Below are 56,857 nucleotides of genomic sequence, written 5' to 3' on the forward strand. Positions count from 1 at the left end.
CGGCAATACAATCACTTTTGTCATAAACCATTCCATATGGGTATAAGCGCCACATCACACTTCTGATAACCTTGCGCCAACAGGTTCGGTAAAAACCGACCGTATAATAAATCAGGAGAACGGGGATGAATTTTCCACTCATCGCGAACATTGTTGTGTTCGTCGTATTGCTATTGCTTCTCGCCCAGGCTCGCCACAAACAGTGGAGCCTGGCGAAAAAGGTACTGGTTGGTCTGGTCATGGGCGTGGTGTTTGGCCTGGCCTTACACGCTATTTACGGCTCCGACAGCCCGGTACTGAAAGATTCCATTCAGTGGTTCAACATTGTCGGTAACGGCTATGTACAGCTGCTGCAAATGATCGTTATGCCGCTGGTATTCGCCTCAATTCTGAGCGCCGTAGCCCGCCTGCATAATGCTTCTCAACTGGGTAAAATCAGTTTCCTGACCATTGGCACCCTGCTCTTCACCACGCTGATTGCGGCGCTGGTGGGTGTGCTGGTTACCAATCTGTTTGGCCTGACTGCTGAAGGTCTGGTGCAGGGTAGCGCTGAAACCGCGCGTCTGACGGCGATTGAGACCAACTACGTGGGTAAAGTGGCCGATCTGACCGTTCCGCAGATGGTGCTCTCCTTCATTCCGAAAAACCCGTTTGCTGACCTGACCGGTGCAAGCCCAACCTCCATTATCAGCGTAGTGATCTTCGCTGCGTTCCTGGGCGTGGCTGCGCTGAAGCTGCTGAAGGACGATGCGCCGAAAGGCGAGCGGGTTCTGACTGCCATCGATACCCTGCAAAGCTGGGTAATGAAGCTGGTGCGTCTGGTCATGCAGCTGACGCCGTACGGTGTCCTGGCGCTGATGACCAAAGTCGTGGCAGGTTCTAACCTGCAAGACATCATCAAGCTTGGCAGCTTTGTGATTGCCTCGTACCTCGGTCTGGGCATCATGTTTGTTGTGCACGGCATCCTGCTGGCGGTGAACGGCGTTGGCCCGCTGAAATATTTCCGCAAAGTCTGGCCGGTGCTGACCTTCGCCTTCACCAGCCGTTCCAGCGCGGCATCGATTCCGCTGAACGTGGAAGCACAGACACGTCGTCTGGGCGTACCCGAGTCAATCGCCAGCTTCTCGGCCTCCTTTGGCGCCACCATCGGGCAGAACGGCTGTGCGGGTCTCTACCCGGCGATGCTGGCCGTGATGGTTGCCCCAACCGTAGGTATTAACCCGCTGGATCCGGTCTGGATTGCGACGCTGGTCGGTATCGTGACCATTAGCTCCGCCGGTGTTGCGGGCGTGGGCGGCGGCGCGACCTTCGCTGCGCTGATCGTTCTGCCTGCGCTGGGGCTGCCGGTAACGCTGGTTGCCCTGCTGATCTCTGTTGAACCACTGATCGATATGGGTCGTACCGCGTTGAACGTGAGTGGTTCAATGACCGCCGGTACCCTGACCAGCCAGTGGCTGAAGCAGACCGACAAAACGATTCTCGACAGTGAAGATGATGCCGAACTGGCACATCGTTAATCACTGCTGAAATAAAAAAACCGCCATCGTGAAGTGAACCCCATATATTGGACACGTTCTTAACTGGCGGCTGACATGGCCTGGGTTCGGTATTGTACCGGACTCAGGCCGTTTAGTTTTAGCTTGATTCGTTCGTTGTTGTAGTAGTGGATATACTCTTCCACCGTTTTTCGTAGATGGTCTGTATTTTCAAACTCTTCGTGGTACCAACATTCTGTTTTCAGCAGACCAAAAAAATTTTCTATCACTGCATTGTCCAGACAGTTCCCTTTGCGCGACATGCTTTGTTCTATGCCTTTAGCTTTAAGTTTCTCCTGATACCGTGCCATCTGATACTGCCAACCCTGATCAGAGTGCAGTACCGGTCTGTCACCCGGTTTCAGCCTCTTGACGGCTTTGCTGAGCATGTTTTCGACCAGATTCATTCCCGGATGCGTCGTCATATTCCAGGCTATTATCTCGCTGTTATACAGATCAAGCACTGGTGACAGATACAGCTTTGTCCCTTTTACGTTGAACTCTGTCACATCCGTGACCCATTTCTGGTTTGGACTGCTGGCCTTAAAATCACGTGCAAGGGTATTTGGCGCTACTTTACCGTAGGTGCCTTTGTATGACTGATACTTTTTGCTTCTCAGGCATGAGGCCAGCCCCATCTTGCGCATCAGTTTCCGTACTGTTTTATGATTAATGCCATAGCCTTCATTACGCAACGCCAGGGTAATGCGCCGGTAACCATATCGTCCTTTATGATAGTGGAACAGTGCGGCTATTCTTTGCTGTTCGCCCTCATAGCGCTCTCCACGGCTATCTGCTTTGACATGCCAGTAGTACGTGCTGCGAGGTAATCCTGCTATATGAAGCAGCATTCTCAGGTTATGGTTTCGCCTCAATTCGGTAATTATTTTTGCTTTGTCTTCTGCTTTTCCCGAATCAAGGCCTGAAGCTTTTTTAGGTAGGCATTCTCAACACGCAGGTATTCAAGTTCTTCCTCAGCGTTCTGGAACGCTGGACGGGGATTATTAAGTTCTTTATCTGAAGTTTCGTTCTTCCCTGACTTCATCTGGCGTCCTCTGGGTTTATCCTGTAGGGCAATGATACCGCCAGTACGGTAAAGACGCTCCCATTTGCTGACAGTACAAGCGGCTGCAATACGAAACTCCGCCGCAGCTTTCCGGGATGATTTGTTGTGTTGCTGCATCCAGAGCACGACAGACTCTTTAAACTCGGCAGAGTAAGCCCTGGTAGGAATGGTAAAACTGTCCATCCCATTCACTTTCCAGTGCTCAGTCCAGCGTCTGACCGCTCCGTGATCAACGCCGAACAACCGCGCTGTTTTCTTTGCACCATCACTGCTGAACAGATAGTGGAGTACGACTTGCTGCTTGAATTCAGGTGAGTATTTTTTTCTGCCCATTGAAACGCAAAACCCCTAATCGTTGGATGTCCAACTTTCGGGGTTCACTTCAATCGGGCGGTTTTTTTATGGCTGTTATTCTTCAACCTCTTCATCCTGGCGGGTCTGCATTGCCCATCGCTGCGCCGATTCCGGCACCGTAAACGCAGGGGAGCGACGGAAGTGCTCGCCAATCAGCACGAAGGCAACGTATTTACCCCGCAGCATCCAGACATCGCGAAAACCATCCACCTTCAGGGCATGGTCTGGCGGCGCGGGCTCAACGCGGGGTACATAGCTAATAACCTGGCGGTTTTGTTGACGAAGAGGTTTCATAAGCGACGGGTTCACTAAAGCAAATTCTTAAAGCAGGAAATTTCTATCATAGCCGATTCTCCCCCCGCCCGTCGCGCCTGACGTATCGCAGATGGCTCCTTTCGCTAATCAATATCTGAAAACGCTTAGTTCGCCTGCTAATTCTTAACATTGTTCTATCCTTAATAGGGTTTTTAGGAATGAACAAAGGAGAAGCGTGCAATGTCGAACAATGATAAACCACATCAGTCACCCATTCATGGGACTGAAGAATCTCAACCGGGAATGGACTCACTTGCCCCAGCCGACGGCTCACACAAACCATCACCGGGTCCTTCCGCACCGGGTGAACAGCCTACCGCCCCGGGCAGCATGAAAGCCCCGGAAACGGAAAACGAAAAGCTGAAATCGCTCGATCCTCACCGCAAGGGCGGTGAAGGCCATGCGCTGACCACGAACCAGGGCGTTCGCATTGCCAATGATCAGAACTCCCTGCGCGCCGGAACGCGCGGCCCGACGCTGCTGGAAGATTTCATCCTGCGCGAAAAAATCACCCATTTCGACCATGAGCGTATCCCTGAGCGTATCGTCCACGCTCGCGGCTCCGCGGCGCACGGCTATTTCCAGCCGTACAAGAGCCTGAAGGAGATCACCAAAGCAGATTTCCTTTCCGATCCGAACAAAATCACACCGGTGTTTGTGCGTTTCTCTACCGTACAGGGCGGCGCGGGTTCGGCCGACACGGTGCGTGATATCCGCGGCTTCGCCACCAAATTCTATACCGAAGAGGGCATTTTCGACCTCGTCGGGAATAACACCCCGGTTTTCTTCATACAGGACGCGCATAAGTTCCCTGACTTTGTCCATGCGGTAAAACCAGAACCACACTGGGCCATACCGCAGGGACAAAGTGCGCATGACACATTCTGGGACTACGTCTCCCTGCAACCGGAAACCCTTCACAACGTGATGTGGGCGATGTCTGACCGGGGGATCCCGCGCAGCTATCGCACCATGGAAGGCTTTGGTATTCATACCTTCCGTCTGATTAACGCTGAAGGTAAAGCGACGTTTGTGCGTTTCCACTGGAAACCGGTCGCGGGGAAAGCGTCCCTGGTGTGGGATGAAGCGCAGAAGCTGACTGGACGCGATCCGGACTTCCACCGTCGCGAACTGTGGGAATCCATTGAAGCCGGTGATTTCCCGGAATACGAGCTGGGGTTACAGCTGATCCCGGAAGAAGACGAGTTCAAATTCGACTTCGACCTGCTCGACCCGACCAAGCTTATTCCTGAAGAGTTGGTGCCGGTTCAGCTGGTGGGTAAAATGGTGCTTAACCGCAACCCGGATAACTTCTTCGCGGAAAATGAGCAGGCAGCGTTCCACCCGGGCCATATTGTGCCGGGGCTGGACTTCACCAACGATCCGCTGCTGCAGGGTCGTCTGTTCTCTTACACCGATACGCAGATCAGCCGTCTTGGTGGACCTAACTTCCATGAGCTCCCAATCAACCGTCCGACCTGTCCGTACCATAACTTCCAGCGTGACGGGATGCATCGCCAGGATATCGATACCAACCCGGCGAACTACGAGCCGAACTCCATTAACGATAACTGGCCGCGTGAAACCCCGCCGGGGCCTAAACGTGGCGGATTCGAGTCGTATCAGGAGCGCGTGGACGGAACAAAAATTCGCGAGCGCAGCCCGTCATTCGGCGAATATTACGCTCAGCCTCGCCTGTTCTGGAACAGCCAGACCCCGATCGAACAGCAGCACATTATCGGCGGCTTCAGCTTCGAGCTGAGCAAAGTGGTGCGTACCTACATTCGCGGGCGCGTGGTCGACCATCTGGCGCATATTGATATCCAGCTTGCTCAGGGCGTGGCGAATAATCTCGGCATTACGCTGACTGACGAGCAATGCCATGCTGCACCGCCTAAAGACGTGAACGGGCTGAAGAAGGATCCGTCCCTGAGCCTGTACGCGGTACCTGGCGGGACGATCAAAGGCCGCGTAGTGGCTATCCTGCTGAACGATAAACCGCGCGCCAGCGACGTGCTGGGGATCATGAGGGCGCTCAAGACTCAGGGCGTACACGCCAAACTGCTTTACTCACGCATGGGTGAAGTGACGGCCGATGATGGCTCCGTCCTGCCGATTGCCGCGACCTTTGCCGGGGCACCGTCCCTGACGGTTGATGCGGTGATTATGCCGTGCGGCGACGTTGAGAGTTTGCTCGGTAACGGTGATGCCGCCTATTATCTGCTGGAAGCCTATAAGCACCTGAAGCCAATCGCCCTCGCAGGCGATGCGCGGAAGTTTAAATCGCTGCTGAAGGTACCGGATCAAGGGGAAGAAGGCATTGTCGAAGGTGATAACATTGACGATGCGTTTATGACCCGGCTGTTTGACCTGCTCGCCGCGCACCGCGTGTGGTCGCGCAGCAGCAAGATTGACCAGATACCGGCGTAAAAAAAACCGGGTGGCGCTACGCTTACCCGGCCTATATTTCGACTGATGTTGTAGGCCCGGTAAGGCGAAGCCGTCCCCGGGCTTTATTTTGCTCACAAATCCCTGAACGTCCCCAGACGATACCCACGCTCGGCAATCGCATACTTCAACGACGCCGACGTTAGCACGTCCAGTTCCGCCAGACGCGGCCAGCAGTAGGCGCTCTTACGTACGATGTTATCGACAAACGCCGGATGCGCCATTACCTCAAGCGAGCGCTCCCCTTTTGCGGCGGAGGCATCCAGCACCTTCAGGAACAGCGCTTCGTCGATATCGTCGCCATAAAATGCGCTGCTGAACCCCTCCGTTGACGTCACCGCAACGTCCGGCAGTCCGCGCACCTCCCGATCCACGCGCATCGCCACGCCTTTACGTTGGGCAAATTCTGCCACAAGCGGGAAAATCGCCGGGATCATATGCACATGATGATGACTGTCGATATGGGTGGGCTCGCGGCCAAACACATCCACAAAGCGGTTAAACTGGCAGTCCAGCTCGCGGGCAATCTCATCAAGCGACAAAGCGTCCTGCTCCGCCATTTCCCAAATCCATTTACCCAGTTGCCCGTCGCGCGTCAGCCCCGGCATCGGTGAAAGGGGCAACCCAAGCGTCAGCACAAAGTGCATGCCCACGCCCAGTTCGGGCAGCTCACGGCATAACTGCGCCGCATGTTCCACCGCCTCACCGTTGATGAGCGCTGTTGTAGAGGTCACGACGCCCCGGCGACAGGCTTCGATAATGCCGTAGTTCTGCCCTTTTGACAGGCCGAAATCATCGGCATTGACGATCAGCAGGTTTTCCATCGCGCCTCCTCTTAACGGTGTGTGAGTTTCAGTTTCTCAACCGTTGCAGCAAAGTTTGGCAGCCATTTCTCATGCGCCAGGATCATCTCACTCGCGAGTTTTTCAGCGTCACGGTCAGAATGCACCAGCGGGCTCAGGTTCAGCGCCAGCAGCACGTCATTCAGCTCGCCGCTCAGGGCCGCATTGCTCGCCGCCACTTCAAAGCCTTTGATGGTATGAATCAGGCCCATCACCTTATCGTCGAAGTGGGTAATGCGGGGATGCGGTTTTGCACCCTCGCGCCCAAGGATGCAGGTCATCTCCACGGCCCAGTCTGCCGGGATATTGTCGATGTGCCCATGATGCGGAACGTTCACATAGTGCTCGGCCTGCTTGTCATTGTAAATGGCGTTGATTACTTCACACGCAGCATCTGAATAGTATGCCCCACCGCGCTGCTCAAGCTCTTTCGGTTTGACGTTCAGGTTCGGATCTTTATACAAATCAAAAAGCTGCTTCTCTACTTTCTGTACAACCTGAGCGCGTGCGCCACCTTTGTAGTATTCGCCCATTTCAATCGCCAGCATCTCTTTCTGCTTGAAGTAGTAAAGCAGATACGAGCACGGCAGCAGATTCAGGGAGCGGATCAGCCCTTCGCTGAACGGCAGATCGAAGATGTTTTTCACCGAGGCCGCGGTCAGGCGACCAGAGGCAACGCCATCAAGCAGTTCCGCAAAGCGCGATTGCCCGTTCACAATCACATCTTTGATAAAGACCATGTGGTTCAGGCCGAACAGGTCAATGGACAATTCATCGTTATCGGTTAGCGCCAGCACATCGCGGATGAACATCTTCATGCCGATCGGAATATTGCAGACGCCGATAAAGCGTTTGAAACCGGTGTGACGATAGACTGCCTCGGTGACCATCCCGGCCGGGTTGGTAAAATTAATCACCCACGCGTTCGGGCAGATCTCTTCCACGTCTTTAATGATGTCAAAAATGACCGGAATCGTACGCAGACCTTTAAACAGGCCACCTGCCCCGTTGGTTTCCTGGCCCAGATAACCGTGGCTCAGCGGAATACGCTCGTCCAGCTCACGCGCCTTCAGCTGGCCGACGCGCAGCTGGGTGGTCACGAAGTCAGCATCTTTCAGCGCCAGGCGGCGATCCAGCGTTTTATGCACGGTTAAAGGCACGCCTGCTTTTTCAACCATGCGTTTGCACAGTTCAAAAATAATATTTAGCTTCTCCTGACCTTCTTCAACATCCACCAGCCATAATTCGCTGACCGGTAATTCATGATAACGTTTCAGGAAACCTTCAAGTAATTCCGGGGTATAGCTGCTGCCGCCACCAATGGTTACGACTTTTAATTTCTTTTGCATAAACTCTCCCTTAGCTTATCAGGGTAATCGCCTGCAAGGTATAGCGTACTCTTCCCGCTATTTGGGCAAGCCATTACGTCAATATTCCTGGCGGATAACCGCCGAAAGTTAATTAATTACCGTTAAATTTTTGCGGTAACTGTTCGGTGTGAATGAAGTCATTTTCTTAAAGGTTTTAATAAACAGGCTGGGGCTGCTGTAACCCGATTCGTAAGCGATATCGGTGACAGAGTAGTTAGTAATTTCCAGCTGTTTTTTGGCAAAATTGATGCGGATTTCATTAATAATTTGAACAGGCGTTTTACGGTAATAGCGCTGCGTGGCGCGCGTTAAATATTCCTGCGATTTACCCGACAGCGCCACCATGTTTTCCAGGGCGTTATCGCTGAACTGTCCTTTATCGTGCATCAGCTCCACGGTACTGCGCAGCCACTGAGGAATATCATCCACCACCTGCTGTTCTTCACGGTGATGGCGAAGACGGTTCATGACGTAGAACGTCACGGTTTCAATAAATTCATCAAATTCATTGTCGCGGAAATTCAGCGAGGCGATAACCGTTTCAATCCAGGTCATAAACTCATTTTTAACGCGATAGACCTGTGACGCCACAAAGCAGAACGGAACCAGCGGCAGATAGTGCTTCTCGAAGAAACGCCTGCTCACCCCTACGTTAAGAATGCGCGTCGCACCAAACTCATAAAAGCTCTGGTGATAGGACCCCATCGGCAGGAAGACGAAATCGCCACGCTCAAGCAGGACGCGCTTACCGTTGATCTCCTGATAGTAGCGGCCGGTCAGAACAATCGTGAACTCGTAGTAGTCATGCTGGTGCAGACCGCTGGCGCTCTCCGTTTTGTTGTAAATCACCACGTGAAAATTCTTGCCATTAAACAGCTGCTGCTCATGTGCGGTTTTGATTTCCATCGTGCTGACCTCCTGGTACCTGTTCAGACTTACTGCATCTTCTCGTGAAGCTCGATGAGCTCCGCTACCATCTCGCGCGCCAGCATGGAGGTCATCAGGTGATCCTGCGCATGTACCAGCACCAGACTCACTTTCATCTTTCCTTCGCCCTGGTCGCTTTCGATGAGTTTCGTCTGCACCAGATGCGCTTCGTTTAACGCCGTACGGGACTGCTCCATCATGGTTTTCGCGGCAACAAAATCGCCCTGCTTAGCCTGCTTAAGCGCCGCATACGCCAGGCTTCGCGCCTGCCCGGAATTGATGATGAGCCCCATCACCACCTCTTCCAAATCGTTCACTGCGGTTTCTTCGGCAACGATACTCTCTAAATCTAACATCTTTAAGCTCCTTTACGCTGGCGCGGGTTGCCCCGCGCCGTGCAATTTTAGAATTTCAGTGCGAGGGCGATATCCTCCTCGCTCTCTTCTTCATCGATAACCGTTGCAGCCTTGTTCGCAATCGCCACGAACGGCATGTAGAGCAGGGTTGCAATCCCGAGGTTGAATATCGCCAGCAGGAAGGCGGCCACGCTACCGTTGGTGTTGAAGAACGCGCCCAGACCAGCTGGCATCGTCCACGGCGCAATGTTGGTCACCGGCGGGATAATGCCCAGGTAGTATGCCGTCAGCGTAATCGCGGCCAGCAGCGGCTGAACCAGGATGAATGGAATGAACATCACCGGGTTCATGATAATTGGCAGACCAAACAGGATCGGCTCGTTAATCTGGAAGATGCCTGACGGCAGGGCCAGCTTCGCAACCTGACGATGGTCGGCGCGGCGAGAGACAATAAAGACCGCGATGATCAGACCCAGCGTCGCCCCGGTACCGCCCAAGAAGATATAGGAGTCAAGCATCGGCTTCGCCCACACATGGAAGGTTTTACCGGCCGCCAGCGCCGCATCGACGGAGCCGTACTGCTGGTAAAGTGCGACGTTTTCCAGTGCCCACGGGGTCATAATACCGCTGTCCAGCGCCGCCAGTGCCAGTGAACCATGCACGCCGAAGAACCACAGCAGGGAGGTAAAGATGACATACGCCCAACCGACCACGCTACCCATCGACGCCAGCGGCGTTGAGATAGAGTCCATAATGATCTGGTGGAAGTTAGTCCCCCAGTGAGAGAGCGCCCAGGCAATAATCCCCATGATGGAGAGAATAATGAAGCCCGGTATCAACGCGGAAAATGAACGAGAAACGGAGGCCGGAACGCTATCCGGCAAGCGGATAACCCAGTTGCGGCGAATAATAAAGGTGAACATTTCGGCCACCACCAGTCCGATAATAATACCGGAAATGATGTTTGCTCCACCCAGCCAGTTGGCGCCCACGGCGTAAGCGTCGCCCACGCTGTACGGCGTGACGGTCATAAACGCGGCAATGGACAGTAAGCCCGCCGCCAGCGGATCCACCTTACGCTCTTCCGCCAGGGCCATTCCAATAAAGAAAGGCGCCATTAGCGACATAATACCCAACGTACCGTTGTATACGTTGCCGCCAATGGCTTTTAAACCATTAAGGGTTTCAATAGTGGAAGCATCTAACCTAATTCCTAATGAATAAAAAAAGGAACCTTCTCCAAAGCTGAGAAAAACGTTGTTAATTAAAACGAACATTGCCCCGGCTAATGTCAACGGCATTAATTTAATAAAGCCGTTCTTAATGGCATTAACGTGAGGCTGCTTTCCTATTTTAACAGCAAAAGGAAGGAGTACCTTTTCAAGTGAAGCGATGACTTTACTCATAGGAAAATACCCTTAAATGCCGCAACGACCGTTACGGCGTATTGTGTGTGAAATAACTCTTTGACGGGAAAAATAAAAAATTAATTAGCAGCTTTTTTAATCGCCGCAACAGCAGCTTTTAATACACCTAAACCATCAATCTTGCCGTATAAAACGGAATCGATCACTTCGACCGGCTTATTAGGGAGCAAACGTTGAATTTCTGGCAGCATATAAGCGATTTGCGGCCCGAGTAAAATTACATCTGCTGTCTGGCCCTTTTCGCCCGCCAGCGTTTCCGGAAACGCCTCAATCACCACAGGGACTTCATATTTTTCGGCCTGCGCGCGCATTTTTGAAACCAGCAGCGAAGTGGACATGCCCGCAGAGCAGAACAAGTAGATATGTTTCTTTTCCATGATAATTTCCCTCTTATTGGTCTGACCGCCGTCGCGCTATCACTCGACTCGCTATCCTGGCTGACGGGCAGTGTGCTGAACATTGTTTGTCGTTGAAGTGAGTATACGCAATGGTACAGGGAGGGGATAATTCTGGATAGACTCAAATTGTCTCTCATTGACCTGGCTTGTTGACTACCTTCACATTTCAGGCAAATATTTCGCGCTAAGAAATAAGATTTACGTATGCATAAAAAAACCGGCCATCAGGCCGGTTTGTTAACACTTTCAGGCAAGCGCGGTTACTGCGCCTTAGGTGCCTGTGGATCGGTGTCATATTCAGCGCAGGTTTGGTAACCCGAATTGATCACGTGACCGGTATCATCCAGGGCGACAAAGTAGGTTTCTGCCTTACCATTACGTTGACCCAGAATATAGGTCTGGCAGGTGCCACGCGCGTGGATCATAGTGACTTCTGAAGAAGGTTTACCGGCAATGGCTGCAACCTGGGAGCGCGTCATGCCTTTTTTGACGTCTTTTACCACTGGCTGTGTGAACTGATCTGTGGTGCGATCGTAAGCTGTACACCCAGCCAGCATAGTCAGTACCGCCGCTGCGCTTAAAATTCCTGCTACGTTCTTGTTCATATTCCGTCCTCTTGTTTATCAGCGTGTTAACTAAGCATGGGATAAAAATTACTATTGTTCAACTTTACGAGTTACGCCAGACGAATTTCGGAAAATTCTAATAAAACAACGATAAGCTGCTAAATCGCTGTAAAACAGTACACTCAAAACTGTGATCCTTGTCGTTTCCCCGACAAAGGGTTAGTTTTAACAGATCACACTTTCTGTTTGGTTCTGCATAGGGAGGGCGTAATGGCTCTGCAACAAGAAATTATTCAGGCGCTGGGCGCGAAACCTGCGATTAATGCCAATGAAGAGATCCGTCGTAGCGTTGATTTTTTGAAAGCTTACCTGTCCGCACACCCTTTCCTGAAGACGCTGGTACTGGGTATCAGCGGCGGTCAGGACTCCACTCTGGCCGGTAAACTTAGCCAGATGGCCATCACCGAGCTGCGTGACGAGACCGGTGACACCGCACTGCAATTTATTGCCGTACGTCTGCCGTATGGCGTGCAGGCCGACGAGCAGGACTGTCAGGATGCGATCGCCTTTATTCAGCCGGACCGTGTTCTTACCGTAAACATCAAAGGTTCGGTACTGGCAAGCGAGCAGGCCTTGCGTGAAGCCGGTATTGAACTGAGCGATTTTGTTCGTGGCAACGAGAAAGCCCGTGAGCGCATGAAAGCGCAGTACAGTATCGCAGGGATGACCAAAGGGGTCGTCGTCGGCACCGACCACGCCGCGGAAGCCATCACCGGTTTCTTTACCAAATACGGCGATGGCGGCACGGACATCAACCCCCTCTTCCGCCTGAACAAGCGTCAGGGTAAGCAACTGCTGGCGGCGTTGGGCTGCCCGGAGCACCTGTATAAGAAGGCGCCAACGGCAGACCTGGAAGACGATCGCCCTTCCCTGCCGGATGAAGCCGCGCTGGGTGTGACCTATGACAACATCGATGATTATCTGGAAGGCAAAACGCTCGACGAAGGTACCGCAAAAATTATTGAAGGCTGGTATCTGAAAACCGAGCACAAACGCCGTCCACCCATTACGGTGTTTGATGATTTCTGGAAAAAGTAAAAGCAAAACGGTAACTCAGTTTTGCAGGCCGGGTAAGGCGTAACCGCCACCCGGCTCTTTTTTAACCACCAAACACCTGCTACACTGTATGCCTGAACAGTATATGGAGCAGTATGTGAGCAGGCGTCAATCCGCCCCGCGTCTTGAGTTTGAAGCGGCGGCTATCTACGAATATCCCGAGCATCTTCGCCCCTGGCTTGAGGCGCTGCCTAAACAGCCTGGCGTCTATTTCTTCCACGGCGACAGCGACACCATGCCGCTCTATATCGGCAAAAGCGTAAATATCCGCAGTCGGGTGATGTCGCACCTGCGTACGCCGGACGAAGCGTCGATGCTCAGACAGTCCCGGCGGATCACCTGGATCGAGACGGCAGGTGAACTGGGCGCGCTTCTGCTCGAAGCCCGGCTCATCAAGGAACAGCAGCCGCTGTTTAACAAACGCCTGCGCCGCAACCGCCAGCTGTGTTCCTTGCAGGTTAACGCGGGAAAACCGCAGGTCGTTTATGCCCGGGAAGTGGATTTTTCGCATGAACCGAATCTTTACGGTCTGTTTGCCAACAAACGTGCCGCACTGCAAACTCTGCAATCCCTTGCTGATGAATTACAGCTTTGTTACGGCCTGTTAGGACTGGAAGCGACTACCCGCGGTCGCGCCTGTTTCCGCTCCGCGTTGAAACGCTGCGCCGGGGCGTGCTGTGGAAAAGAGAGCGTTGAAGAACATCATGCCCGGTTTATGGCTGGCCTGGCCTCAATCAGCGTCAACTGCTGGCCGTGGGAAGGCGCGGTGGCGTTGAAAGAGACCCGCGATGCGATGACGCACTATCACGTCATCCGCAACTGGCTCTGGCTTGGCGCGGTTGAAAGTCTGGATGACGCTGCCGCCCTGCTGCGCACACCTGCCGGGTTCGATCAGGATGGCTACAAAATTCTCTGTAAGCCGCTGTTAACCGGTAAATATGAGATAGTCATGCTCAATGACCCGGCAGCCAGGTAATTTCACTGAACAGCAGCGACCCCTTCGTTTCCAGTAGACGGAGGGTATGGCTGCCCTCTTGCCAGCTGGCGCCCTGATCGGCGGTTAGTAATTTATCGCCCAGTTGCCAGGCGCCGCTTAATACGAACGCCACGCCACCGCGTGATGCGAAGGTAGTGAACGTTCGGGTAGCAACTCGCACCTTTGCCTGGCAGTGCTCCCGTCGGGTCATGACATTGAAATCCATCGACATCTGCCCCTCCGTGAGCACGGCTTTCACCGTCAAATCGCCCGCAAAGCCGTAAGGCTGATGGTGTTTCAGGGTATGGCAAAACGCCCTCCCCGCATCCAGCGTCACCTCGCCGCCTTCCAGCAGCGTAATCACCCGGTCAACGCCCGGAAACGCGGAGAATTCGCCGTTATTGGCGATGGAGGCGATGCTGGCCCGCCAGGAAAAATCCCGCGTCGCGGGAGGGAAACAGCAAATCTCACGCGTCTCGCCCGCGCCGTTACGCCAGAGACTGACGGGTATTTTACGGATATCAAAGAATTCCATGACCACTCCTGAAGGACGCACCGTGCGCCAGGGCATTTTCACAGACGTATTATCGGCAACGGTAAGGCCAGACCTTAGGCATGGGGCAAAAGAAAAACCGCCGGTCCTGTCCACAGCGTTTTCGCTTGTGTAGACAGGAGCCCGGCGGTCTTAAGAGAGTGAACCGATTATTCGGCTGGTGCAGGCATTTTACCTTCCGGCGCTGCACGTTCTGTCAGACGCTTCTCAAAATTGGCATTAAATTGCTTTTTCTGTTCCGGCGTCAGAATGTTGTAAATCTTGTTCTGGGTTTCCATGTGGGCCAGCATGCGCGCTTTATGCTGCTCGGCCATTTTGTCGATCTGCGCTTCTGCTTTTGCTTTGTCGAAGCTGTCGCTAGCAATGATGTCATGCATCGCGCGGCGCTCTTCCAGCGGAGGACGTTTCATCTGGTCACGCTGACTTTTCCTGATGTCGCGGATCTGCTGCTTCTGCGCATCGGTCAGGTTCAGATCTTTAAACATCATCATCTCATGATGCATACCCGGCTTGCCTTTATGATGCATCATCATTTTGCCTTCTGCCGGCGCGGCGGTAGTGGTCGCGGTATCGGCGGCGAACGCCATGCTGGTAGCGCCCAGAGCCAGGGTAGAGGCAACAAACAGTGCAGTTAATTTACGCATAATGTCTTTCCTTACTTTCAGTTATTCTTCGGCGCTATGCCGTGTTGACGAGATTAACTTTACGGGGTTTATCGTCAATTAGTCAGAGCAACGGTAAAACAATGAAAGTATAAAAAACACGTTTTCGCCAATTATGGAGAAATTAAGGAAAAAGCGTGGAGAGATGAAACAAAAATATTCAACAGCATGATTTTAAAGAGATTATGGAGGAGTATAGCGAAGTACCGTTTAATAATAAAGCAATTCTCCAGGAATATTCCGCAAACACTACCAGAGCGCTTTTAACGTTAAGAAATTAATTCTTCGTTTCCCCTCCGGTCTGCGCGAGGGGAGACGATCAGGGCATTTTTTCCAGCATCAACCCGGCTCGTAAACCAAACGCGACTGACGGGTTAGGAAATAAAACATATTCCGTGGGGTTCTGTACCGCATAGCGCGTCTCACCATCTTCCGCCAGCAGGACGCCCTGGCGAAACGGCGTGAAGTTCAGCGTATGGGGCGCCATATGAAGCTGGAAAGCTTCACTTTGACGCGTGATCTGCTGTACGACCCGATAGCGCACGACTGGTTCCCGGGTGGGTTCCGGCGCGACCCCTGCGAGCAACGCCCGAAGCGCCTGATGCGTAGGGGCAAAACGCGTCAGGTCGTTTTGCCCGAACGGCAGCGCTTTTCCCAGCTCCAGCGTGCAGGACAGCGCGCCGAAATTCTCGCAGGTGAAGTGGGTAAACGTGCCGCCCGGCGTCTGGTGGAAAACCAGCGCTTCCAGTCCCGCGTCGCCAAGCCAGGTCAGAAACGCCTCATCCCACGGCTGATGGCGCTGCGGTAACACGCCAAAACGTACGTGGTACGAGGCGCGGATGGCGGTATGCAGATCGAGGTGCCAGCGCGTCTCCCCCGCCCCGGCAAAAAACGCCGTGACCACCTTCTCCAGCCATTGCGCACGTGTCGTTTCATCACTCTGTGGAAATTGCGCCCAGCGGCCACCAAACATTCGGTTGATGTCGCTCACGAGATACCGTTTGTTTTGCGCCAGCGCAGGCGGATTTCCCAGTACCACCAGCAGACGGCAGTGCAGCGTGATCTCTGCGCGATACAGCGCGCGCAGCAACAGATCGACAATCTCCACGGGCGCGGTTTCATTCCCGTGAATGCCGGTAGAAAGCAGCAGCGACAGGTTATATTGCCCCGTCGGCATCAGTTCAAGCACGCCCGGCCCCAGCCATCGCCAGTGGAACGAGGGGCCTTCCCCCTCGTGCCGCTCCGGTGTCTCTTCAGCCAGCGTCAGCGCCAGAAAGTTTTCCATATCGTCTCCTTAGCGCTGGAACGGATAAACCGATCCCAGTTGCAGGATGGTTGATAATGCATCCAGCGCCTCGCGGCCTTCGCGCAGCAGCTGCGGATCAACCAGATCGGCCTGAACCAGACGGTCACGATAGTAGCGGTCCACCCAGTCATTGAGGGTATTGAACAGCGTGTCGTTCATCATCACCGCCGGATTCACGGCCTGCATTTCCTCCGGCGTTAACACCACGCGCAGTCGCAGGCACGCCGGTCCCCCGCCGTTGGCCATACTTTCCCGCAGATCAAACACGCGCAGTTCATCAATCGGGTTATCCGCCTGCACCAGTTCGCTGAGATAGCGCCAGACGCCCTGATGGTTGCGGGACTCCTGCGGCAGCACCAGCATCATGCTGCCGTCATCCCGGCTCAGCAGCTGGCTGTTGAACAGATACGTTTCGACCGCATCCTGCACGCTTACCGCCTGCGTGGGCACCTGAATCGGCATAAATCCCGGCACGCGTTCGCGCAGCGTGGCCAGCAACTTTTCCTGATGGGCAAACGCCTGCTCGTGGCAGAACAGCACCTGACGGTTGGAAACGGCAATCACGTCGTTATGAAACACGCCCTGGTCGATCACCTGCGGATTTTGCTGGGCAAAAATCACCTGAGTAGGATTAACCTGGTTCAGCCGTGCAACCGCCTGGCTTGCGGCTAAGGTTTGTCTCGCCGGATAACGAACCGGCGCGGCGTGGCCGCCCTCTTCCCGTCCATAGATAAACAGCTGCAAGCCTGGATCGCCGTAATCGCCACCCAGACGGTTGTGGTTTGCCGCCCCTTCGTCGCCAAACATCGCGACCTGCGGCAGCGCCGAATGCACCTCAAAATGCGCATCATGATTAAAAATGGCGCGCAGCACGCGCCCGGTGGTCTCCGCTTCGCTGGCGCGGTGGAATTTGTTGTTCAGGTTAGCGACGGTCAGATGCACTTTGCCGTCCAGCGTATCCGCCGACGGCGCGACGGTGGCGGCATTCGCTACCCACATTGAAGAGGCTGAACTGGCCGCGGAAAGCAGCTGTGGGGACTGCGTACCGGCTTTTTCAACCACCTGTTCATCCGTACCGCTGAAGCCCAGCTGGCGCAGCACGGCCACGTTCGGCCGCTCCTGCGGCGGGATCACCGCCTGCGGGAAACCGGCATCGGACAGCGCCTTCATTTTCAATAGCCCCTGCTTGGCCGCCAGCTTCGGGTTCGAGACCTGGAAACGGTGCTTCGTCGAAGCTTCATTGCCGAACGACAGCCCGGCATAGTGGTGCGTCAGCCCCACCAGTCCGTCAAAGTTAACCTCACGCGCTTTCATGGGCGTCACCCTCTGTAAAATCCAGCCCCGGATTCAGCGTCTCCGGCAGCGTCAGCGCCGGGGTTTCCAGGCTTGCCATTGGCCACGCGCAGTAATCGGCGGCATACCAGGCGCTGGCGCGATGGTTGCCCGATGCCCCTACGCCACCAAACGGCGCGGTGCTCGCCGCGCCGGTCAGCGGTTTGTTCCAGTTCACGATCCCGGCGCGCGCTTCCAGCAGCAGCTGGTCGAATTTCTCGCGATGCGGGGATATCAGGCCGCTCGACAGGCCGTAGCGGGTGTTGTTGGCCATCTCGATCGCCGATGCAAAATCGTCATAGCGCCAGACGCACAGCAGCGGGCCAAAGACCTCTTCATCCGGCACGTTGCTCGTCGCACTCATCTCAATAATCCCCGGCGTCAGCAGCGATGTGCCCGGCTGAACCAGCTTCGGCTCCAGCAGGGTTTTCGCCTCGCGCGCCACGTGCTCCTGCCACGCTTTCAGCACGTTCAGCGCCGCCTGCCCGGAGATCAGCCCGCCGATAAACGGCTGCGGCTCGGTATCCCATTTCGCGGGAACCAGACGCCCGCTCACCTCCACCAGACGCTTAAGAAACGCATCCCCCTGCGCGCCGCGTTTAACCAGCAGGCGGCGGGCGCAGGTGCAGCGCTGTCCGGCGGTAATGAATGCCGACTGAATGGTCAGGTGGACCGCAGCATCGATATCATCCGGATCTTCCACAATCAGCGGGTTGTTGCCACCCATCTCCAGCGCCAGAATTTTTTCCGGCTGCCCCGCCAGCTGACGATGCAGCTGATAACCCGTTCCGGCACTGCCGGTAAACAGCAGACCGTCAATGTCGCTCAGCGCACTCAGCGCCTGACCGGTTTCACGCCCGCCCTGCACCAGATTCAGCACGCCCGGCGGCAGCCCCGCCTGCTCCCAGAGTTTTACCACCGCTTCTCCGGTTAAGGGGGTTAACTCACTCGGCTTGAAGATGACGGTATTTCCCGCCAGCAGCGCAGGCACAATATGCCCGTTCGGCAGATGCCCGGGGAAGTTGTACGGGCCAAACACCGCCAACACCCCGTGCGGACGGTGGCGCAACGTGGCGGCGCCGTCCGGCATCCCGGTATGCTGCTCACCGGTGCGGGCGTGGTACGCCTTCACCGATATACCGATTTTATTGATCATCGCCGTCACTTCGGTTGTTGCCTCCCAGCGCGGCTTGCTGGTTTCGCAGGCAATGATGCGGGTCAGCTCTGCTTTATTGGCCTCCAGCAGCGCAGCAAATTTCTCAACCAGCGCCTGGCGCTCGGAGAATGGCCGTTTCGCCCATGCCGGAAACGCGCGGCGTGCAGCCTGGCAGGCCTGCTCAACCTGCCCGGCGCTGGCGTCGCTCCCCGACCAGAGCACCTCCTGGCCGACCGGGTTAGTTTTTGTCCGCGCATCACCTTCGCCCGTTACCCAGTCACCGTTAATCCATAGAGTCATGCTGTTTTCTCCTCAGGGCAGAGCCGCACCAGGCGAACCGTGTCGCCAGCGTTACATTTCAGGGCATCCAGTTGCGCAGCCGTCAGTACCAGACGCTCGCATGTTGGGTTGGTTTGCACCAGCATGGCGCGGAAGTTGGCGTAATTCTCGTTCGAGACCAGGCAGGCTGGCCACTCGCCCGGCGCGGGCTGGCCTTCTGAAACCTCAACCAGGCGGCTTTTTCGGATGGCGCGTACGCGGTCAATATCGCATTCCAGCGTTGGGCCGCCGTCAAAGATGTCGACGTAATTACGGTAGCGAAATCCCTCTTTCTCCAGCACTGCACGGGCCGGAGCGGTTTGCGGGTGAACTTCGCCGATCACCGCCTGCGCTTCCGGCGTTAAGAAATGGGTATAAATAGGATGCTTCGGCATTAACTCGGCGATAAACGCCTTCTGACCGGTACCGCACAGGTAATCCGCCCGGCTGAATTCCATGGAGAAGAAGCGTTCGCCCAGGCTCTCCCAGAACGGCGAGTAGCCCGTCTCATCAATTACGCCGCGCATCTCCGCGACCACTTTTTCGTTGAAGCGGTCGCGAAAGGCGGCCATAAACATGAAGCGCGATTTGGAGAGCAGATAACCGTTACCCTCTTTGCGCCAGTCCGGATCGAGAAACAGGGTGCAGAGTTCGCTGGCGCCGGTATGGTCATTACAGAGAAAAAGCGTCGGCAGCGCGTTGTAGACGTTCAGCTCTTTCGAGGCGTGGACCATCGTGCCGACGCGGTAGTTGTACCACGGATCGTTGAGCCCGACGGCCACCTCGATGGCGCAAATCCCCGCCACGGTTCCCGTGTCGGTCTCTTCCAGCACGAACACATAGCCCTGTTCGCTTTTTGGCAACGTCCCCTGCCAGGTTTGCAGGGCGCGCTCAATGCGCGCCGACAGCGTTTTTTCATCGGCAGGCAGCGAGGTCAGCCCGCCCCCTGTCTTACCGGCAAGCTGCATAAGCCCGGCGAGATCGCCGTGCGCAACGGGACGGATGACCATCATGATGACACCCCGGACTTCACCTGTTCGCAGGCCAGCGCAAAACGATCTAACCCGGTTCTGACCTCTTCCTCACTGACGATCAGCGCAGGGGCAAACCGCACCACGTTAGCGCCGGCAATCAACACCATCACGCCCTGCTTTGCCGCTTCCTGTGAAATCAGCTTCGCTTTGCCAGCAAACTCAGGGGCAAGCTCACAACCTATCAACAGCCCCAGACCGCGGATCTCTTTGAACATGCCGGTCTGGTTATTGATGGCGGTAAGACGCTCAACAAACCACTGGTGACGCTGCTTCACGCCGCTAAGCACCTCAGGAGTGTTGATGATATCCAGCACCTGTCCGGCGACAGCGGTTGCCAGCGGGTTGCCGCCGTATGTGGTGCCATGAGTGCCCACGGTCATCACGCTGGCGAATTTTTCGGTGGTCAGCATCGCCCCCACCGGGAAACCGCCGCCGAGCGCTTTGGCTGTTGAGAGCACATCCGGGGTCACGCCATAGTGCATGTAGGCGTACAACTCACCCGTGCGGCCCACGCCGGTCTGGACTTCGTCAAAAATCAGGACCGCGTTATGCCGATCGCACAGCTCGCGCAGCCCTTGCAGGAACGCTTTCTGGGCGGGCATGACGCCGCCTTCCCCCTGCATGGGCTCGACAATCACCGCACAGGTGGTGTCGTCAATCAGCTCGCTGGCAGAGTGTAAATCGTTATACGCCGCATGACGGATATCCGGCGGCAGCGGCGCAAAATCCTGAGAATATGAGGGCTGACCGCCCGCACTGACGGTAAATAGCGTGCGGCCATGGAAAGCATTTTTAAAGGCTACGATGCCGCTCTTATGCGCGCCGAATTTATCGTGCGCATATTTGCGCGCCAGCTTCAGCGCCGCTTCGTTCGCTTCCGCGCCGGAGTTACAGAAAAAGACTTTTTCTGCGAAAGTGGCGTCGATCAGCTTCTTCGCCAGACGCAACGCCGGTTCGTTGGTATAACCGTTGCCGGTATGCCAGAATTTCGCCGCCTGATCATTCAGCGCCTGCCGCAGCGCCGGGTTTGCATGCCCCAGCGCATTCACCGCAATCCCACCCGCAAAGTCGATATACTCTTTGCCCTGCTGATCCCACAGGCGAGAGCCTTCCCCACGTACCGGAATAAAAGCCGCCGGAGCGTATACCGGCATCATCCATTCATCAAAATTTTCACGCGTAACTGACAGAGACATAGCGACCTCATCCGGTAAATAAAAGGTTGTTTAAATGTTAAATAATTGAGTGTTTGCACTGTGAATGTAGATTGCAGCGTTCGTGCCAGCCAGCGATAAAAATGCATAAACGGATTTGGGTAACAGAATATCAATGAGTTACAATATGGAGTTATTCACTATTAATGCATAAATAGTGAATATTTTTACAGCAAGCGGCGCTTTGCCGCACGAAAACAAGAAAGAGTATGCACATGCCAAATATAATTCTGGAATTGTGATCGCTCGCGAAATTTATCGGTCCTTTACGCCCTGTTCGAGGGCAAAACGCGTCGAAATGGTGCAAATATTGCACCGTCGGCATTATCTGTCGCAGTAATTGGGCGAAGCGGATAACAGACGACGTAAATTCTGCTACCATCCTTGCACTATTCACCTTGCATTGGCAGCGACTATGAAATTTGTCTCTTTTAATATCAACGGCCTGCGTGCCCGCCCTCACCAGCTCGAAGCGATTGTTGAGCAACATCAGCCAGATGTGATCGGCTTGCAGGAGACAAAAGTTCACGACGATATGTTCCCGCTCGAAGAGGTAGCGAAGCTGGGCTATAACGTTTTTTACCACGGTCAGAAAGGCCACTACGGCGTTGCGCTGCTGACCAAAGATACGCCGGTGTCGGTGCGTCGTGGCTTCCCGGGTGACGGTGAAGAAGCACAGCGTCGTCTCATCATGGCTGAGCTGCCTTCCCCGCTGGGTAATATCACTGTGATTAATGGTTACTTCCCGCAGGGTGAAAGCCGCGACCACCCGACCAAATTCCCGGCCAAAGCCAAATTTTATCAGGATCTGCAAAACTACCTTACGACCGAACTCAACAAAGATAATCCGGTGCTGATCATGGGGGATGTGAATATCAGCCCGACTGATCTGGACATTGGCATTGGCGAAGACAGCCGCAAGCGCTGGCTGCGCACCGGGAAATGTTCCTTCCTGCCGGAAGAGCGCGAGTGGATGCAGCGCTTGCTTGACTGGGGGCTGGTGGATACCTTCCGCACCGCTAACCCGGAGACGCAGGATCGCTTCTCGTGGTTTGACTACCGCTCTAAAGGCTTCGATGACAACCGGGGCCTGCGTATTGATCTGCTGCTGGCGAGCGCCCCCCTGGCCGAACGCTGCATCGAAACCGGTATCGACTATGATATTCGCAGCATGGAAAAACCGTCCGACCATGCGCCGGTATGGGCAACGTTCAAGCTGTAATCCTTAGTGAATATAAAAAAAATCAGTCTCCTGTGCGCCCTTCTGGGCGCATTTGTTTTGATCGTTGTTTTGCTTCCTCCGGGCATGCTCTCCCTCGACACGCTAAAAATACACCAGCAAACGTTGCTCGATCGTGTGGAGCAGGCGCCCCTTCAGAGCGCGCTGATCTATTTTGCGGTTTACGTTCTGGTCTCTGCGCTGTCGATACCCGGGGCTGTGCTTCTGACGCTGCTCGGCGGGGCGATTTTCAACCTGTGGGAGGCGACGCTGTTGGTGTCATTGGCCTCGACGCTCGGCGCCACGCTTGCCATGCTCGTCAGCCGTTATCTGCTGCGTGACTGGGTGCAACGGCGCTTTGCCGCACAGATGAACACGATCGATGCGGGGATGGTTCGCGATGGCGCGCGCTACCTTTTTGCCCTGCGCCTGATGCCGTTGTTTCCGTTCTTTCTGGTCAATTTGCTGATGGGGCTAACCCGTATCCAGGTGCGTCACTACTGGTGGGTCAGCCAGCTTGCGATGCTACCTGCCACCGTCATTTATCTGAACGCCGGACGCGAGCTGGGAAAACTCACCACGCTGCGCGATATTCTGTCGCCGGGACTGCTGTTCGCCTTTACACTATTAGGGTTATTACCGCTGGTCACTCGCTGGCTGTTTTCCCGTTACATCCCTTCGATTAAAAAGTGAGGCATTATGCGCCGGGTGCGTTTTTGCGCGTTTCTGACGAGTCTGCTGCTGGCAACCTCTGCCTTCGCCGCAGAAAGCTGGCAATCCATTCAGCAACAGGCCACCGGGCAGACCGTCTGGTTTAACGCCTGGGGCGGTGACGAGGCCGTTAACCGCTACCTCGACTGGGTGAGCGGCGAGATGAAAACGCACTACGCCATTAGCCTGAAGATCGTTCATCTGGCCGATGCCGCCGATGCGGTGAAGCGGATCCAGACGGAACAGGCCGCAGGACGCAGCAGTAACGGGTCGGTGGATCTACTCTGGGTAAACGGGGAAAACTTCCGCACGCTGAAGGAGGCAAACCTGCTGCTCACCGGCTGGGCGCAAACCCTGCCCAACTGGCGTTACGTCGATACCCGTAAACCGGTCACGGAAGATTTTGCCATCCCGACCGATGGGGCGGAATCCCCATGGGGCGGCGCGCAGTTAACCTTCATCGCCCGTAAAGCGAGTATGCCGACGCCTCCGGCAGATCCCCACGCGCTGCTGGCTTACGCTCAGCAGCACCCTGGCAAGGTGAGCTATCCGCGACCGCCGGATTTTACCGGCACGGCGTTTCTTGAACAGCTTCTGCTGGCATTGACCGCCCATCCGGAGGCGTTAAAAAACGCGCCGGACGGCACCTTTGCAGAGATCACCGCGCCGCTGTGGGACTATCTTGATACGCTGCATCCCCTGCTGTGGCGCGAAGGGAACGATTTTCCGCCATCGCCTGCGCGCATGGATACGCTGCTGGCCAGCGGCAGCCTGAACCTGTCGCTCACCTTTAACCCCGCTCATGCGATGCAAAAGGTGGCGAGCGGTGAACTGCCTGCCGACAGCTACAGTTTCGGCTTTCTCAAAGGCATGATCGGCAACGTCCATTTTGTCGCTATCCCGGCAAATGCCAGTGCGAGCGCAGGGGCGAAAGTGGTGGCAAATTTCCTGCTGTCACCGCAGGCGCAGATCCGCAAAGCCGATCCTGCCGTCTGGGGTGACCCGAGCGTGCTGGATGGTGCCAAACTACCTGCGAAAGCGGCAAAACAGCTTCATGCCTTTACCCCTTCAGGCACGCCTGATGTGCTTCCCGAACCGCACGCCGCCTGGGTTAACGCCCTGGAGCAGGAATGGCTTCGCCGCTACGGAACCCGCTAAGCGGGCTGGTATGGGCGGCAATGGCGGTCATCTATCTGCCACTGCTTCCCGCCAGCGGCATGCTGCTGGCCCCGGCGTTTTCTCTCAATAACTGGGCGGCGCTGTTTGCCGACCCGCAGCTGCCGCAGGCGCTGGCCGCTACGCTGGTGTCAACCCTCATCGCGACGCTGGGTTCACTGTTTATCGCCCTGAGCCTGCTTGCGCTTCTTTGGCCGGGTGATGGCTGGCAGCGCCTGAGCACCCGTCTGCCGTGGCTGTTGGCCGTGCCGCACGTCGCCTTCGCCACCAGCGCGCTGCTGTTGTTTGCGGAAGGCGGTCAGTTTTACCGGATCTGTACAGTCTGTTCGCCGCAGCTTGACCGCTACGGTATCGGGCTTGGCCTGACGCTTGCGGTCAAAGAGAGCGCGTTCGTTCTGTGGGCAATCTACGCCGCGCTGCCTGAAAAGCGCCTCGCACAGCAGAAAATTGTCCTCCATACCTTCGGCTACGGACGAATGCAGGCGCTTAACTGGCTCGTCCTCCCGGCTATCGCCCCCGCGCTGGGCGCCGTGATGCTGGCGGTGCTCGCCTGGTCGCTTTCCGTGGTGGATGTGGCGATCGTGCTCGGGCCGGGCAACCCACCTACGCTGGCGGTGCTGGCCTGGCAGTGGCTCACCCAGGGCGATGCGCAGCAGCAGACAAAAGGAACGTTGCTGTGTCTGGTGTTGCTCCTGCTGCTGGCCGCACTTGCCGCGGTGGGATACGGCCTCTGGACGGCTTGGCGGCGCGCCCAGCCTGACGTCTCGGGGGTACGTCGCGCTTCGCATACCGCGTTGCCCGCACGGACGCTGGGCGGGTTACTGCCGTTGTGCGGCGTGCTCTGTGCGCTGGTTCTGCTGATGCTGGCACGCCGGGACGACATCGGCCCCGTCAGCGACAGCCTTTCACTGGGACTGCTGTCCAGCCTGACAGCGCTGGCCATCCTCATGCTCTGGCTTGAGTGGGGACCCCAGCGTGGCGCGGTGTGGATCTGGCTGCCGCTTGCCCTCCCGGCGCTGCCCCTCGTGTCCGGGCAGTATGCCGTGGCGCTGTGGCTGGGCATCGACGGCCAGTACGCTGCGGTGCTCTGGAGCCATATGCTCTGGGTTCTCCCGTGGATGCTCCTGGTGCTGCAACCGGCCTGGCGCAGGCTCGATCCCCGGCTTATCCTCACCGCCAGAACGCTGGGCTGGCGACAGGCGAAAATTTTCTGGTTAGTGAAATGTCCCCTGATGGTTCGTCCGGCCCTGCTGGCCTTTGCGACCGGCTTTTCCGTGAGCATGGCCCAGTACATGCCCACCCTCTGGCTGGGAGCGGGTCGTTTTACTACTCTGACGACGGAGGCGGTCGCCCTCAGCAGCGGCGGCAGCGTTCCGATCCTCGCCAGCCGGGCGCTGGGTCTGTTGCTGTTGACCAGCAGCGTATTTGCCCTTGCCGCGCTGCTCGCCCGGTTCGTGGGCCGTCACAGACAAGGATTACGTTAATGCTGAACGTGAAAAATCTCACCATTGCGCCTCTGTTACGTGAGGTTAACTTCCGCGTCCCGGCAGGGGAGATTCTCACGCTGATGGGACCCTCCGGGAGCGGGAAATCGACTCTGTTTGCCTGGATGGTGGGGGCGCTATCCACTGATTTTAAGGCGCACGGCGAGCTGTGGCTGAACGATCGACGCTGCGATCTGCTCCCCGTGGAAACGCGCGGGATCGGCATTCTGTTTCAGGACGCCCTGCTGTTTGACGCCTTCAGCGTGGGGCAAAACCTGATGCTGGCGTTGCCGGCGCACATTGCCGGACGCGCGCGGCGCGACGCGGTAGAGCAGGCTCTTGAATCTGCCGGGCTGGCAAACCACTATGTCAGCGATCCGGCGACCCTTTCCGGCGGCGAGCGCGCCCGGGTCAGCCTGCTGCGCGCCCTTCTCGCCCAGCCGCAGGCATTGCTGCTCGACGAACCGTTCAGCCGACTGGATAAAACGCTCCGCGCCTCATTCCGGGCGTGGGTATTCGAAACCACTCGCCAGCGCAAGATCCCGATGGTGCTGGTCACGCATGATGAGGAAGATATCCCGCCAGGCGGAGAGGTGATTGAGATTTCTCGCTGGCAATAATGTGCTAACGCAATGTTTTTGGCTTCAGGAGAGACGACAATGCCACCCTCTTTTAATGACGTCAGGTTTTTCGATGAAACGTGTTTCTCAACTGACCGCGCTGGCTCTGATCTGCGGCCTCGCCTCACTCTCCTCCATGGCGGCTGATATGCCCCACTCCCTCACGCTGGACCAGCTCCAGGCGCAAAACGGCGCGGTAATTGATACGCGCATCAGTGCGTTCTATAACGGCTGGCCGCAGGCGCTGCGCGGAACGTCCGGGCATGAACCCGCCGCGCTTAATCTCTCTGCAGGCTGGCTTGGGGCAATGAGCGATGAACAGCTCAGCGGCTGGGCAAAACAGCATCGGATTACGCCCGACATGCCGGTTGCGCTCTATGGCAACGATGATGACAACCAGACCGTCAAAACGCGGCTGGAAAAAGCGGGTTTTACCCACGTTTCCATCCTGAGCGATGCCCTGCAACAATCCGACCGTTTGCAACGTCTGGCACATTTTGAACAGCTGGTTTATCCGCAGTGGATCCACCTGTTGCAGCAGGGCAAACCCGTTACCGCCGCACCAGCCGGAGAGTGGAAGGTGATCGAGGCTGGCTGGGGTGCGCCGAAGCTTTATCTCCTGAGCCACATTCCCGGCGCGGGCTACATCGACACCAATGAAGTGGAAAGCGAACCGCTGTGGAATAAGGTCGCTGACGAAAAGTTGAAAGCGATGTTGGCGAAGCACGGGATCCGTCACGATACCACCGTCATTCTGTACGGTCGCGACGTATATGCCGCCGCGCGCGTGGCGCAGATCATGCTCTACGCGGGCGTGAAGGATGTGCGAATTCTGGACGGCGGCTGGAAGGCATGGTCAGACGCCAGCCTGCCCGTTGAGCGCGGAACGCCTGAGAACGTGAAGCCAGCCCCTGATTTTGGCGCGCCGATCCCAGGCCAGCCCCGGCTGATGGTGGATATGGAACAGGCCCGGGGAATGCTGCACCGTCAGGACGCCTCACTGGTGAGCATTCGTTCCTGGCCAGAGTTTATCGGTGAAACCAGCGGCTACAGTTATATCAAGCCAAAAGGTGACATTGCCGGTGCGCGCTGGGGCCATGCGGGTAGCGACGCGACCCACATGGAAGATTTCCACAATCCGGATGGCACCATGCGCAGCGCCGATGATATTGCCGCCATGTGGAAGACGTGGAATATCCTGCCGGAGCAGCACGTTGCGTTCTACTGTGGTACCGGCTGGCGCGCGTCTGAAGCCTTCATGTACGCCCGCGCCATGGGCTGGCAAAACGTTGCCGTCTACGACGGCGGCTGGTACGAATGGAGCAGCCATCCGCAGAACCCGGTCTCCACCGGCGCGCGCGGCCCGGAGAGTACACGCTAGCGGGGGAGTGACTTCAGCGTCACGTAACCGCTCCAGATGCGCGTTGTGGTGGTCAGCCAGCACAACGCGCCAAACGCCCAGGCGAACAGCGTGAAGTGTGCCGGAAACAGGCAGCACAGCACAAACAGCGCGATGGTCTCCGTTCCTTCCGTTAATCCTCCAATGTAATAAAGCGACTTGTGCGCGTAGCCGGGGTTGACGATATTATGCTTCCCCGCCAGCGCGGCAAAGGCCAGGAAACTGCTGCCCGTCCCCATAAACGCGAACAGCAGCCAGGCGGCGGCGATCGCATTGTCAGCCGGAGCGGCCAGCGCGAAGCCAAACGGTACCAGCGCGTAAAACAGGAAGTCGAGGGCGATATCAAGAAATCCTCCCGCGTCCGTCAGGCCACGGCGACGCGCCAGCGCACCGTCCAGACCATCCAGCAGCCGGTTCAGCACAATGGCGACCAGCGCTGGCAGATACCAGCCCAGCGCCAGAAACGGTAACGCCAGTACGCCAATCGCAAACCCGGCGAGCGTTAACCCATCAGGCGTAATAAACGGTTTATCCAGCGCGGCGGCCAGCTGATTTAACCCGGGCTTCAGCCGTGGATGCAGATGTTTATCCAGCATGCGGTTTACCTTTAAACGTGGCACACAGGCCCTGAGCCGGGATATCCAGCGCGGCGTTAAAGCGGGCGGAAAGGTTCTGAAAGGCAATCAGAGCCGTCATTTCGGTGATAGTCTCTTCGCTAAAGTGGCGCTTCAGCTGGTTTTTGATATTTTCATCCACCTGAGGCGGCGTGGCGGTGACCGCTTCCGCATAGGCCAGCGCCGCGCGCTCCTCTTCGCTGAACAGGGTGGAATTTTGCCAGTCGTTGACGGCCTGCACTTTATCCAGCGCCCCGCTCCGCTCGGCCAGACGCAGGCTGTTGGCATCAATACAAAATGCGCAGTGGCAGATCTGCGAGACCCGCGTCATTAGTAACGAACGCAGAACCGGCGTCAAACGCGCCTTGCGCCGCTCCAGATAGCCGACAAATAGCGCTACCAGCCAGAAAAGACGCGGCATACGCCCCCACCAGCGCGTGGGGTTCAGCACCGCGCCGAAGTGTTTTTTCTGCATGGCAGCAATGGGCTTGAGGCTGACGGGAAGGGTTTCCATGGGCGCAACCCAGGCGGCTGTCTCTTTCACCTGATTCTCCTGATGACTGGACTCTTTGGCAGGGCACGATAATATGTCGTTTTTCGCTATTAATTATTGACGAACATGCTGAAAACACTCGATGTTGTTGCGGCCATCCTCGAAAAAGAGGGCAAGATCTTGCTGGCGCAGCGTCCCGAACATGCCGATCAGCCAGGAATGTGGGAATTTGCGGGCGGAAAGGTTGAAGCCGCTGAGACCCAGCAGGAAGCGCTGATCCGCGAACTACGCGAAGAGCTCGGCATTGAAGCCGTGCCCGCGCGGTATGTGGCAAGCCACCAGCGGGAAGTGTCGCAGCGGCTGATCCACCTCCACGCCTGGCACGTACCGGAATTTAGCGGCGAGCTGAAGGCGCACTACCACTCGGCGCTGGTGTGGTGCACGCCAGAAGACGCGTTCACGTATGATTTAGCCCCGGCGGATATACCGCTTCTGGAAGCGTTTATTCTTTTACGCGACGCCAGACCAGCGGGTTTGTACTGAGGGTGCGCTCATCACGCTGGCACTGCAACAGCACGCCATCCGCCCTGACCACTGCGCCTTCGGAATAGTTTTGATCCTGATAGATACAGCACTGATTACACGGCTGCGCACGCTGTCCGCCAGCGCTAAAAACCTCTGGCGGCACGTTAACTTCGACATCCGGGCGAATGCGATCAGCCTGTGCCCCGGCGGACACCATCAAACATAACGCGGCCATTGCGAAACGGTTCATAGACTTAATTTCCTTTGCATCGTTTATATCTATAACGGTAGATCCTGACGGGATCTTTAATTTATCTCGTCATCGCTTTTGGTTATGACGCGCGGCTTGTCATTAATTTCCCTTTCGGCCTAAATTTCTGCTTGCCTCTCAAAGCGGTGCGGGTGGTATAGTCAAAAAAACGACACAAAACATCTCCGCCACACGCACAAATTATTATAAGAGGTTCTTATATCTATGGATCAGACACGCTCTCTGGAAAGCTTTCTTGCCCATGTTCAGCAGCGCGACCCGCACCAAAGCGAGTTTGCCCAGGCCGTTCGTGAAGTCATGACCACCCTGTGGCCCTTCCTTGAGGAAAATCCGCGCTACCGCCAGATGGCGCTGCTTGAACGTCTGGTGGAGCCAGAGCGCGTCATCCAGTTCCGCGTGGCGTGGGTGGACGATCGCAATCAGGTACAGGTCAACCGCGCGTGGCGCGTGCAGTTTAACTCCGCCATTGGGCCGTTTAAGGGCGGGATGCGCTTCCATCCCTCGGTGAACCTGTCGATTCTGAAATTCCTCGGCTTCGAGCAGACCTTTAAAAATGCGCTCACTACCCTGCCGATGGGCGGCGGTAAAGGCGGGAGTGATTTCGATCCGAAAGGCAAGAGCGAAGGCGAAGTGATGCGCTTCTGCCAGGCGCTGGTCACTGAGCTCTATCGCCACCTTGGGCCGGACACCGACGTTCCTGCCGGGGATATCGGCGTGGGTGGTCGTGAAGTGGGCTTTATGGCCGGGATGATGAAAAAGCTCTCCAACAACAGCGCCTGCGTCTTTACCGGCAAAGGTCTGTCGTTTGGCGGCAGCCTGATTCGTCCGGAAGCGACGGGTTACGGTCTGGTCTATTTCACTGAAGCGATGCTTAAGCGTCACGGGCTGAGCTTCGAGGGGATGCGCGTGGCGGTCTCCGGCTCCGGCAACGTGGCGCAGTACGCTATCGAGAAAGCGATGGCGTTTGGCGCGCGCGTAGTGACCGCCTCCGACTCCAGCGGCACCGTGGTGGATGAAGCTGGCTTCACGGCAGAAAAACTGGCGCGTCTGTGCGAAATCAAAGCCAGCCGTGACGGCCGCGTGGCGGATTATGCCCGAGAGTTTAGCCTGACCTATCTGGAAGGTAAACAGCCGTGGGGTGTGCCGGTGGATATCGCCCTGCCGTGCGCGACGCAAAACGAGCTGGACGTGGATGCCGCCCGGACGCTGATTAGCAATGGCGTGAAGGCGGTAGCGGAAGGGGCAAATATGCCCACCACCATTGAAGCGACCGATCTGTTCCTGGACGCGGGCGTACTCTTTGCGCCAGGCAAGGCGGCGAACGCGGGCGGGGTGGCAACATCCGGTCTGGAAATGGCACAAAACGCCGCGAGAATGGGCTGGAAGGCGGAGAAAGTGGATGCCCGTCTGCACCACATTATGCTTGATATTCACCATGCCTGCGTGGAGTACGGCGGTGAGGCTTCACAGACCAACTACGTGCGCGGCGCCAACATCGCCGGGTTCGTGAAGGTGGCCGATGCGATGATCGGGCAGGGTGTGATTTAGTTTCGCTGCATTCTCGCCCTTGCAGGCCCGGTAAGCGTTATCGCCACCGGGCTTTTTTCAGGCCGCAGAGCTGCTTTTTGCTGGGTGGCGGCTTCGCCTTACCCGGCCTACGGTTTAAGCGGTGGTATTTTTGGCTGCGCTTTTTTTCTTTTTGAACGGTTTCTTCGCCCCGCCACCCGGGGCAACCATCCCCCGGAATCGCTTCACTGGCGTACTGCGCGCCTGATCAATCAGCTGATAAAGCGTCCCCACCAACGGCTGCATAAAGTCCTGGTAACGGCACTGCTTTTCGCTGATCTGCGTCAGCACCGACTCCCAGTGCGCGGTCATGTCCGGTCTGGCGGCCAGCTCTGGCAAGGAGTGAATCAGTGCCCGGCCCGGCTCTGTCGAATGAATATAGCGCCCTTTTTTCTCGAGAAAACCACGCTTAAACAGCAACTCGATAATCCCCGCGCGGGTTGCTTCCGTACCCAGACCGTCGGTGGCGCGGAGGATCTTCTTCAGATCTTTATCCTGCACAAAACGGGCGATCCCGGTCATGGCCGAAAGCAGCGTCGCATCGGTGAAGTGGCGCGGCGGCTGGGTCTGACGTTCAACCACTTCGCCTTTTTCGCACAGCAGTTCATCGCCTTTGGCTACGACCGGCAGCGGCGTGCCGTCGTTCTCTTCGTCACGCTCTTTGTTGCCGAGCAGCGTGCGCCAGCCCGCTTCCGCGAGGAAACGCGCTTTGGCGATAAATTTGCCTTTGGCAATTTCCAGCTCAATAACGCACTTGCGGAAAACCGCGTCCGGGCAGAACTGCATCAGATACTGACGCGCGATCAGGTTATAGACCTTTGCTTCGTTGTCGTTCAGGTTGACGTTGCTGGTGCGCGCCGTCGGGATTATCGCGTGGTGGGCATCGACTTTTTTATCGTCCCAGCAGCGGTTATGGGTATCCGGGTTTACCGCCGGCTGCGGCAACAGATCCGGCGCATGGACACCAATGGCATTCATCACCGAGTGGCGTCCGGCGAAGTGTTCCTCCGGCAGATAGCGGCTGTCCGAACGCGGATAGGTGATCAGCTTGTGGGTTTCATAGAGCTTCTGGCAGATATCGAGCACGTTCTGCGCGCTCAGGCCAAACTTTTTCGCGGCCTCGATCTGCAACGCCGAAAGGGAGAACGGCAGCGGTGCGGGCTCTGATTCCCGTTTGTCGTTATAGCTGGTAACGATCGCGGGCTGGCCGGTAATGCGGTTAACCACGTGCTCCGCCAGCGGACGATGCAGCAGCCGTCCCTCTTCGTCCTGATATGACTCACAGGCATCGCTCGGCTGCCAGACGGCGGTAAAGCGTTCGTCTTTCGGCGTGACGATATGCGCTTTGACTTCGAAGAAGTCTTTGGCGACGAAATTTTCGATCTCTTCGTCGCGACGCACCACCAGTCCCAGCACCGGGGTTTGAACACGCCCAACAGAGAGTACGCCCTGATAGCCCGCATTGCGTCCCAGGATGGTGTAGGCGCGGGTCATGTTGATCCCGTACAGCCAGTCGGCACGCGCACGCGCCAGCGCGGAGACACACAGGGGAATAAATTCGCTGTTGGCGCGCAGGCGCGAAATCGCGCGCTCCACCGCCTGCGGGTTGAGGTCGTTAATTAAACAGCGCTGCACCTGCTGGCGCTTTTCCGGTGCCAACTCCAGGTAGTCGAGCACTTCGTCGACAAGCAGTTGCCCTTCCCTGTCCGGGTCACCCGCGTGGACCACTTCCGTCGCCTCATGCAGGAAACGCTTAATGACGTTGAGCTGTTTGGTGACGGAAGGACGCGGTTGCAGACGCCACTTTTCCGGCACGATCGGCAGATCGTTGAGGTTCCAGCGGGCGTAGCGGTTGTCGTAGACATCCGGCTGCGCCTGTTCAAGCAGGTGACCGATACACCAGGTGACCACCTGCCCGTTACCGCATTCGATAAAGCCATCACCTTTGCGATGCGGCTTGGGCAGCACGTCGGCGATGGCTCGCGCCAGACTCGGCTTTTCGGCAATAAACAACCGCATCGAATTAACGGATCTCAATCATCGGGCGGCCACCGCGGGCGGTCACCAGCTCGCCAATGGCCGTCAGGGTGATGCCAAACTCGGCCGCCGTTGCCTGAACGTCAGCTTCTGCTTCCGGCGTCACCGCCAGCAGCAGGCCGCCGGAGGTTTGCGGATCGCACAGCAGATTGCGCCACGCTTCCGGCATTTCGCCCATTAAATGGCCGTAGCTGGCGAAGTTGCGCTGCGTCCCGCCCGGAACGGCGCCCTGAGCAATGTACTCTTCCACGCCCGGCAGCTTCGGCACATCCTGATACCAGACCTGCGCCTGCACGCCCGCGCCCTGACAGACTTCAGAGAGGTGTCCCAGCAGACCAAAGCCGGTCACGTCGGTCATGGCCTTCACGCCGTCGATACTGGCGAATGCCGCACCGGCAAGGTTCATCTGGCACATCACTTCCGTTGCCAGACCAATATGCTCGGGCTTCAGCAGGGATTTTTTCTCGGCGGTTGTCAGTACGCCAATGCCCAGCGGCTTGGTGAGGAACAGCTTGCAGCCCGCCTGCGCGGTGCTGTTGCGCTTCACGCGTTCGGTCGGCACCACGCCGGTGACGGCCAGGCCGAAGATCGGCTCCGGCGCATCGATAGAGTGACCACCGGCCAGGGCAATACCCGCCTGCTGGCAGGCAAAGCGTCCGCCTTCGATGACATCGCGGGCAATCTCCGGCGGGAGGGTGTTAATCGGCCAGCCCAGAATGGCGATCGCCATAATCGGCTTACCGCCCATCGCGAAGATATCGCTGATGGCGTTGGTGGCCGCAATGCGTCCGAAGTCGAACGGGTTGTCGACAATCGGCATAAAGAAGTCAGTGGTGCTGATAATGCTGGTGCCGTTACCTAAGTCATAAACCGCTGCATCGTCACGCGTTTCGTTACCGACAAGCAGGTTCGGGTCGACAAACTTCGCCTGTTCACTGTGCAGGATGGTCTCCAGCACTTTCGGGGAAATTTTACAACCGCAACCGGCTCCGTGGCTGTATTGCGTTAAACGAATAGTTTGCTCGCTCATGGACGTCTCCTGTCATCTCAATCGCGCTATGGTAGCGCTCATTCCATAAAGAGGTAAGTATGACTGTCTGAATTCTGCGGCGGATGCTCAGAATCCAGACAGTTTAGCGCGTGTAATTAAAAACGGCTGACGAAAGGCGTGGTGTCCGGCACGCTAATGGTGCTGGAGGCTTTAAGCTGCGGGGTGCCGAGATAGAGGAAGCCGACAATTTTATCGTGTTCACCGCAGGAGAAGCCTTCCCGCACGGCGGCGCTCCCGGTCAGCGGCCCGGTACGCCAGATGCCGTTAAAGCCCTGCGCGACGGCGGCCATCTGCATTGCCATTACCGCGCAACCGGCAGACATCTCCTGCTCCCAGACCGGCACTTTATGGTCGGCCTGGCATTTAGCGACTACCGCGATGATCATCGGCGCACGGAACGGCGCGTTGCGGGCTTTATCAATCCCCTTCTCATCCTGGCCTGCGGCAACCGCCCCCTGCTCCAGCAGCTGGCTGAAGCGGTCGCGCCCTTCGCCTTCAATAATAAAGAAGTGCCACGGCTGCAATGTGCCATGGTCCGGCGCACGCATTCCGGCACGCAGAATGTTTTCCAGCTGTTCGCCGACGGGGGCCGGGTCGGCCAGGCGGGAAGCGCTACGACGGTTAACAAGCAGTTCAAGTGCGTCCATTGGTTAACTCCTTTCGTGAAATTTACTCACAAAATTAACACGACAGCAGAATTTGTTACAGCGTGGCAGGCGATTCCTGCTGACAAGTGGCGGTTGGGTCATTACGATAACCGCACATTACCGTCCTGTGGCGACGGAAACAGTCCTTTTCTGGTTAGGGAGAATACATGCGAACCCTTTGGCGAATCTTTGCCGGTTTCTTTAAATGGACGTGGCGACTGCTCAACTTCGTCCGCAACCTGGTGATGAATATCTTCTTCATCTTCCTGGTCCTGGTATGCGCAGGTATCTGGATGCATCTCAGCAGCGCCAGCCAGGCGCAGAATTCGACGCGCGGCGCACTGCTCCTCGATATCACCGGTGTGATTGTTGATAAGCCATCGACCAGCAACCGTCTGGGCGTGATTGGCCGCCAGCTGTTCGGCGCGACTTCAGACCGCCTGCAGGAAAACTCCCTGTTTGATATCGTCGACACGATCCGTCAGGCCAAAGACGATCGCAACATTACCGGTATCGTGCTGGATCTGAAAGATTTTGCCGGAGCCGATCAGCCTTCGATGCAGTACATCGGGAAAGCGCTGCGGGAATTCCGCGACAGCGGTAAACCGGTCATTGCCGTCGGCGACAGCTACACCCAGGGGCAATATTATCTGGCGAGCTTTGCTAACAAAATCTGGCTCTCTCCGCAGGGCACGGTCGATCTGCATGGCTTCGCCACAAATGGTCTGTACTACAAATCGCTGCTCGACAAGCTGAAGGTCACTACCCACGTCTTCCGCGTCGGGACCTATAAATCTGCCGTGGAGCCGTTTATCCGTGATGATATGTCCCCTGCCGCCCGTGAAGCGGACAGCCGCTGGATTGGCGAGCTGTGGCAGAACTATCTCGGCACCATTGCCGCTAACCGTCAAATGACCGCTGAGCAGGTCTTCCCGGGCGCGCGCGGTGTGCTGGAGGGCCTGCGCAAAGTGGACGGCGATACAGCGAAATACGCGCTTGATAACAAACTGGTCGATCGGCTGGGTTCCAGCGCTGAAATCGAAAAAGCGCTGACCAAACAGTTCGGCTGGAGTAAAGAGGACAAGAACTACAGCGCCATCAGCATGTATGACTACGCCGCGAAAAAGCCGGATGACAGCGGTGACAGCATCGCCGTGGTGTTTGCTAACGGGGCCATTATGGACGGTGAAGAAACGCCGGGGAACGTCGGCGGGGACACCACCGCGTCGCAGATCCGCGATGCGCGTCTGGATCCGAAAGTGAAGGCGATTGTCCTGCGGGTGAACAGCCCTGGCGGCAGCGTCAGCGCCTCCGAGGTGATCCGTGCTGAGCTGGCCGCCGCGCGTGCCGCGGGCAAGCCGGTCGTGGTCTCGATGGGGGGCATGGCGGCTTCAGGGGGGTACTGGATCTCGACGCCAGCCAACTACATTGTGGCTAACCCAAGCACGCTGACCGGCTCGATTGGCATCTTCGGCGTGATCAACACCGTAGAGAACAGCCTGGATTATCTCGGCGTTCATACCGACGGCGTTTCCACCTCGCCGCTGGCGGATGTGTCCGTGACTAAATCTCTGCCGCCTGAGGTGTCCGAGATGATGCAGCTCAGCATTGAGAGTGGCTATAAGCGCTTCATCACGCTGGTGGCGGATTCCCGTAAAAAGACGCCAGACCAGATTGACCAGATCGCGCAGGGCCACGTCTGGACCGGCCAGGATGCGAAGAGCAACGGTCTGGTAGACAGCCTGGGTGACTTCGACGATGCCGTGAAGAAAGCGGCGGAACTGGCGAAGCTCAAGCAGTGGCACGTTGACTATTATCAGGACGAACCGACGTTCTTCGATATGGTCATGGACAGCATGTCCGGCTCCGTCCGCGCCATGCTGCCGGAAGCGCTTCAGGCGTATCTGCCGGCGCCGGTGGCGACGGCGGCTAAAGCCATGAAAGCGGAGAGCGATAAGCTCGCGACTTTCAACGATCCGCAAAGCCGTTACGCGTTTTGCCTGACCTGTGCGAACGTGCGTTAAAAACCGTCCCCTCTTCCCGTGAAGAGGGGATTTTTTCTTTTGAAGAACAAGAACTCATTACCATGCAGAAGAAATCAATATATGTCGCCTATACCGGCGGTACCATCGGTATGCAGCGCTCAGAAAATGGCTATATCCCGGTTTCTGGCCACTTGCAGCGCCAGCTGGCGCTGATGCCTGAATTCCACCGTCCGGAAATGCCGGACTTTACCATCCACGAATATGAGCCGCTGATGGACTCCTCCGACATGACGCCGGAAGACTGGCAGCATATTGCGGACGATATTAAAGCCCATTACGACCAGTACGACGGCTTCGTGATACTGCACGGCACCGACACCATGGCGTTCACCGCCTCGGCGCTCTCCTTCATGCTGGAGAACCTGGGCAAGCCCGTCATCGTGACCGGTTCGCAGATCCCGCTGGCGGAACTGCGTTCAGACGGGCAGATCAACCTGCTTAACTCCCTGTACGTGGCCGCTAATTACCCGATCAACGAGGTAACGCTGTTCTTCAACAACCGACTGTACCGCGGGAACCGTACCACTAAAGCGCACGCTGACGGCTTTGACGCGTTTGCCTCACCTAACCTGCAACCGCTGCTGGAAGCGGGGATCCATATCCGTCGTCTGGGCACGCCGCCCGCGCCAAATACTGCAGGCGAGCTGATCGTTCACCCGATCACCCCGCAGCCGATTGGCGTGGTGACGATTTATCCGGGTATTTCCGCCGACGTGGTGCGCAACTTCCTGCGCCAGCCGGTGAAGGCGCTGATCCTGCGCTCCTATGGTGTGGGTAACGCCCCGCAGAACGGTGAGTTCCTGAAAGAGCTTCAGGAGGCGAGCGATCGCGGGATTGTGGTGGTGAACCTCACTCAGTGTATGTCCGGTAAGGTCAATATGGGCGGCTACGCCACCGGCAACGCCCTGGCGCACGCTGGCGTGATCAGTGGTTTCGATATGACCGTTGAGGCAACGCTGACTAAACTTCACTATTTACTGAGTCAGGATCTGGATATTGATTCCATTCGCCGCGCCATGATGCAAAACCTGCGCGGTGAACTGACGCCGGACGAATAAGGAGTTCCCATGAAGCAACGCGCCCTGTTACTGGTCGATTTGCAAAATGATTTCTGTGCGGGCGGTGCGCTGGCCGTCGCGGAAGGCGACAGCACCGTAGACGTCGCGAATTCGCTGATTGAGTGGTGTAAGGCTCGTGATGAAGCGGTGGTGGCGAGTCAGGACTGGCATCCGGCAAACCACGGCAGCTTTGCCAGCCAGCACAACGTTGAGCCTTACAGCCAGGGCGAACTGGACGGACTGGCGCAAACCTTCTGGCCCGATCACTGCGTGCAGCAGACGGAAGGCGCTGAGCTGCATCCGCTGCTGAACCAGAAAGCCATCGACGCGGTGTTCCACAAAGGTGAAAATCCAACCATCGACAGCTACAGCGCATTCTTCGATAACGGTCACCGCCAGAAGACGGCGCTTGACGCATGGTTACGCCATCATGAGATCACCGAGCTGATTGTGCTGGGCCTGGCGACGGATTACTGCGTGAAGTTCACCGTGCTGGATGCGCTCCAGTTGGGCTATACCGTGAATGTCATTACCGACGGCTGTCGCGGGGTGAATATTCAGCCGCATGACAGCGCCCAGGCGTTTATGGATATGGCCGCAGAAGGCGCAACACTGTATACGCTGGCTGACTGGATGGAGACGCAGGCGTAAGCTTTTTTTAGCCGGGGGGCGGCTTCGCCTTACCCGGCCTACTTTCTCTGGTTTTGTAGGCCGGGTAAGCATCAGCGCCACCCGGCAAAACCCCTCCCCGATCTCCCATAAAGTGAACTCCCTCGCATCACAAGCGAAGCGGCGATGGTATTCTCTTCAGGCTGTTTTTTCGCCACGCCTTTTCTGTGGCGTGGTTATTTTTATTCAGTCAAAGAGGAACTTATATGAAACGTTTGCCCTTGCTGGCAGCATTACCCTTGCTTTGCGCGTCACTGGCTTCCGCCGCGCCCATGATGTCCGTGGGCTACTTCAATGGCGGTGGCGATGTTACCGCCGGACCGGGTGGCGATATCAATAAACTCGATGTCCGTCAGATCACACACCTCAACTACTCGTTTGGTCTGGTCTATAACAACGAGAAAGACGAAACCAACCCTGCACTGAAAGATCCGGCAAAACTGCATCAAATCTGGTTATCACCCAAGGTGGCATCCGACCTGGCGTTACTTCCTCAGCTTCGTAAACAAAACCCGAATTTAAAAGTGCTGCTTTCCGTTGGCGGCTGGGGCGCACGTGGTTTTTCTGGCGCAGCGGCTACCAAAGAGAGCCGCGCGGTGTTTATTCGCTCCGCACAGCAGATCGTCAGTCAATACGGCCTGGACGGGATCGATCTCGACTGGGAGTTCCCGGTCAACGGCGCGTGGGGACTGGTCGAGAGCACCCCAGCCGACAGGGATAATTTCACCGCGCTGTTAAAAGAGATGCGTGACGCGTTTGGTAAGAAAAAACTGGTCACGATTGCGGTGGGCGCAAATGCAGAAAGTCCGAAAAGCTGGGTGGATGTGAAGGCCATTGCCCCCCTGCTCGATTACATCAACCTGATGACCTACGACATGGCGTACGGGACGCAGTATTTTAACGCGAATCTGTATGACTCCAGCGCCTGGCCAACGGTGGCTGCCGCAGACAAATACAGCGTTGATTTTGTGGTGAATAACTATCTGGCCGCCGGCCTTAAGCCGCAGCAAATGAACCTCGGAATCGGTTTTTACGGTCGTGTACCGAAGCGCGCCGTTGAACCGGGTATCGACTGGAGTAAACCGGACGCGCAAAACAATCCTGTCACCCAGCCCTACTTCGGGCCGCAGGAACTGGGCCTGTTCAAATCGCTTGGCTATGACCTGACCAAAGATACCTACGTGAAATACAACGATATCGTCCGCAAACTGCTAAACGATCCGCAGAAACGCTTTACCGAGCACTGGGACGAACAGGCGAAGGTGCCGTGGCTGTCGGTAAAATCCGCCGACGGGAAGGCGCTGTTTGCGATCTCCTATGAGAACCCGCGTTCCGTGGCGATTAAAGCAGATTACATCAAGGAGAAAGGTCTCGCCGGGGCGATGTTCTGGGAGTATGGCGCGGATGACAACAACCAGTTAGCGAAGCAGCTGGCGGAGTCGCTTGGGATCCCGCACTAAGGTGTAGTGTGCCGGGTGGCGGCTTCGCCTTACCCGGCCTACATGGGAGATTTATTTGAAGGTTGCAATCGGCTTCGGCGTGATGCCGAAGTCTTCTTTCAGTTCGCGCTTACTTTTCATCACCATCTGACCGTTAGTGTCGATGGTCATGTGCTGGGCGTTGGTATTGTGACGCGCCTGCCACAGCATCACCAGCTGCAAGCTGTTCTCTTTTTGCTCAGGTGTGAGCGCCACACCGTCCGGCCATTTTCCCAGCTCAACGGCCGTCACCAGGCGCTGATAAACCTCCGGGGTCATGCCTGCAATCATGTCATCAATATTCACGATCTCTCCCTTTCAAAGGAATAATTTGCTGAATCGTTTTTTCAACCCTTGGTCTGGTCGCCGTTTTCGTCATCGGTAAAGCTCATCGAAGCCGAATTTACGCAGAAACGCTCCCCCGTCGGCTGCGGGCCATCCGGGAAGACATGCCCGAGATGGGCGTCGCAATTCCCACAACGAATTTCGGTGCGCACCATGCCGTGCGAGGAGTCCGTCAGATAGCGGATCGCATCATCGCTGACAGGCTCGTAAAAGCTTGGCCAGCCGCAGCCAGAATCGTACTTAGTCTGGGAGTTAAACAGCGGTGCATCACACACCAGGCAGTGGTAGACGCCTTCCCGTTTATTGTGCAGCAAACGCCCGGTAAACGGCGGTTCCGTGCCGTGATTTTGCGTTACGTAAAACTGCATCTCTGTAAGGTTTTTTTTCAAATCGTCGGGGTTATGTTGGTTCGACATATGCTTACATCTCGCTGTTGAAACAGACATCTTTTAACCCAGATTCTAACAAAACATTAACACCCGCGCGTGCACTTTTGATCTAAACTTATGTGTCGCGAAAAGGCGGTCAGGCAATTGTGATCAATTTCACATTTTAATCCTGCGAGGCCTTTAAAATTCCGGGCGCAGCCCCCATGTGGTTGCTAGCTCAAAGGGAAAGTGAGGCGAGTCAGTCGCACAAACGTTAGTCACAGGATTGATTTGTCGCAATGATTGACACGATTCCGCTTGACGCTGCGTAAGGTTTTTGTAATTTTACAGGCAACCTTTTATTCACTAACAAATAGCTGGTGGAATATATGACTATCAAAGTAGGTATCAACGGTTTTGGCCGTATCGGCCGTATTGTTTTCCGTGCTGCTCAGAAACGTTCTGACATCGAAATCGTTGGTATCAACGATCTCCTGGACGCTGAATACATGGCGTACATGCTGAAGTACGACTCAACTCACGGTCGTTTCGACGGCACCGTTGAAGTGAAAGACGGCCACCTGGTTGTTAACGGCAAAACCATCCGCGTTACTGCTGAGAAAGACCCAGCTAACCTGAAATGGAACGAAATCGGTGTTGACGTTGTAGCTGAAGCTACCGGTATCTTCCTGACCGACGAAACTGCACGTAAACACATCACTGCGGGTGCGAAGAAAGTTGTTCTGACTGGTCCTTCCAAAGACAACACCCCAATGTTCGTTCGCGGTGCAAACTTCGAAACTTACGCTGGCCAGGACATCGTTTCCAACGCATCCTGCACCACCAACTGCCTGGCACCGCTGGCTAAAGTTATCAACGACAACTTCGGCATCATCGAAGGTCTGATGACTACCGTTCACGCTACCACCGCTACTCAGAAAACCGTTGATGGCCCGTCTCACAAAGACTGGCGCGGCGGCCGTGGCGCGGCTCAGAACATCATCCCATCTTCTACCGGTGCTGCTAAAGCAGTAGGTAAAGTACTGCCAGAACTGAATGGCAAACTGACTGGTATGGCGTTCCGCGTTCCAACTCCTAACGTATCCGTTGTTGACCTGACCGTTCGTCTGGAAAAAGCTGCTTCTTACGAAGAAATTAAGAAAGCAATCAAAGCTGCTTCCGAAGGCCCAATGAAAGGCGTTCTGGGTTACACCGAAGACGACGTTGTATCTACCGATTTCAACGGCGAAGTGTGCACTTCCGTGTTCGATGCTAAAGCAGGTATCGCACTGAACGACAACTTCGTGAAACTGGTTTCCTGGTACGACAACGAAACTGGCTACTCTAACAAAGTACTGGACCTGATCGCTCACATCTCCAAATAAGTTGAGATGAGTGCTTGATCCTAAAAGGCGACTTCGGTCGCCTTTTTTATTGTTTTTAGACAGAGGATTGCTTAATGATTAATAAAATTTTTGCACTTCCGGTAGTCGAACAACTTACCCCTGTGCTCTCCCGCCGTCAGATTGACGGCGCCGATATCATCGTCGTCGATCATCCGCGCGTTAAAGCCTCCGTAGCGCTCAATGGCGCCCACCTGCTCTCCTGGAAACCAGAAGGCGAAGAAGAAGGCCTGTGGCTGAGCGAGGCCACCTCGTTCAAAAAAGGGGCGGCGATCCGTGGCGGCGTACCGATCTGCTGGCCATGGTTTGGTCCGTCAGCGCAGCAGGGATTGCCGTCTCACGGTTTCGCCCGTAACCAGCAGTGGACGCTGAAAGCCCACAACGAAGATGATAACGGCGCGGTGTTGACCTTTGAACTTCAGGCAAATGATGAAACGCGCGCCCTGTGGCCACATGAATTCACCCTCTATGCCCGCTTCAAGCTGGGTAAAACCTGCGAGATTGAACTGGAAGCGCACGGCGAATTCGAAACAACGTCCGCCCTGCACACCTATTTCAACGTAGGCGACATTCAGGCCGTTAAGGTGAGCGGACTTGGCGATACCTTTATCGACAAAGTGGACAACGCGAAAGAAGGCAGGCTGGACGACGGCGTTCAGAGCTTCCCGGACCGTACCGACCGCGTGTATCTGCACCCGGAAGCCTGTAGCGTCATCCACGACAGCGCGTTGAACCGCGGCATTGACGTGGTTCACCACCACCATAGCAACGTGGTGGGCTGGAACCCGGGCCCTGCCCTTTCCGTCAGCATGGCAGATATCCCGGATGACGGTTACAAGACCTTCGTGTGTGTGGAAACCGCGTGCGTGACCGCCCCGCAGAAAACCAGCGAAGAAAAACCGTCCCGCTTAGGCCAGACGATCAAGATTGTGAAGCGCTAATATTTATCAGGCACCATAAAAAACAAACGGGGCGCAAGCGCCCCGTTTTAATACATCACGTTCTGGTCAGAACTTGTAGGTCACACCCACGGAGAAGATGCCGGACCAGGACTTGTCGACCATCGGGCTGTCCTTCACTTCGTCGCTCAGACGGGTATAACGGCCAGTACCGTAAACGTTCCAGTCACCGAGGAAGTTATACGAGGCGGTGAGTTCCAGGTACGGATCCCAGCCATCATCAGCGCTGTAGCTCTTCAGACCACTGCGGCGAGACTCAGCCTTAGACACGCCATAGTAGTAGTCATTGTAATTCTCGCTGCTGTACTGCACACCGATACCCGGCGTCAGGGTCACCGCGCCGTTGGTATAGCGATAAAGCCACGCCAGATCCCAGATGAAGCCATTGCTGTTGTCCAGGGTATCGCCCGCCAGCGCCGTGCGCAGGAAGCCATACTCGGTATTATGGACGTAAGAAAGCCCGGCCATCAGTGAGCTTCTGCGCTTGTCCAGCTGACGAAGCGCATTGCTGTCGCTGTCGCCTGGTTTAAAGTACGTTGGGTCGTAATAGGCCATGATGGAGAGCTTATCGGCCGTATCGTTCCACAGATAGTAGCCGCCGCCCAATCCACGGAACCAGAAGTTATCGCCTTCATAGGTGACAACGGGGACAGGATAAACGTCGCGGTCATACTGCTTGTACGGGCTGTTGATCACGCCAGCACCCGCGCCAACAGTCCACTGGCTCTCAGCCTGTACGGTGCTCGCTGCGGTAGCGGCAAGGATGCCCAATGCCAGAAGTTTGAGTTTGGTCACAATCCATTCTTTCCTGTAGTCAAATAATCAGCGGGTGAAGTGTAACCGCCATTCCCGTACATCCCAAAATTTTTTGCGCGCGAATCCATTTGATTAACCCGTTATTTTTCATTTTTCAGATGACATCCCGCTTTCATTTATGTGACCGATAAATGAAAAACCCCCTTTTCGCTTATAACCGCAGTGGAAATTTTTGGATGAGTTATTGATATGTCATTGAAAGTAGATTTTATCCGTATGCAAGTTTTGCAATTGCCATCTACGCTTTAATTTAAGAAGAGGTTTTGCTGAACACCCTGCGGTTCATAGCCTTCGACCTGGCACACAGGTTGCTGCTCTGGCAGTGAGGTGCGAAAGATTCTCTTCCGGGAGCCTCCACTACTCATACGAACGGCTCTTATCCTGTGCTAAAAAACGAAAGGACGGCATGCCATGAATATATTCGATCACTATCGCCAGCGCTACGAAGCTGCCAAGGACGAAGAGTTCACACTGCAGGAGTTTCTTACCATTTGTCGGCAAGATCGCAGTGCCTATGCCAATGCGGCAGAACGGCTATTGATGGCTATCGGTGAGCCAAACATGGTTGATACTGCCCTGGAGCCACGGCTTTCCCGTCTTTTTTCGAATCGGGTAGTCGCCCGATACCCGGCGTTTGAAGAGTTCTATGGTATGGAAGATGCCATTGAGCAAATCGTCTCCTACCTGAAGCATGCCGCTCAGGGGCTGGAAGAGAAGAAACAGATCCTTTACCTGCTGGGTCCCGTCGGCGGGGGTAAATCCTCCCTGGCTGAACGGCTGAAAGCGCTGATGCAGCGCGTGCCGATCTATGTGCTGAGCGCCAACGGCGAGCGCAGCCCGGTTAATGACCATCCGCTGTGCCTGTTTAATCCGCAAGAGGATGCGCAAATTCTGGAAAAAGAGTTTGGCATTCCGCATCGCTATCTCGGTACGATCATGTCGCCGTGGGCGGCAAAACGCCTGCACGAGTTTGGTGGGGACATCACCAAATTCCGCGTCGTGAAAGTGTGGCCGTCTATCCTCGAGCAGATCGCCATTGCTAAAACTGAACCCGGTGACGAGAACAACCAGGACATCTCGGCGCTGGTGGGTAAAGTCGATATCCGTAAGCTGGAACATCACGCGCAAAACGACCCGGATGCCTACGGCTATTCCGGTGCGCTGTGCCGCGCCAACCAGGGGATTATGGAATTTGTCGAGATGTTTAAAGCACCGATCAAAGTGCTGCATCCGCTGCTGACCGCCACCCAGGAGGGGAACTACAACGGGACAGAAGGTATTTCCGCCCTGCCGTTTAACGGGATTATCCTCGCCCACTCGAACGAATCTGAATGGGTGACCTTCCGTAACAACAAAAACAATGAGGCGTTCCTTGACCGTGTGTACATCGTCAAAGTGCCTTATTGCCTGCGGATCTCCGAGGAGATCAAGATTTACGAAAAATTGCTCAACCACAGTGAGCTGGTCCATGCCCCTTGCGCACCGGGAACGCTGGAAACGCTGTCACGCTTCTCGATCCTGTCGCGCCTGAAAGAGCCGGAAAACTCCAGCATTTACTCCAAAATGCGCGTGTATGACGGCGAAAGCCTGAAGGATACCGACCCGAAAGCCAAATCGTACCAGGAATACCGCGATTACGCCGGGGTCGACGAAGGGATGAACGGCCTGTCGACACGTTTCGCGTTTAAGATCCTCTCCCGCGTCTTTAACTTCGACCACGCAGAGGTGGCCGCCAACCCGGTTCATCTGTTCTACGTGCTGGAACAGCAAATTGAACGTGAACAGTTCCCACAGGAGCAGGCTGAACGCTACCTGGAGTTCCTGAAAGGCTACCTGATCCCGAAATACGCCGAGTTTATCGGCAAAGAGATCCAGACCGCCTACCTGGAATCCTATTCCGAATACGGCCAGAACATTTTCGATCGGTACGTCACCTACGCTGACTTCTGGATCCAGGATCAGGAGTACCGCGACCCGGATACCGGCCAGCTGTTTGACCGTGAATCTCTGAACGCAGAGCTGGAAAAAATTGAGAAACCGGCCGGGATCAGCAACCCGAAAGACTTCCGAAACGAGATTGTGAACTTCGTGCTGCGCGCCAGAGCGCATAACAACGGCCGCAATCCAAACTGGACCAGCTACGAAAAACTGCGCACAGTTATAGAGAAGAAAATGTTCTCTAACACGGAAGAGCTGTTGCCGGTTATCTCGTTCAACGCCAAAACCTCAACCGACGAGCAGAAAAAGCACGACGATTTTGTCGACCGTATGATGGAAAAAGGCTATACGCGCAAACAGGTCCGCCTGCTTTGTGAATGGTATCTGCGCGTGCGTAAATCGTCTTAAAACAAGTGCCCGGTAACGCGCTTACCGGGCCAACAAAATGTCCGGCACTTACGGACGCTGCAAGTTGGCAAATGCAGTACGGGGGATATATGACCTGGTTTATTGACCGGCGTCTTAACGGCAAAAACAAGAGCACGGTGAATCGCCAGCGCTTCTTGCGCCGTTATAAAGCGCAAATTAAACAGTCGATCTCCGAGGCCATCAACAAACGCTCGGTGACCGACGTCGACAGCGGCGAATCCGTCTCCATTCCCAACGATGACATCAGCGAACCGATGTTTCATCAGGGGCGTGGCGGTCTTCGCCATCGCGTGCACCCAGGTAATGACCACTTCGTCCAGAATGACAGAATCGAGCGGCCACAAGGCGGAGGCGGCGGTTCTGGCAGCGGTCAGGGACAGGCCAGCCAGGACGGTGAAGGCCAGGATGAGTTCGTCTTTCAGATTTCAAAAGACGAATATCTCGACCTGCTGTTTGAGGATCTGGCCCTGCCGAATCTGAGAAAGAATCAGCACCGTCAGCTCAACGAATACAAAACCCATCGCGCGGGTTATACCGCAAACGGGGTGCCCGCCAACATCAGCGTGGTGCGTTCACTGCAAAACTCGCTGGCGCGACGCACGGCGATGACGGCAGGCAAACGTCGCGAACTGCGCGAGCTGGAAACCAACCTGAAAGTGGTGGAAAACACCGAACCGGCGCAACTACTGGAAGAGGAGCGCCTGCGAAAAGAGATTGCCGAACTGCGGGCGAAGATCGACCGGGTGCCGTTTATCGACACGTTCGACCTGCGCTATAAGAACTACGAAAAACGTCCGGAGCCTTCCAGCCAGGCGGTGATGTTCTGCCTGATGGACGTGTCAGGTTCAATGGATCAGGCCACCAAGGATATGGCTAAGCGTTTTTATATTCTGCTCTATCTGTTCCTGAGCAGAACGTATAAGAACGTGGAGGTGGTCTACATCCGCCATCACACTCAGGCGAAGGAGGTGGATGAGCATGAGTTTTTCTATTCGCAGGAGACCGGTGGCACCATCGTGTCGAGCGCCCTGAAGCTGATGGATGAGGTGGTGAAGGAGCGCTACGACCCGGCGCAGTGGAACATCTACGCCGCCCAGGCATCGGATGGCGATAACTGGGCGGATGACTCGCCCCTGTGTCATGAAATTCTGGCGAAGAAGATCCTGCCGGTGGTGCGCTACTACAGTTACATTGAAATTACCCGTCGCGCCCACCAGACGCTGTGGCGCGAGTATGAGCATCTGCAAGCGATGTTTGATAACTTTGCGATGCAGCATATTCGTGACCAGGATGACATCTATCCGGTATTCCGGGAACTGTTCCAGAAGCAGAGTTCTACAACCTCCAATTAAATGTTATTAATCAGCCAGTTAACCATGTTTTTCTGGCTGATTTTATTGCATTTTCATTCTTAATTTTCACTATATTTTTCATTCGCTTAGCTTTTATTTTGGGGAATGCGATTTTGAAGAAGTGATAATGATAAACTTCCTTTGAGCTTTAAGGATGGCCATCATGCGATGGAGGAAAAATCCTATCGTGCCGACCAAAACCACACAAAAAAAACCAGCCGCTTATGGCTGGTTATTCGTCAGTGAAGCATGGGGAAATTTATCTATATTGCAGGGCAATCATCATCTAATGCACGATTGATGAAGAATGTCACCCTACCCAGCACTTCCACTTCTTCAAGCGCTGCTCCCTCAATCGCTTCACCATCATCCGTAATGAGCGCCTTGCCCATGAGTTTTGCAAATTGTGTGTGGCCGTCGCACAAAATTAACAACACATCTCCAGGCGTCTTTTTCGTTGCTGGCTCTATGACCGCAAACCCCATATCAGTTTCGAGCACCCTGCTATCAGCGCCCATGTGACACAGTATTTCGGGAGTGAGCTGGCGCTCGACGTAATCAGTCGCAGGTGATGCAAATCCCATTAGTGAACCCTCCCCATGTTACGCAAGATCCAGTAACGGTTTTCGCTACCGTCTGTCGTTTTATCAGCGAAACCAGGTTGGTTGCGCTCTATCCACTTGTTTGCATCGTCACGGGTAAAGTGCCAGTTAAAACCACGCAACTTTTGTATGAAGCGGTCTGTTCTCAGGTAGCGGTAGCCCTTTGGGTTAAGCTCTATGGCCGCAATAAAAGCAGCACGAATATTCGGTTGACGAGGCATAAACGCACCCTCACTCGCTCATTGACTGTATGCATATACAGTAGTATTTTCACGAAAACAGATCAAGCACAGGCAGTTTTCACTTATAAGAGGATCGGTATGTTTGTTGAACTGGTTTATGACAAACGCAATGTTGAGGGGCTCGAAGGTGCCAGAGGAATCATACTGGCCGAGCTGACGAAGCGGGTGCACCAGATTTTCCCTGATGCCGAAGTGAAGGTGAAGCCGATGCAGGCGAACGGCCTGAACAGCGATGCCAGCAAAAGCGATCGGGAAAAACTGAACCGCTTGCTGGAGGAGATGTTTGAAGAGTCCGATATGTGGCTGGTTTCTGAGTTCCCGACCGTTCGCCAGGTTGGCCTGTAGATATTGTTCGGGTAATATTCCCGACGTTTGCTCGGGCATGAACACTGAGCAATCAGCCGCCGCTCATTCTTACACAAAATGGGCGGCGGTTTTTTACGAGCCCTGTTCCTGCTTTAAAGCCTCTTCCGTTTGTTTCTGATTCCAGATGCTGTCAACTGGCATTTCTACACGAACGCTGACGAACTGGTGAGCCGGGATGTCAACCGGCTCACCATCTGCCAATCCATCACGCTCATTCCTGGCAAATGCTGGCGCATCAGGGTGAGTTCGGTGGTAGGTTTTCACCAGCACAGAACCATCCGCGCTAACCTCATAATCCAGCCATATGAGCGGTTGCTTATTCCTGTCTGTGGGGATTTCAAATCCTCCGTCGATACCGCCCCAGGCAGCGTCTGAATTGAGTGCTTTACAGCCTTCAATAAGATATTGCCCGACATCCAGACGAGTCACCGTGACGCCTTCTGATTCGTCGTTAGTTTCATACTTACCATCAGTGAAGATTTTGACGACCGGGGATGCCTGCTTTATAAAGCCATTGCTATCCACGACTGTGTTTTTATCATCGTATAATATCCTGCTGTGATTCCATCCAGTTGCTGCTGCACCACCAAAAATACGAACTTTGCCAGATGACTGAAAAGGCATTGAAAAAAGGCTATACGTATCACCTGTCCGGGCAAATATTGTCGGTGAATAGTTCCATATATTCCATGGCTCTGGTATCTGTGCATTATTTCGAAGAACTGTAAGCCCATATCCTGTCAATCCAGCAAGAAGATCATCCTGGCTCGTTGTGTTGAATATTAATGCCCCATCCGGACGACCAAGCCCAAACATGCCGGGCTGCATGACTTCGTCGCTCGCTGTTCCTATGTTTTTTGTTGCGGCAGTTCCTAAACTGCTCTTGTCGGCTTTTTTGTTCAACTCAGTGATAAAACTATTCCATGCTGGTCCGTTCCACTCACTACCGTCTGGAAGCTTAACTGTAACGTTGCCAGTCCCGCTGAATATGCTTTGCCAGTTCTGCTTGTCATAGTTCAGGCCGCGCATGGCTTCTGCGCTTTGTGCCACCAGCGCAGCAGTAACAAGGTTCATCGCAACGCGCGGCACGGCATACCATGCAGCGCCGCCCTGCGTTGGTCCGGTATAGTTACTGACCAGCGTCAGGGAGGTATTGCTGTTCACCGTTTTGATAGCGAGCGTGTAAGGGATGCCGCCAACCGTCACAACAATAAAATCGCCGACGGCAAGCTCGGTGGTAAAGGCGGTACCGCTGCCGGTTACCGCGGCTGAATTATTTGTCAGAGTCAGTGTTCCTGCGGACATAGTTGCTCCTTTGAAGCAATAAAAAACCCCGCCGGAGCGAGGTTCAGCAAGTTAGAAGTCGTTAAACGTACATATCGGGAATGACCGGGAGTGAAATAGGCGTAACCCCGGCGTTCGCCAGCTGCCTGTCTGCCCAGCCGACATACACTCCCCTTCCGACCCTGAGGGTCCCGTTCTGCATGACCAGCCCATAGTGGTAGTGATAAATGCGACCGCCACCGAAGCTGGGGACCCTCAGCCCAAAACGGCCAACGGGCACATATCCGCCACCGGGAACTGTCTGCGCCGTCGTGGAAGGCACAAAATTAACGCCAAGATAAACGAACGGGCGCCGCGCAGTTGAGAACGTGCACTGGCCCGCGGCGTTATAGATATTGAATCCGGAATTCGCGGCCACCGGAGAAACGCCACCAGCGAAGATGACCACATCAACGGTGCCGCTCATGGGCTGGTCTTCCGTGTTTGATCCATCATTCAGAAACAGCAGCCGGTTTCCGTCATAGTCCAGCGTGTAAGGGCTGTTCCACTTACAGCAGACCAGATATTTGCTGCGATCAAATCCTGCAATGGTCGGAGTAACCCAGCCGGACGTACCGACAGTTACCCTGGCTTTGTAGATGCAGTACCCGACCCTTGACGCCGTGGTGATCGCAGTAAAATCGGTGCTGTTCTGAACGAGAAGGCCAACGTTTGAGTTCTGGCTTACGGGCAGGATCTGCCAGAGTGTGCCGGAGAACGCCACGCGCTGCGGATTGGGAAATCCGGGGTTTGAATTCCCGCTCCAGTTCTGCGTGACGTTCGCGCCGGAGATAGTGACGCTGTCCAGCTTGAATACCGGACACCCGCCCCTTAAAAATCAGGTCAGCAACCTGAACAACGCCGTTGTCGTCCATTGCCACCAGATACAGTTCCGCCGGTTTCCCGACACAGCGTTCGTTAAGCGTTTTGGCAAACAGGGACATGTCCAGGCCGGAAAGCGTCATCCTGAGCTGCGTCGGGCTCGTCGTGTTGGTTTCATTGACATCATCAATTGCGCCCATCGTTCCCATGCCGTAATAGACATATCCGCCCAGCACCAGCGTGCCGGTGCCGGAATGGACGTAAGCGATCCCGGACTCAAACTGTACATTGGCCGCCAGCACCGCGGTAACCCTGTCACGGGAGAGCCAGGTGATCATCGAATCTGAAAAAGGTGAATACAGCATTAAAACGCCTCCTCAAATTCCAGTGTGTAGCTGGTGAAAACGCCGGGAACGCGGTTACCCGCGCCCTGCTGGTTATCTTTCAGCTTAAAAATACCGTAGGGGTTAGCCACCTCAATTTTGCCGTTAACCGGCGGCGAGGTACGCAGCATCGGCGCAATCGGAATCATTGCGGTACCCGTTGAAGTACTGGTCACATCAGCAGTGACCATCTTCAGCTCGTCGTTCACGGTAAGGTAATCCCCGGTGCGCAGCACGAGCTTGCCGGGTGTCCAGCCTTTGCTGCTGAGCTGGGTCCCCGTCTGGTTGGCATCCTGCACCACCGGATTTCCGGCTGGCGTTCTCCCCTCGCGTCCCCAGTCGCGAATTTTTACCCTGCCGTATTCACCATCGAGATCGGCCACCAGCGCATCGATACGCCGGGATTTATCGTCGGTAAGGTTGTTAAACGTCAGGGAGCAGATCCAGCGGGTGCCGGGGAAACGAACGGTCTGTGAGGCACCGTTAAAGGGAGAGCGAAATGTTTTGGTGTTACTTTCCGGTCGCCATGTCAGGGACGACGGGCATACATCAGCAGGCCATTCAAGCGCAGCCATACTTATTCACTCCTTATTAAACGCCAAGCAGTCGCCTGCCCTGCCCGTTGGTCTGGAAATCACTCAGCATGTCCTGCCGCGCCTTCTTCGCTCCGTCTCTGGCCCTTTTAGCGGCAGCCTGCTCCATCGCCTGCTTAAGCGCGGCATCGCCATTACCGGAAATGGTGAAATGCTGATAAATGGTCTGTTGAATGCTATTCCCTCCCGCGCTAACAGAGGAGACAGCATCATCTACCATTCGCACGCCGAGAGAGCCGTCTGCGGTTCTGGTTAGCGGCATGATCGCCTCTGGCCCAGCTTCACCCATCAAGCCAGCACCTTTAGCGAAGGCGAACATCGTAGGGCTGTTCACAATTCCATTGCGGAATTTGCTCAGATCAGGGGAATCATAAACCCCGCCTTTTGCGTTCAGGGTTAAACCAGAAGCAGCTGAATCGTAGGCGCCAGATGGCGTACTGCCACCAGAAGACGCGCCGCCAAACATCCCGCCAAGCGAGCCGAGAAGCCCACTATCACCGGCAGACTTGAGGCTATTCACCAGGATAGCCCTAAGCAGAACCTTTTGGAGTTCGCTCAGCACGCTGTTAGCCCAGTCCGCCCAGTCCGCTTTACTCCCGTTGAGTGCATCCGCCATGTTGTCAACCAACCCATCCAGGGTGTTGCCCACAAGACCCGATATTCCACGATACGCCGCGATATCCAGATGTTGAGCGGGAATCAACAACACATTGGTTCTCTGCGTTTTGCTTTGGTGATACAAGTCGGAGGTGATGAGGGTTAACACATAAGGTGTTGTGACAGATATGGTCTATATACTTACCTTCCGGTATTGGCCCATTATGCATTTCCCAAGAAACCCGGTGGGCTAAAAGAACCTTTGGGTTACCAGAGGCATTTCGATCTGTACCAATAACACCATAAGTTAACTTTCTTTCTCCGCTACCGCCCTTCACTGTTGCGGCACACCAGCACCAACAATCTTCTTCACCTTTTTTATCAACCTTTATCCAAAATCTCTCTTCAATCGTCTTTCTTGCGGCCATGACAATGCCTCCCGGTTAAAGGATTTTCAGGATAATGAAATTATTTATGGCGCCAGAAAGCGTACTCTTTACCGACTCCATCGGACTTAAAAATAGTGTGGATGCGCGGGCCGGTTACTATCCGATCGCCGAAAGACTTCGCCACAATGCCGAACGCCAGCATGCGAGATACAGCTCAACATCTGCCGGGGCTGTCAGTAATTCATCCACCAGCGCTATACGCCCACACTGGCGAAGCGAGGCCGCCCATTTGCTCAGCATGTCAGGCGAGGCCACCATTCTCGTGCCGCGCTGCGGGTCAGGCTGACTGGTGAGCAGCGTTGTGATAACCACGTCGCGCTGCTGGCGGTATTCAACGTAACCAGTAAACCCGGCATCACGCCGTTCGTTGTGGATCTTCACGTTACGTTCCACCAGCGCCTGTCGGTCGGGACGCGGTACCGAACGCTCTACGGCTTCATGCTCATCGAGAGAATGGATCAGCTTTTCTGAACCGACCACATCACCGTAAGCCCACGTCGTCAGGCCAGCATTATGGATGCGCAGGGCGAGGTCGCTGTGTTCGTACATGCCGCGACCGTAAACCGGATCGAAACCGCCAACCTTCTCGATAGCGCTACAGTGGTAATACAGCATCACGCCACGCTGCCCGGTGTAAGCGATGTGCTTATCATCCCGGTACAGGACCGCCATATCCTTCAGCTTATTCGTCCCTGCCAGATCGAGAAACTGGTAAGCCAGGTGTGGCTCAGGTGATTCGATGTAAGGCAAGTGCCAGTTATCAGCGATGGGCCAGGCGTCATCGTCCCAAAGGAAAAGATGTTCGCACCCGGCGTCCATTAGCGCGGTTAAACTGGCGTTCTTCGAAGCAACAATGCCGAGTGATGTTTCATGGCGAAGCAGCTGCACGCCGTCAGGCACTACTGCGGCAGGTTTAGAGCCATCGTCGATAACCACCACCAGCGCACCGATGGGAAGATGTTTGGTGTGCTGCTCAATGGCGCGGTTTAAAACGTCTGGCCGGTTGTGGGTAGTAATGGCAATGCCAATCCGTGACGCTGAAGCGCAGGCAGGCACAAACGGGACACCATCAATAGTGACCTGCATAATTTCTCCAGTAAGGGATTATCGGCGGCGAATGATCACTTCACCTCAACTCCATTGAAAATGATTATCATTTTCGATAGCGTAGTTCTGTCGGTTATGCAGTGACCGATAGTTATTCTCTCCAGTCCAACCGCCGCCTTCGGGCGGCTCTTTCGGAGCCATATGGTCGCTAAAAGCAAAAAACATTGCCGACGGATAGCCCGTTCGTTCTTCAGCACGAATGTTCCTGAATTCGTACTTCAGCCACCCACACCGAATAGAACGCCGGAATATGTTTCGGTGACATCAGAAAAAGGCTCACTGCTCATTCATCTGGTGCCTAAAGAAATTTATTAATGTGTCAGGCTCACAGCTCAAAGACTTACTTTGATGTACGCGTGCGATGCACAACAAAAAGGCCGCCTAAGCGACCTTTGATTTTTTAACGAGATCCACCGCCTCCGGGGCGGGAATCAGCAGATCGTCCACCACAGCGAGAACCATCGCTTGCGGTATCTGAGTCATGTTGACAGTTACCTGCATACGCTTGAGTTGTTGCACCCAGAGACATCAGAATAAAAAGAACAGCCAGTGCATTTTTCATTGTGCTTACCATGTGTAGGCCATCATTTGACGGCGCGTTTATCATAGTACTTTTTCTTCATGCACGAAAACCCTCCAACGAGTGACTAAAGAATTTAATGCTCGTGTGAGCCGCTTGATAACTTGTAGCGGGATAGTGCTTCTTTTTTCTGCGGCTGCGATGAGTGTAAGAAAATTCTTAAAGCGTCCACTTGCGCTTGAAAGCAAAATGACACAGGTCATTATTAAAATCCTCTGAGCTGGCTCCTACCAACGCCAGAGGGTGTAGTACCTTAAAACGAAATAAGCCGTATAAGTTGCCTTCCAGTGGAGGGCTATTTTTTTACCATTATCAAGCCCACCAGCAGGTGAGCTTTGTAATGGCTACGAATCCACCGCGTTATGCAGTGCTTCCTGACTGGCAATATGCTCGTAACGAGAAACCGTCTTTCCGTTCTGGTTCATCACGTAGGCGACCTCGCCGGGTTTCAGGAATACATTTTTGTCCATTCCCGATACCGCGATGCTCTGCTGCCCCGGATTGAACCCTACACTCAACCCGCAATGAATCTCTTCTCCGCCACCTGGCGACATTACTTTTACTGTTAACATGCTTCTTCTCCTGCTTCTTCTGGGAATAAAAAAGGCCGCCCATTGGCAGCCTTTTGACGTTAGAGATGTTACTTATGAGGTATGACATGGTTTACAGCAGTAGTAACACCCGTTTGATTTTGAATAATGCTTCTTAGCTTCCGTGACAGCTGGACGACATGTGTCGAAGATACCAAGGTAAATGCGATTCTCTGTCGCAGGCATAAATGCGCATCCTGTAACGTGTACCTCGTGGTCGCCGTTTGCCTGAGCATTTTTATTGACGTAATAGAACTGTCCCATTTTTAAAATCCCAGAGTGACGCTGCTTCTTGCAGCACCTGAGATGTTAATAATCTTGTAGCTTCAAAGTTACGATATATCCTTAAACTTTGAGCGAGTTCACTTTAAACACTGCTCACGCTAGTACTCAGTGAATGCCTGCTGTAATTCCTTAGCCCAACTTAGCGCGCACCAGAGCATCTTTGGCTTCAAGCAGCTTGCGTAAGCCTGCTGACTTTTCCGCGCTGTCTGGCATGGTTTCGTCCATCAGTGCCGCGAGATCACCGATTGGCTTACTCACTTCTTGTAGGTGCGCAGGTAGATGCTGATACGCAAAATACTTCATGATTGGAGATGACATTATTTACCCTCGGTTAGTAAAAAGCCCCGCTTACGCGAGGCTGGTATTGATTTGGGTAATGGCAATCAATCTTCTTTTTTGATCACCACTTCCTGCGGTCGCATCTGCTGGATCGCCCGAACGATACAGTAAGGAATTACTGCCCAGGCAACTCCCATGGCGGCTCCTGCTGCTTGCTGAGGCGCGCTGACAGCGCCGAAAACCCCAACGATACCTTGAACAAAGCCAATAGCCCCGAATACAACACAAATAGCCCAGAGGATCTTCATCAACCTAACTCCTTTTATTAAAGAGCCATTAGGATAATTCTGAATGCCGTTTAGTAAAGCTTTATTGCATGAATTGCCGGAACTTATCGTACCGCTTATAGCGACAACCATTATCAAGCCCACCCGCAGATGAGCTTTGTAATGGTTACTGCGCTGGTTGAATATCGATGAAGTACTCTTTGCCCTGCTCAAACTGTTCGAATGCAGCCGGGTTCGAGACAACCAGCTGCAATTGGCCGCCAGGCGTGTACTTTGACCATGACTTGTTTTCTTCTGTGTCAGCGGTCACGGGGCTCATGTGAATTGTACGGTGTGAATCGCCATCTGCTTTCTGAATAAAGTGGCAGCGGAATTTAGCGCGAACGGTCATGGGGTTTCCTCGGATAG

56 protein-coding genes and 2 pseudogenes are annotated in these 56,857 nt (G+C 55.2%); 21 read left to right on the forward strand and 37 right to left on the reverse strand.

Annotated features, from left to right (window positions below):
- The first annotated feature begins 125 nt into the window (after window positions 1–125).
- Window positions 126–1,517: a cystine/sulfocysteine:cation symporter gene (gene tcyP / locus SK51_RS17500; protein ID WP_022647826.1), complete on the forward strand. Its 1,392-nt coding sequence runs from the start codon at window positions 126–128 to the stop codon at window positions 1,515–1,517.
- 59 nt (window positions 1,518–1,576) lie between these two features.
- Here the strand turns inward: tcyP and SK51_RS25025 are convergent.
- Together SK51_RS25025 and cedA are read right to left on the reverse strand one after the other, a co-directional pair.
- Window positions 1,577–2,934, reverse strand: a protein-coding gene (locus tag SK51_RS25025) for an IS3 family transposase (protein WP_105318584.1) whose coding sequence is annotated in 2 segments (ribosomal slippage) — window positions 1,577–2,472 and window positions 2,472–2,934 — 1,359 coding nt in all. Because the reading frame shifts where the segments join, the coding sequence is not laid out codon by codon here.
- 75 nt (window positions 2,935–3,009) lie between these two features.
- A complete protein-coding gene (gene cedA, locus SK51_RS17515; RefSeq protein WP_022647825.1) occupies window positions 3,010–3,249 on the reverse strand; it encodes a cell division activator CedA in 240 nt (79 codons plus the stop codon).
- A gap of 201 nt (window positions 3,250–3,450) precedes the next feature.
- Here cedA and katE point away from each other — a divergent pair, with 201 nt between their 5' ends.
- Window positions 3,451–5,700 (forward strand): catalase HPII, encoded by a 2,250-nt coding sequence (gene katE, locus SK51_RS17520; protein ID WP_048206865.1) that lies wholly within the window; start codon window positions 3,451–3,453, stop codon window positions 5,698–5,700.
- 92 nt (window positions 5,701–5,792) lie between these two features.
- On the opposite strand, the gene chbG is transcribed toward katE, so the two are convergent.
- From chbG to osmE, 7 genes are all read right to left on the reverse strand, one after another.
- The gene (chbG, locus tag SK51_RS17525) at window positions 5,793–6,542 is read right to left on the reverse strand and encodes a chitin disaccharide deacetylase (RefSeq protein ID WP_023305960.1); all 750 of its coding nucleotides are present in this window, start codon (window positions 6,540–6,542) and stop codon (window positions 5,793–5,795) included.
- An 11-nt stretch (window positions 6,543–6,553) separates the two neighbouring features.
- A complete protein-coding gene (locus SK51_RS17530) occupies window positions 6,554–7,909 on the reverse strand; it encodes a 6-phospho-beta-glucosidase (RefSeq protein ID WP_022647822.1) in 1,356 nt (451 codons plus the stop codon).
- 108 nt (window positions 7,910–8,017) lie between these two features.
- Window positions 8,018–8,863, reverse strand: coding sequence for a transcriptional regulator ChbR (gene chbR / locus SK51_RS17535; protein WP_255508387.1), 846 nt, complete (start codon window positions 8,861–8,863; stop codon window positions 8,018–8,020).
- 2 nt (window positions 8,864–8,865) lie between these two features.
- Window positions 8,866–9,213, reverse strand: a complete 348-nt coding sequence (gene chbA / locus SK51_RS17540) for a PTS N,N'-diacetylchitobiose transporter subunit IIA (protein WP_022647820.1) — start codon at window positions 9,211–9,213, stop codon at window positions 8,866–8,868.
- 47 nt (window positions 9,214–9,260) lie between these two features.
- Window positions 9,261–10,619 (reverse strand): PTS N,N'-diacetylchitobiose transporter subunit IIC, encoded by a 1,359-nt coding sequence (gene chbC / locus SK51_RS17545; protein ID WP_017384664.1) that lies wholly within the window; start codon window positions 10,617–10,619, stop codon window positions 9,261–9,263.
- Between the two features lie 80 nt (window positions 10,620–10,699).
- On the reverse strand, window positions 10,700–11,023 hold the full coding sequence (gene chbB / locus SK51_RS17550) for a PTS N,N'-diacetylchitobiose transporter subunit IIB (protein ID WP_225303350.1): 324 nt from the start codon (window positions 11,021–11,023) through the stop codon (window positions 10,700–10,702).
- Between the two features lie 275 nt (window positions 11,024–11,298).
- Window positions 11,299–11,643, reverse strand: coding sequence for an osmotically-inducible lipoprotein OsmE (gene osmE, locus SK51_RS17555; protein WP_022647818.1), 345 nt, complete (start codon window positions 11,641–11,643; stop codon window positions 11,299–11,301).
- A 231-nt stretch (window positions 11,644–11,874) separates the two neighbouring features.
- On the opposite strand from osmE, the gene nadE reads away from it, so the two are divergent.
- On the forward strand, window positions 11,875–12,702 hold the full coding sequence (gene nadE / locus SK51_RS17560) for an ammonia-dependent NAD(+) synthetase (RefSeq protein WP_022647817.1): 828 nt from the start codon (window positions 11,875–11,877) through the stop codon (window positions 12,700–12,702).
- Between the two features lie 115 nt (window positions 12,703–12,817).
- Window positions 12,818–13,696 (forward strand): excinuclease Cho, encoded by an 879-nt coding sequence (cho, locus tag SK51_RS17565; RefSeq protein WP_032624399.1) that lies wholly within the window; start codon window positions 12,818–12,820, stop codon window positions 13,694–13,696.
- On the opposite strand, the gene ves is transcribed toward cho, so the two are convergent.
- The 7 genes from ves to astC form a co-directional block, all read right to left on the reverse strand.
- Window positions 13,674–14,231 (reverse strand): environmental stress-induced protein Ves, encoded by a 558-nt coding sequence (ves, locus tag SK51_RS17570; RefSeq protein ID WP_048206866.1) that lies wholly within the window; start codon window positions 14,229–14,231, stop codon window positions 13,674–13,676. The genes cho and ves overlap by 23 nt on opposite strands.
- A gap of 167 nt (window positions 14,232–14,398) precedes the next feature.
- Window positions 14,399–14,893, reverse strand: coding sequence for an ATP-independent periplasmic protein-refolding chaperone Spy (gene spy / locus SK51_RS17575; protein WP_022647814.1), 495 nt, complete (start codon window positions 14,891–14,893; stop codon window positions 14,399–14,401).
- 337 nt (window positions 14,894–15,230) lie between these two features.
- Complete coding sequence (gene astE, locus SK51_RS17580) at window positions 15,231–16,196, reverse strand: succinylglutamate desuccinylase (RefSeq protein WP_023305958.1); 966 nt, start codon at window positions 16,194–16,196, stop codon at window positions 15,231–15,233.
- Between the two features lie 9 nt (window positions 16,197–16,205).
- A complete protein-coding gene (astB, locus tag SK51_RS17585; protein WP_023305957.1) occupies window positions 16,206–17,531 on the reverse strand; it encodes an N-succinylarginine dihydrolase in 1,326 nt (441 codons plus the stop codon).
- Window positions 17,518–19,005, reverse strand: a complete 1,488-nt coding sequence (gene astD / locus SK51_RS17590; protein ID WP_023305956.1) for a succinylglutamate-semialdehyde dehydrogenase — start codon at window positions 19,003–19,005, stop codon at window positions 17,518–17,520. The genes astB and astD overlap by 14 nt, the downstream gene beginning before the upstream one ends.
- The gene (gene astA / locus SK51_RS17595) at window positions 19,002–20,036 is read right to left on the reverse strand and encodes an arginine N-succinyltransferase (protein WP_023305955.1); all 1,035 of its coding nucleotides are present in this window, start codon (window positions 20,034–20,036) and stop codon (window positions 19,002–19,004) included. Before astA ends, astD begins: the two co-directional genes overlap by 4 nt.
- Window positions 20,033–21,253: a succinylornithine/acetylornithine transaminase gene (gene astC, locus SK51_RS17600; RefSeq protein WP_023305954.1), complete on the reverse strand. Its 1,221-nt coding sequence runs from the start codon at window positions 21,251–21,253 to the stop codon at window positions 20,033–20,035. The genes astA and astC overlap by 4 nt, the downstream gene beginning before the upstream one ends.
- 433 nt (window positions 21,254–21,686) lie before the next feature.
- On the opposite strand from astC, the gene xthA reads away from it, so the two are divergent.
- The 6 genes from xthA (at window position 21,687) to SK51_RS17630 (ending at window position 27,862) form a co-directional block, all read left to right on the forward strand.
- Window positions 21,687–22,493: an exodeoxyribonuclease III gene (gene xthA / locus SK51_RS17605; RefSeq protein WP_023299900.1), complete on the forward strand. Its 807-nt coding sequence runs from the start codon at window positions 21,687–21,689 to the stop codon at window positions 22,491–22,493.
- Window positions 22,494–22,499: 6 nt separating this feature from the next.
- Window positions 22,500–23,183 (forward strand): TVP38/TMEM64 family protein, encoded by a 684-nt coding sequence (locus SK51_RS17610; RefSeq protein WP_032671080.1) that lies wholly within the window; start codon window positions 22,500–22,502, stop codon window positions 23,181–23,183.
- 6 nt (window positions 23,184–23,189) lie between these two features.
- On the forward strand, window positions 23,190–24,359 hold the full coding sequence (locus SK51_RS17615) for an ABC transporter substrate-binding protein (RefSeq protein ID WP_023305952.1): 1,170 nt from the start codon (window positions 23,190–23,192) through the stop codon (window positions 24,357–24,359).
- On the forward strand, window positions 24,332–25,861 hold the full coding sequence (locus SK51_RS17620) for an ABC transporter permease family protein (RefSeq protein WP_023305951.1): 1,530 nt from the start codon (window positions 24,332–24,334) through the stop codon (window positions 25,859–25,861). Before SK51_RS17615 ends, SK51_RS17620 begins: the two co-directional genes overlap by 28 nt.
- Entirely contained in the window at window positions 25,861–26,481 is a 621-nt protein-coding gene (locus tag SK51_RS17625) for an ATP-binding cassette domain-containing protein (RefSeq protein WP_023305950.1), read from the forward strand. Before SK51_RS17620 ends, SK51_RS17625 begins: the two co-directional genes overlap by 1 nt.
- A gap of 73 nt (window positions 26,482–26,554) precedes the next feature.
- The gene (locus SK51_RS17630; RefSeq protein WP_022647803.1) at window positions 26,555–27,862 is read left to right on the forward strand and encodes a sulfurtransferase; all 1,308 of its coding nucleotides are present in this window, start codon (window positions 26,555–26,557) and stop codon (window positions 27,860–27,862) included.
- On the opposite strand, the gene SK51_RS17635 is transcribed toward SK51_RS17630, so the two are convergent.
- Both SK51_RS17635 and SK51_RS17640 read right to left on the reverse strand, forming a co-directional pair.
- On the reverse strand, window positions 27,859–28,476 hold the full coding sequence (locus SK51_RS17635) for a CDP-alcohol phosphatidyltransferase family protein (protein ID WP_023305949.1): 618 nt from the start codon (window positions 28,474–28,476) through the stop codon (window positions 27,859–27,861). The two genes, SK51_RS17630 and SK51_RS17635, sit on opposite strands and share 4 nt — an antisense overlap.
- Window positions 28,466–29,038: a carboxymuconolactone decarboxylase family protein gene (locus SK51_RS17640; protein ID WP_023299893.1), complete on the reverse strand. Its 573-nt coding sequence runs from the start codon at window positions 29,036–29,038 to the stop codon at window positions 28,466–28,468. Before SK51_RS17640 ends, SK51_RS17635 begins: the two co-directional genes overlap by 11 nt.
- Before the next feature lie 75 nt (window positions 29,039–29,113).
- Here SK51_RS17640 and SK51_RS17645 point away from each other — a divergent pair, with 75 nt between their 5' ends.
- Window positions 29,114–29,530 (forward strand): pyrimidine (deoxy)nucleoside triphosphate diphosphatase, encoded by a 417-nt coding sequence (locus tag SK51_RS17645; protein ID WP_032676321.1) that lies wholly within the window; start codon window positions 29,114–29,116, stop codon window positions 29,528–29,530.
- On the opposite strand, the gene SK51_RS17650 is transcribed toward SK51_RS17645, so the two are convergent.
- Window positions 29,490–29,762 carry a YnjH family protein gene (locus SK51_RS17650; protein ID WP_022647799.1) on the reverse strand — a complete coding sequence of 91 codons (273 nt, stop codon included), beginning with the start codon at window positions 29,760–29,762 and terminating at the stop codon, window positions 29,490–29,492. The genes SK51_RS17645 and SK51_RS17650 overlap by 41 nt on opposite strands.
- 225 nt (window positions 29,763–29,987) lie before the next feature.
- Here SK51_RS17650 and gdhA point away from each other — a divergent pair, with 225 nt between their 5' ends.
- Complete coding sequence (gene gdhA / locus SK51_RS17655; RefSeq protein WP_023305947.1) at window positions 29,988–31,331, forward strand: NADP-specific glutamate dehydrogenase; 1,344 nt, start codon at window positions 29,988–29,990, stop codon at window positions 31,329–31,331.
- Between the two features lie 114 nt (window positions 31,332–31,445).
- Here the strand turns inward: gdhA and SK51_RS17660 are convergent, their stop codons facing one another.
- From SK51_RS17660 to SK51_RS17670, 3 genes are all read right to left on the reverse strand, one after another.
- Entirely contained in the window at window positions 31,446–33,368 is a 1,923-nt protein-coding gene (locus SK51_RS17660) for a DNA topoisomerase III (protein ID WP_023305946.1), read from the reverse strand.
- A gap of 4 nt (window positions 33,369–33,372) precedes the next feature.
- Complete coding sequence (gene selD, locus SK51_RS17665; protein WP_022647796.1) at window positions 33,373–34,416, reverse strand: selenide, water dikinase SelD; 1,044 nt, start codon at window positions 34,414–34,416, stop codon at window positions 33,373–33,375.
- A gap of 116 nt (window positions 34,417–34,532) precedes the next feature.
- Window positions 34,533–35,084 (reverse strand): NAD(P)H nitroreductase, encoded by a 552-nt coding sequence (locus SK51_RS17670; RefSeq protein ID WP_022647795.1) that lies wholly within the window; start codon window positions 35,082–35,084, stop codon window positions 34,533–34,535.
- Window positions 35,085–35,251: 167 nt separating this feature from the next.
- Here SK51_RS17670 and sppA point away from each other — a divergent pair, with 167 nt between their 5' ends.
- From sppA to SK51_RS17690, 4 genes are all read left to right on the forward strand, one after another.
- Window positions 35,252–37,108, forward strand: coding sequence for a signal peptide peptidase SppA (gene sppA / locus SK51_RS17675; protein ID WP_023299888.1), 1,857 nt, complete (start codon window positions 35,252–35,254; stop codon window positions 37,106–37,108).
- Window positions 37,109–37,170: 62 nt separating this feature from the next.
- Complete coding sequence (gene ansA, locus SK51_RS17680; RefSeq protein WP_023305945.1) at window positions 37,171–38,187, forward strand: asparaginase; 1,017 nt, start codon at window positions 37,171–37,173, stop codon at window positions 38,185–38,187.
- Between the two features lie 9 nt (window positions 38,188–38,196).
- Entirely contained in the window at window positions 38,197–38,838 is a 642-nt protein-coding gene (pncA, locus tag SK51_RS17685; protein ID WP_023305944.1) for a bifunctional nicotinamidase/pyrazinamidase, read from the forward strand.
- 224 nt (window positions 38,839–39,062) lie between these two features.
- On the forward strand, window positions 39,063–40,316 hold the full coding sequence (locus SK51_RS17690; protein ID WP_023305943.1) for a chitinase ChiD: 1,254 nt from the start codon (window positions 39,063–39,065) through the stop codon (window positions 40,314–40,316).
- A 51-nt stretch (window positions 40,317–40,367) separates the two neighbouring features.
- On the opposite strand, the gene SK51_RS17695 is transcribed toward SK51_RS17690, so the two are convergent.
- The gene (locus SK51_RS17695; RefSeq protein ID WP_022647791.1) at window positions 40,368–40,640 is read right to left on the reverse strand and encodes a YeaC family protein; all 273 of its coding nucleotides are present in this window, start codon (window positions 40,638–40,640) and stop codon (window positions 40,368–40,370) included.
- A gap of 41 nt (window positions 40,641–40,681) precedes the next feature.
- The gene (gene msrB / locus SK51_RS17700) at window positions 40,682–41,095 is read right to left on the reverse strand and encodes a peptide-methionine (R)-S-oxide reductase MsrB (RefSeq protein ID WP_022647790.1); all 414 of its coding nucleotides are present in this window, start codon (window positions 41,093–41,095) and stop codon (window positions 40,682–40,684) included.
- A 341-nt stretch (window positions 41,096–41,436) separates the two neighbouring features.
- Between msrB and gapA the strand changes: the two genes are divergently transcribed.
- Complete coding sequence (gene gapA, locus SK51_RS17705; RefSeq protein ID WP_006809136.1) at window positions 41,437–42,432, forward strand: glyceraldehyde-3-phosphate dehydrogenase; 996 nt, start codon at window positions 41,437–41,439, stop codon at window positions 42,430–42,432.
- Between the two features lie 74 nt (window positions 42,433–42,506).
- The gene (locus SK51_RS17710) at window positions 42,507–43,391 is read left to right on the forward strand and encodes a D-hexose-6-phosphate mutarotase (RefSeq protein WP_022647789.1); all 885 of its coding nucleotides are present in this window, start codon (window positions 42,507–42,509) and stop codon (window positions 43,389–43,391) included.
- A 66-nt stretch (window positions 43,392–43,457) separates the two neighbouring features.
- Here the strand turns inward: SK51_RS17710 and SK51_RS17715 are convergent, their stop codons facing one another.
- Window positions 43,458–44,204 (reverse strand): MipA/OmpV family protein, encoded by a 747-nt coding sequence (locus SK51_RS17715; RefSeq protein ID WP_032676322.1) that lies wholly within the window; start codon window positions 44,202–44,204, stop codon window positions 43,458–43,460.
- 432 nt (window positions 44,205–44,636) lie between these two features.
- On the opposite strand from SK51_RS17715, the gene yeaG reads away from it, so the two are divergent.
- Both yeaG and SK51_RS17725 read left to right on the forward strand, forming a co-directional pair.
- Complete coding sequence (yeaG, locus tag SK51_RS17720; RefSeq protein WP_006809140.1) at window positions 44,637–46,571, forward strand: protein kinase YeaG; 1,935 nt, start codon at window positions 44,637–44,639, stop codon at window positions 46,569–46,571.
- A gap of 89 nt (window positions 46,572–46,660) precedes the next feature.
- Window positions 46,661–47,944 carry a YeaH/YhbH family protein gene (locus SK51_RS17725; RefSeq protein ID WP_023305941.1) on the forward strand — a complete coding sequence of 428 codons (1,284 nt, stop codon included), beginning with the start codon at window positions 46,661–46,663 and terminating at the stop codon, window positions 47,942–47,944.
- Window positions 47,945–48,207: 263 nt separating this feature from the next.
- On the opposite strand, the gene SK51_RS17730 is transcribed toward SK51_RS17725, so the two are convergent.
- Window positions 48,208–48,528, reverse strand: coding sequence for a hypothetical protein (locus SK51_RS17730; protein ID WP_000505182.1), 321 nt, complete (start codon window positions 48,526–48,528; stop codon window positions 48,208–48,210).
- The gene (locus tag SK51_RS17735; RefSeq protein WP_001137970.1) at window positions 48,528–48,767 is read right to left on the reverse strand and encodes a hypothetical protein; all 240 of its coding nucleotides are present in this window, start codon (window positions 48,765–48,767) and stop codon (window positions 48,528–48,530) included. Before SK51_RS17735 ends, SK51_RS17730 begins: the two co-directional genes overlap by 1 nt.
- A 99-nt stretch (window positions 48,768–48,866) precedes the next feature.
- On the opposite strand from SK51_RS17735, the gene SK51_RS17740 reads away from it, so the two are divergent.
- Entirely contained in the window at window positions 48,867–49,133 is a 267-nt protein-coding gene (locus SK51_RS17740; RefSeq protein WP_047359570.1) for a DinI family protein, read from the forward strand.
- A gap of 93 nt (window positions 49,134–49,226) precedes the next feature.
- On the opposite strand, the gene SK51_RS17745 is transcribed toward SK51_RS17740, so the two are convergent.
- The 10 genes and pseudogenes from SK51_RS17745 to SK51_RS17795 all read right to left on the reverse strand — a co-directional run bounded on the left by SK51_RS17745 (window position 49,227) and on the right by SK51_RS17795 (window position 56,840).
- Entirely contained in the window at window positions 49,227–50,459 is a 1,233-nt protein-coding gene (locus SK51_RS17745) for a phage tail fiber protein (RefSeq protein WP_048206868.1), read from the reverse strand.
- A 61-nt stretch (window positions 50,460–50,520) separates the two neighbouring features.
- A complete protein-coding gene (locus SK51_RS25680; protein WP_226876836.1) occupies window positions 50,521–51,285 on the reverse strand; it encodes a DUF6453 family protein in 765 nt (254 codons plus the stop codon).
- Window positions 51,286–51,663: 378 nt separating this feature from the next.
- Window positions 51,664–52,257, reverse strand: a complete 594-nt coding sequence (locus SK51_RS17760) for a hypothetical protein (RefSeq protein ID WP_032667419.1) — start codon at window positions 52,255–52,257, stop codon at window positions 51,664–51,666.
- Window positions 52,258–52,273: 16 nt separating this feature from the next.
- Window positions 52,274–53,041, reverse strand: a complete 768-nt coding sequence (locus SK51_RS17765; protein WP_048206870.1) for a phage tail tape measure protein — start codon at window positions 53,039–53,041, stop codon at window positions 52,274–52,276.
- A gap of 13 nt (window positions 53,042–53,054) precedes the next feature.
- A pseudogene (locus SK51_RS25910) lies at window positions 53,055–53,300 on the reverse strand (HNH endonuclease signature motif containing protein); the annotation flags it as partial.
- 168 nt (window positions 53,301–53,468) lie between these two features.
- Window positions 53,469–54,407, reverse strand: a pseudogene (locus tag SK51_RS17770) (glycosyltransferase family 2 protein); the annotation flags it as partial.
- 945 nt (window positions 54,408–55,352) lie between these two features.
- On the reverse strand, window positions 55,353–55,580 hold the full coding sequence (locus tag SK51_RS17780) for a hypothetical protein (RefSeq protein ID WP_023305915.1): 228 nt from the start codon (window positions 55,578–55,580) through the stop codon (window positions 55,353–55,355).
- A gap of 432 nt (window positions 55,581–56,012) precedes the next feature.
- On the reverse strand, window positions 56,013–56,201 hold the full coding sequence (locus SK51_RS17785; RefSeq protein ID WP_047719375.1) for a hypothetical protein: 189 nt from the start codon (window positions 56,199–56,201) through the stop codon (window positions 56,013–56,015).
- 65 nt (window positions 56,202–56,266) lie between these two features.
- On the reverse strand, window positions 56,267–56,470 hold the full coding sequence (locus SK51_RS17790; protein WP_020690713.1) for a hypothetical protein: 204 nt from the start codon (window positions 56,468–56,470) through the stop codon (window positions 56,267–56,269).
- Window positions 56,471–56,615: 145 nt separating this feature from the next.
- Complete coding sequence (locus SK51_RS17795) at window positions 56,616–56,840, reverse strand: hypothetical protein (protein WP_045345419.1); 225 nt, start codon at window positions 56,838–56,840, stop codon at window positions 56,616–56,618.
- Between the last annotated feature and the right edge of the window lie 17 nt (window positions 56,841–56,857).

This window comes from Enterobacter sp. MGH85 (assembly GCF_001037655.1).
Lineage (GTDB): Bacteria > Pseudomonadota > Gammaproteobacteria > Enterobacterales > Enterobacteriaceae > Enterobacter > Enterobacter intestinihominis.

What these genes read in the sequence shown, in the direction of transcription:
- tcyP (WP_022647826.1), top strand. Translation starts at nt 126, where the DNA reads ATGAATTTTCCACTCATCGCGAACATTGTTGTGTTCGTCGTATTGCTA.
- cedA (WP_022647825.1), bottom strand. Translation starts at nt 3,249, where the DNA reads ATGAAACCTCTTCGTCAACAAAACCGCCAGGTTATTAGCTATGTACCC.
- katE (WP_048206865.1), top strand. Translation starts at nt 3,451, where the DNA reads ATGTCGAACAATGATAAACCACATCAGTCACCCATTCATGGGACTGAA.
- chbG (WP_023305960.1), bottom strand. Translation starts at nt 6,542, where the DNA reads ATGGAAAACCTGCTGATCGTCAATGCCGATGATTTCGGCCTGTCAAAA.
- SK51_RS17530 (WP_022647822.1), bottom strand. Translation starts at nt 7,909, where the DNA reads ATGCAAAAGAAATTAAAAGTCGTAACCATTGGTGGCGGCAGCAGCTAT.
- chbA (WP_022647820.1), bottom strand. Translation starts at nt 9,213, where the DNA reads ATGTTAGATTTAGAGAGTATCGTTGCCGAAGAAACCGCAGTGAACGAT.
- chbC (WP_017384664.1), bottom strand. Translation starts at nt 10,619, where the DNA reads ATGAGTAAAGTCATCGCTTCACTTGAAAAGGTACTCCTTCCTTTTGCT.
- osmE (WP_022647818.1), bottom strand. Translation starts at nt 11,643, where the DNA reads ATGAACAAGAACGTAGCAGGAATTTTAAGCGCAGCGGCGGTACTGACT.
- nadE (WP_022647817.1), top strand. Translation starts at nt 11,875, where the DNA reads ATGGCTCTGCAACAAGAAATTATTCAGGCGCTGGGCGCGAAACCTGCG.
- ves (WP_048206866.1), bottom strand. Translation starts at nt 14,231, where the DNA reads ATGGAATTCTTTGATATCCGTAAAATACCCGTCAGTCTCTGGCGTAAC.
- spy (WP_022647814.1), bottom strand. Translation starts at nt 14,893, where the DNA reads ATGCGTAAATTAACTGCACTGTTTGTTGCCTCTACCCTGGCTCTGGGC.
- astE (WP_023305958.1), bottom strand. Translation starts at nt 16,196, where the DNA reads ATGGAAAACTTTCTGGCGCTGACGCTGGCTGAAGAGACACCGGAGCGG.
- astB (WP_023305957.1), bottom strand. Translation starts at nt 17,531, where the DNA reads ATGAAAGCGCGTGAGGTTAACTTTGACGGACTGGTGGGGCTGACGCAC.
- astD (WP_023305956.1), bottom strand. Translation starts at nt 19,005, where the DNA reads ATGACTCTATGGATTAACGGTGACTGGGTAACGGGCGAAGGTGATGCG.
- astA (WP_023305955.1), bottom strand. Translation starts at nt 20,036, where the DNA reads ATGATGGTCATCCGTCCCGTTGCGCACGGCGATCTCGCCGGGCTTATG.
- astC (WP_023305954.1), bottom strand. Translation starts at nt 21,253, where the DNA reads ATGTCTCTGTCAGTTACGCGTGAAAATTTTGATGAATGGATGATGCCG.
- xthA (WP_023299900.1), top strand. Translation starts at nt 21,687, where the DNA reads ATGAAATTTGTCTCTTTTAATATCAACGGCCTGCGTGCCCGCCCTCAC.
- SK51_RS17615 (WP_023305952.1), top strand. Translation starts at nt 23,190, where the DNA reads ATGCGCCGGGTGCGTTTTTGCGCGTTTCTGACGAGTCTGCTGCTGGCA.
- SK51_RS17620 (WP_023305951.1), top strand. Translation starts at nt 24,332, where the DNA reads ATGGCTTCGCCGCTACGGAACCCGCTAAGCGGGCTGGTATGGGCGGCA.
- SK51_RS17625 (WP_023305950.1), top strand. Translation starts at nt 25,861, where the DNA reads ATGCTGAACGTGAAAAATCTCACCATTGCGCCTCTGTTACGTGAGGTT.
- SK51_RS17630 (WP_022647803.1), top strand. Translation starts at nt 26,555, where the DNA reads ATGAAACGTGTTTCTCAACTGACCGCGCTGGCTCTGATCTGCGGCCTC.
- SK51_RS17635 (WP_023305949.1), bottom strand. Translation starts at nt 28,476, where the DNA reads ATGCTGGATAAACATCTGCATCCACGGCTGAAGCCCGGGTTAAATCAG.
- SK51_RS17645 (WP_032676321.1), top strand. Translation starts at nt 29,114, where the DNA reads ATGCTGAAAACACTCGATGTTGTTGCGGCCATCCTCGAAAAAGAGGGC.
- SK51_RS17650 (WP_022647799.1), bottom strand. Translation starts at nt 29,762, where the DNA reads ATGAACCGTTTCGCAATGGCCGCGTTATGTTTGATGGTGTCCGCCGGG.
- gdhA (WP_023305947.1), top strand. Translation starts at nt 29,988, where the DNA reads ATGGATCAGACACGCTCTCTGGAAAGCTTTCTTGCCCATGTTCAGCAG.
- SK51_RS17660 (WP_023305946.1), bottom strand. Translation starts at nt 33,368, where the DNA reads ATGCGGTTGTTTATTGCCGAAAAGCCGAGTCTGGCGCGAGCCATCGCC.
- selD (WP_022647796.1), bottom strand. Translation starts at nt 34,416, where the DNA reads ATGAGCGAGCAAACTATTCGTTTAACGCAATACAGCCACGGAGCCGGT.
- SK51_RS17670 (WP_022647795.1), bottom strand. Translation starts at nt 35,084, where the DNA reads ATGGACGCACTTGAACTGCTTGTTAACCGTCGTAGCGCTTCCCGCCTG.
- sppA (WP_023299888.1), top strand. Translation starts at nt 35,252, where the DNA reads ATGCGAACCCTTTGGCGAATCTTTGCCGGTTTCTTTAAATGGACGTGG.
- ansA (WP_023305945.1), top strand. Translation starts at nt 37,171, where the DNA reads ATGCAGAAGAAATCAATATATGTCGCCTATACCGGCGGTACCATCGGT.
- pncA (WP_023305944.1), top strand. Translation starts at nt 38,197, where the DNA reads ATGAAGCAACGCGCCCTGTTACTGGTCGATTTGCAAAATGATTTCTGT.
- SK51_RS17690 (WP_023305943.1), top strand. Translation starts at nt 39,063, where the DNA reads ATGAAACGTTTGCCCTTGCTGGCAGCATTACCCTTGCTTTGCGCGTCA.
- msrB (WP_022647790.1), bottom strand. Translation starts at nt 41,095, where the DNA reads ATGTCGAACCAACATAACCCCGACGATTTGAAAAAAAACCTTACAGAG.
- gapA (WP_006809136.1), top strand. Translation starts at nt 41,437, where the DNA reads ATGACTATCAAAGTAGGTATCAACGGTTTTGGCCGTATCGGCCGTATT.
- SK51_RS17710 (WP_022647789.1), top strand. Translation starts at nt 42,507, where the DNA reads ATGATTAATAAAATTTTTGCACTTCCGGTAGTCGAACAACTTACCCCT.
- yeaG (WP_006809140.1), top strand. Translation starts at nt 44,637, where the DNA reads ATGAATATATTCGATCACTATCGCCAGCGCTACGAAGCTGCCAAGGAC.
- SK51_RS17725 (WP_023305941.1), top strand. Translation starts at nt 46,661, where the DNA reads ATGACCTGGTTTATTGACCGGCGTCTTAACGGCAAAAACAAGAGCACG.
- SK51_RS17730 (WP_000505182.1), bottom strand. Translation starts at nt 48,528, where the DNA reads ATGGGATTTGCATCACCTGCGACTGATTACGTCGAGCGCCAGCTCACT.
- SK51_RS17735 (WP_001137970.1), bottom strand. Translation starts at nt 48,767, where the DNA reads ATGCCTCGTCAACCGAATATTCGTGCTGCTTTTATTGCGGCCATAGAG.
- SK51_RS17740 (WP_047359570.1), top strand. Translation starts at nt 48,867, where the DNA reads ATGTTTGTTGAACTGGTTTATGACAAACGCAATGTTGAGGGGCTCGAA.
- SK51_RS17745 (WP_048206868.1), bottom strand. Translation starts at nt 50,459, where the DNA reads ATGTCCGCAGGAACACTGACTCTGACAAATAATTCAGCCGCGGTAACC.
- SK51_RS17760 (WP_032667419.1), bottom strand. Translation starts at nt 52,257, where the DNA reads ATGGCTGCGCTTGAATGGCCTGCTGATGTATGCCCGTCGTCCCTGACA.
- SK51_RS17780 (WP_023305915.1), bottom strand. Translation starts at nt 55,580, where the DNA reads ATGTTAACAGTAAAAGTAATGTCGCCAGGTGGCGGAGAAGAGATTCAT.
- SK51_RS17785 (WP_047719375.1), bottom strand. Translation starts at nt 56,201, where the DNA reads ATGTCATCTCCAATCATGAAGTATTTTGCGTATCAGCATCTACCTGCG.
- SK51_RS17790 (WP_020690713.1), bottom strand. Translation starts at nt 56,470, where the DNA reads ATGAAGATCCTCTGGGCTATTTGTGTTGTATTCGGGGCTATTGGCTTT.
- SK51_RS17795 (WP_045345419.1), bottom strand. Translation starts at nt 56,840, where the DNA reads ATGACCGTTCGCGCTAAATTCCGCTGCCACTTTATTCAGAAAGCAGAT.